Origin of the sequence: Salinicola sp. RZ23, from assembly GCF_003206675.1 — a bacterium.
In the GTDB taxonomy this organism is placed as follows: Bacteria; Pseudomonadota; Gammaproteobacteria; order Pseudomonadales; family Halomonadaceae; genus Salinicola; species Salinicola endophyticus.
In genome coordinates this window covers 56199-112539 of the sequence record NZ_PZJK01000012.1, presented here as the reverse complement: position 1 = coordinate 112539, position 56341 = coordinate 56199, and the positions used below count along the sequence as shown (strand labels likewise).

At 66.1% G+C, this 56341-nt stretch carries 51 protein-coding genes and 1 other RNA gene (1 of these 52 running past the window's edge); 34 read left to right on the top strand and 18 right to left on the bottom strand.

The features are described 5' to 3' along the window. The 5 genes from zapE to DOM67_RS12395 all read left to right on the top strand — a co-directional run. Positions 1–1003, top strand: the 3' portion of a protein-coding gene (gene zapE, locus DOM67_RS12415) for a cell division protein ZapE (protein ID WP_110676288.1). The gene continues 182 nt to the left of window position 1, outside the view; 1003 of the gene's 1185 nt are visible here — the last part of the coding sequence; the start codon falls outside the window, past its left edge; its stop codon occupies positions 1001–1003. A gap of 186 nt (positions 1004–1189) precedes the next feature. After that, on the top strand, positions 1190–1618 hold the full coding sequence (rplM, locus tag DOM67_RS12410) for a 50S ribosomal protein L13 (RefSeq protein ID WP_035473795.1): 429 nt from the start codon (positions 1190–1192) through the stop codon (positions 1616–1618). A 12-nt stretch (positions 1619–1630) separates the two neighbouring features. Next, positions 1631–2020: a 30S ribosomal protein S9 gene (rpsI, locus tag DOM67_RS12405; RefSeq protein ID WP_035473793.1), complete on the top strand. Its 390-nt coding sequence runs from the start codon at positions 1631–1633 to the stop codon at positions 2018–2020. Between the two features lie 168 nt (positions 2021–2188). Continuing rightward, positions 2189–2815, top strand: a complete 627-nt coding sequence (sspA, locus tag DOM67_RS12400; protein ID WP_110676286.1) for a stringent starvation protein SspA — start codon at positions 2189–2191, stop codon at positions 2813–2815. Between the two features lie 38 nt (positions 2816–2853). Next, positions 2854–3324 (top strand): ClpXP protease specificity-enhancing factor, encoded by a 471-nt coding sequence (locus DOM67_RS12395; protein WP_110676284.1) that lies wholly within the window; start codon positions 2854–2856, stop codon positions 3322–3324. Positions 3325–3464: 140 nt separating this feature from the next. Here DOM67_RS12395 and DOM67_RS12390 read toward each other — a convergent pair whose 3' ends face one another. The 4 genes from DOM67_RS12390 to DOM67_RS12375 are packed head-to-tail and all read right to left on the bottom strand — an operon-like array spanning position 3465 to position 6905. Further along, entirely contained in the window at positions 3465–4019 is a 555-nt protein-coding gene (locus DOM67_RS12390; RefSeq protein WP_110676282.1) for a BON domain-containing protein, read from the bottom strand. A gap of 5 nt (positions 4020–4024) precedes the next feature. Then, complete coding sequence (locus DOM67_RS12385) at positions 4025–4618, bottom strand: phosphoheptose isomerase (RefSeq protein WP_035473784.1); 594 nt, start codon at positions 4616–4618, stop codon at positions 4025–4027. An 18-nt stretch (positions 4619–4636) separates the two neighbouring features. Next, positions 4637–5005, bottom strand: coding sequence for a YraN family protein (locus DOM67_RS12380; protein WP_110676281.1), 369 nt, complete (start codon positions 5003–5005; stop codon positions 4637–4639). Then, a complete protein-coding gene (locus DOM67_RS12375) occupies positions 4989–6905 on the bottom strand; it encodes a penicillin-binding protein activator (protein ID WP_110676279.1) in 1917 nt (638 codons plus the stop codon). The genes DOM67_RS12380 and DOM67_RS12375 overlap by 17 nt, the downstream gene beginning before the upstream one ends. Positions 6906–7182: 277 nt before the next feature. Here DOM67_RS12375 and rsmI point away from each other — a divergent pair, with 277 nt between their 5' ends. From rsmI to lpxC, 16 genes are all read left to right on the top strand, one after another. Then, positions 7183–8040: a 16S rRNA (cytidine(1402)-2'-O)-methyltransferase gene (gene rsmI, locus DOM67_RS12370; protein WP_110676277.1), complete on the top strand. Its 858-nt coding sequence runs from the start codon at positions 7183–7185 to the stop codon at positions 8038–8040. 106 nt (positions 8041–8146) lie between these two features. After that, an RNA gene (rnpB, locus tag DOM67_RS12365) (RNase P RNA component class A) lies at positions 8147–8496 on the top strand. Between the two features lie 32 nt (positions 8497–8528). Beyond that, a complete protein-coding gene (gene rsmH / locus DOM67_RS12360) occupies positions 8529–9509 on the top strand; it encodes a 16S rRNA (cytosine(1402)-N(4))-methyltransferase RsmH (RefSeq protein WP_110676366.1) in 981 nt (326 codons plus the stop codon). Between the two features lie 9 nt (positions 9510–9518). Next, positions 9519–9848 (top strand): cell division protein FtsL, encoded by a 330-nt coding sequence (gene ftsL / locus DOM67_RS12355; protein WP_110676275.1) that lies wholly within the window; start codon positions 9519–9521, stop codon positions 9846–9848. Further along, the gene (locus DOM67_RS12350; protein WP_110676273.1) at positions 9845–11566 is read left to right on the top strand and encodes a penicillin-binding protein 2; all 1722 of its coding nucleotides are present in this window, start codon (positions 9845–9847) and stop codon (positions 11564–11566) included. The genes ftsL and DOM67_RS12350 overlap by 4 nt, the downstream gene beginning before the upstream one ends. Then, positions 11563–13101: a UDP-N-acetylmuramoyl-L-alanyl-D-glutamate--2,6-diaminopimelate ligase gene (locus DOM67_RS12345; protein ID WP_110676271.1), complete on the top strand. Its 1539-nt coding sequence runs from the start codon at positions 11563–11565 to the stop codon at positions 13099–13101. Before DOM67_RS12350 ends, DOM67_RS12345 begins: the two co-directional genes overlap by 4 nt. Further along, on the top strand, positions 13098–14453 hold the full coding sequence (gene murF, locus DOM67_RS12340) for a UDP-N-acetylmuramoyl-tripeptide--D-alanyl-D-alanine ligase (RefSeq protein WP_110676269.1): 1356 nt from the start codon (positions 13098–13100) through the stop codon (positions 14451–14453). The genes DOM67_RS12345 and murF overlap by 4 nt, the downstream gene beginning before the upstream one ends. A gap of 9 nt (positions 14454–14462) precedes the next feature. Then, positions 14463–15545: a phospho-N-acetylmuramoyl-pentapeptide-transferase gene (gene mraY, locus DOM67_RS12335; protein WP_110676267.1), complete on the top strand. Its 1083-nt coding sequence runs from the start codon at positions 14463–14465 to the stop codon at positions 15543–15545. Between the two features lie 4 nt (positions 15546–15549). Then, entirely contained in the window at positions 15550–16929 is a 1380-nt protein-coding gene (gene murD / locus DOM67_RS12330) for a UDP-N-acetylmuramoyl-L-alanine--D-glutamate ligase (RefSeq protein ID WP_110676265.1), read from the top strand. Continuing rightward, complete coding sequence (gene ftsW, locus DOM67_RS12325) at positions 16923–18128, top strand: putative lipid II flippase FtsW (RefSeq protein WP_110676263.1); 1206 nt, start codon at positions 16923–16925, stop codon at positions 18126–18128. Before murD ends, ftsW begins: the two co-directional genes overlap by 7 nt. Beyond that, positions 18125–19210 carry an undecaprenyldiphospho-muramoylpentapeptide beta-N-acetylglucosaminyltransferase gene (murG, locus tag DOM67_RS12320; RefSeq protein ID WP_110676261.1) on the top strand — a complete coding sequence of 362 codons (1086 nt, stop codon included), beginning with the start codon at positions 18125–18127 and terminating at the stop codon, positions 19208–19210. Before ftsW ends, murG begins: the two co-directional genes overlap by 4 nt. A gap of 34 nt (positions 19211–19244) precedes the next feature. Beyond that, positions 19245–20654 carry a UDP-N-acetylmuramate--L-alanine ligase gene (gene murC, locus DOM67_RS12315; protein ID WP_232825244.1) on the top strand — a complete coding sequence of 470 codons (1410 nt, stop codon included), beginning with the start codon at positions 19245–19247 and terminating at the stop codon, positions 20652–20654. A gap of 46 nt (positions 20655–20700) precedes the next feature. Continuing rightward, positions 20701–21423, top strand: a complete 723-nt coding sequence (locus DOM67_RS12310) for a cell division protein FtsQ/DivIB (RefSeq protein ID WP_110676257.1) — start codon at positions 20701–20703, stop codon at positions 21421–21423. Between the two features lie 299 nt (positions 21424–21722). Then, on the top strand, positions 21723–22994 hold the full coding sequence (gene ftsA, locus DOM67_RS12305; protein WP_110676255.1) for a cell division protein FtsA: 1272 nt from the start codon (positions 21723–21725) through the stop codon (positions 22992–22994). A 31-nt stretch (positions 22995–23025) separates the two neighbouring features. Beyond that, positions 23026–24201, top strand: a complete 1176-nt coding sequence (gene ftsZ, locus DOM67_RS12300) for a cell division protein FtsZ (protein WP_035473756.1) — start codon at positions 23026–23028, stop codon at positions 24199–24201. 116 nt (positions 24202–24317) lie between these two features. After that, a complete protein-coding gene (gene lpxC, locus DOM67_RS12295; protein WP_110676364.1) occupies positions 24318–25229 on the top strand; it encodes a UDP-3-O-acyl-N-acetylglucosamine deacetylase in 912 nt (303 codons plus the stop codon). Between the two features lie 147 nt (positions 25230–25376). Here the strand turns inward: lpxC and DOM67_RS12290 are convergent, their stop codons facing one another. Beyond that, positions 25377–25865 carry a DUF721 domain-containing protein gene (locus tag DOM67_RS12290; RefSeq protein WP_110676254.1) on the bottom strand — a complete coding sequence of 163 codons (489 nt, stop codon included), beginning with the start codon at positions 25863–25865 and terminating at the stop codon, positions 25377–25379. A 62-nt stretch (positions 25866–25927) separates the two neighbouring features. Here DOM67_RS12290 and DOM67_RS20005 point away from each other — a divergent pair, with 62 nt between their 5' ends. The 4 genes from DOM67_RS20005 to DOM67_RS12270 all read left to right on the top strand — a co-directional run bounded on the left by DOM67_RS20005 (position 25928) and on the right by DOM67_RS12270 (position 31380). Then, positions 25928–26269, top strand: a complete 342-nt coding sequence (locus DOM67_RS20005) for a hypothetical protein (RefSeq protein ID WP_188115178.1) — start codon at positions 25928–25930, stop codon at positions 26267–26269. A gap of 79 nt (positions 26270–26348) precedes the next feature. After that, positions 26349–29090, top strand: a complete 2742-nt coding sequence (secA, locus tag DOM67_RS12280; protein ID WP_110676252.1) for a preprotein translocase subunit SecA — start codon at positions 26349–26351, stop codon at positions 29088–29090. Positions 29091–29136: 46 nt separating this feature from the next. Then, positions 29137–30345 (top strand): bifunctional glutamate N-acetyltransferase/amino-acid acetyltransferase ArgJ, encoded by a 1209-nt coding sequence (gene argJ / locus DOM67_RS12275; protein ID WP_110676250.1) that lies wholly within the window; start codon positions 29137–29139, stop codon positions 30343–30345. Between the two features lie 81 nt (positions 30346–30426). Then, positions 30427–31380: a Nudix family hydrolase gene (locus tag DOM67_RS12270; RefSeq protein WP_110676248.1), complete on the top strand. Its 954-nt coding sequence runs from the start codon at positions 30427–30429 to the stop codon at positions 31378–31380. Positions 31381–31494: 114 nt separating this feature from the next. On the opposite strand, the gene yacG is transcribed toward DOM67_RS12270, so the two are convergent. From yacG to pilB, 5 genes are all read right to left on the bottom strand, one after another. Then, positions 31495–31737 carry a DNA gyrase inhibitor YacG gene (yacG, locus tag DOM67_RS12265; protein ID WP_106420474.1) on the bottom strand — a complete coding sequence of 81 codons (243 nt, stop codon included), beginning with the start codon at positions 31735–31737 and terminating at the stop codon, positions 31495–31497. Continuing rightward, positions 31734–32393, bottom strand: a complete 660-nt coding sequence (coaE, locus tag DOM67_RS12260) for a dephospho-CoA kinase (RefSeq protein ID WP_110676246.1) — start codon at positions 32391–32393, stop codon at positions 31734–31736. The genes yacG and coaE overlap by 4 nt, the downstream gene beginning before the upstream one ends. Further along, positions 32390–33250 (bottom strand): A24 family peptidase, encoded by an 861-nt coding sequence (locus DOM67_RS12255; RefSeq protein ID WP_232825240.1) that lies wholly within the window; start codon positions 33248–33250, stop codon positions 32390–32392. The genes coaE and DOM67_RS12255 overlap by 4 nt, the downstream gene beginning before the upstream one ends. 85 nt (positions 33251–33335) lie before the next feature. Next, positions 33336–34562, bottom strand: coding sequence for a type II secretion system F family protein (locus DOM67_RS12250; RefSeq protein ID WP_110676244.1), 1227 nt, complete (start codon positions 34560–34562; stop codon positions 33336–33338). Between the two features lie 68 nt (positions 34563–34630). Further along, positions 34631–36358 carry a type IV-A pilus assembly ATPase PilB gene (gene pilB / locus DOM67_RS12245; protein WP_232825239.1) on the bottom strand — a complete coding sequence of 576 codons (1728 nt, stop codon included), beginning with the start codon at positions 36356–36358 and terminating at the stop codon, positions 34631–34633. 238 nt (positions 36359–36596) lie between these two features. On the opposite strand from pilB, the gene DOM67_RS12240 reads away from it, so the two are divergent. Continuing rightward, positions 36597–37085: a pilin gene (locus DOM67_RS12240; RefSeq protein WP_110676240.1), complete on the top strand. Its 489-nt coding sequence runs from the start codon at positions 36597–36599 to the stop codon at positions 37083–37085. A 76-nt stretch (positions 37086–37161) separates the two neighbouring features. On the opposite strand, the gene DOM67_RS12235 is transcribed toward DOM67_RS12240, so the two are convergent. Further along, positions 37162–37446 carry a hypothetical protein gene (locus DOM67_RS12235; RefSeq protein WP_110676238.1) on the bottom strand — a complete coding sequence of 95 codons (285 nt, stop codon included), beginning with the start codon at positions 37444–37446 and terminating at the stop codon, positions 37162–37164. Positions 37447–37697: 251 nt separating this feature from the next. Between DOM67_RS12235 and DOM67_RS12230 the strand changes: the two genes are divergently transcribed. Continuing rightward, positions 37698–39149 carry a TrkH family potassium uptake protein gene (locus DOM67_RS12230; RefSeq protein WP_280951065.1) on the top strand — a complete coding sequence of 484 codons (1452 nt, stop codon included), beginning with the start codon at positions 37698–37700 and terminating at the stop codon, positions 39147–39149. A 175-nt stretch (positions 39150–39324) separates the two neighbouring features. Here DOM67_RS12230 and DOM67_RS12225 read toward each other — a convergent pair whose 3' ends face one another. Continuing rightward, the gene (locus DOM67_RS12225) at positions 39325–40527 is read right to left on the bottom strand and encodes a 1-acyl-sn-glycerol-3-phosphate acyltransferase (protein ID WP_110676236.1); all 1203 of its coding nucleotides are present in this window, start codon (positions 40525–40527) and stop codon (positions 39325–39327) included. Continuing rightward, on the bottom strand, positions 40524–41450 hold the full coding sequence (locus tag DOM67_RS12220; protein WP_110676234.1) for a recombination-associated protein RdgC: 927 nt from the start codon (positions 41448–41450) through the stop codon (positions 40524–40526). The genes DOM67_RS12225 and DOM67_RS12220 overlap by 4 nt, the downstream gene beginning before the upstream one ends. 161 nt (positions 41451–41611) lie before the next feature. Between DOM67_RS12220 and DOM67_RS12215 the strand changes: the two genes are divergently transcribed. The 7 genes from DOM67_RS12215 (at position 41612) to rpsA (ending at position 52146) form a co-directional block, all read left to right on the top strand. Continuing rightward, positions 41612–42043 carry a thioesterase family protein gene (locus DOM67_RS12215; protein ID WP_110676232.1) on the top strand — a complete coding sequence of 144 codons (432 nt, stop codon included), beginning with the start codon at positions 41612–41614 and terminating at the stop codon, positions 42041–42043. A gap of 169 nt (positions 42044–42212) precedes the next feature. Beyond that, complete coding sequence (gyrA, locus tag DOM67_RS12210; protein WP_110676230.1) at positions 42213–44924, top strand: DNA gyrase subunit A; 2712 nt, start codon at positions 42213–42215, stop codon at positions 44922–44924. A 210-nt stretch (positions 44925–45134) separates the two neighbouring features. Then, complete coding sequence (serC, locus tag DOM67_RS12205; RefSeq protein ID WP_110676228.1) at positions 45135–46217, top strand: 3-phosphoserine/phosphohydroxythreonine transaminase; 1083 nt, start codon at positions 45135–45137, stop codon at positions 46215–46217. 30 nt (positions 46218–46247) lie between these two features. Then, a complete protein-coding gene (gene pheA, locus DOM67_RS12200) occupies positions 46248–47348 on the top strand; it encodes a prephenate dehydratase (RefSeq protein ID WP_110676226.1) in 1101 nt (366 codons plus the stop codon). Between the two features lies 1 nt (position 47349). Next, complete coding sequence (locus tag DOM67_RS12195) at positions 47350–49575, top strand: bifunctional prephenate dehydrogenase/3-phosphoshikimate 1-carboxyvinyltransferase (protein WP_110676225.1); 2226 nt, start codon at positions 47350–47352, stop codon at positions 49573–49575. Then, complete coding sequence (gene cmk / locus DOM67_RS12190; RefSeq protein ID WP_106420464.1) at positions 49572–50252, top strand: (d)CMP kinase; 681 nt, start codon at positions 49572–49574, stop codon at positions 50250–50252. Before DOM67_RS12195 ends, cmk begins: the two co-directional genes overlap by 4 nt. 217 nt (positions 50253–50469) lie before the next feature. Next, entirely contained in the window at positions 50470–52146 is a 1677-nt protein-coding gene (rpsA, locus tag DOM67_RS12185) for a 30S ribosomal protein S1 (RefSeq protein WP_110676223.1), read from the top strand. Positions 52147–52261: 115 nt separating this feature from the next. Here the strand turns inward: rpsA and DOM67_RS12180 are convergent, their stop codons facing one another. The 5 genes from DOM67_RS12180 to DOM67_RS12160 all read right to left on the bottom strand — a co-directional run bounded on the left by DOM67_RS12180 (position 52262) and on the right by DOM67_RS12160 (position 56305). Continuing rightward, positions 52262–52657, bottom strand: coding sequence for a hypothetical protein (locus DOM67_RS12180; RefSeq protein WP_110676221.1), 396 nt, complete (start codon positions 52655–52657; stop codon positions 52262–52264). Positions 52658–52730: 73 nt separating this feature from the next. After that, positions 52731–53450, bottom strand: a complete 720-nt coding sequence (locus DOM67_RS12175) for an RNA methyltransferase (RefSeq protein ID WP_110676218.1) — start codon at positions 53448–53450, stop codon at positions 52731–52733. A 143-nt stretch (positions 53451–53593) separates the two neighbouring features. Further along, complete coding sequence (gene groL / locus DOM67_RS12170; protein ID WP_106420460.1) at positions 53594–55237, bottom strand: chaperonin GroEL; 1644 nt, start codon at positions 55235–55237, stop codon at positions 53594–53596. 61 nt (positions 55238–55298) lie between these two features. Next, positions 55299–55592 carry a co-chaperone GroES gene (locus tag DOM67_RS12165; RefSeq protein WP_035473701.1) on the bottom strand — a complete coding sequence of 98 codons (294 nt, stop codon included), beginning with the start codon at positions 55590–55592 and terminating at the stop codon, positions 55299–55301. 209 nt (positions 55593–55801) lie between these two features. Beyond that, positions 55802–56305: an FxsA family protein gene (locus tag DOM67_RS12160; RefSeq protein WP_110676216.1), complete on the bottom strand. Its 504-nt coding sequence runs from the start codon at positions 56303–56305 to the stop codon at positions 55802–55804. Between the last annotated feature and the right edge of the window lie 36 nt (positions 56306–56341).

Here is a 56341-nt window from a genome sequence, read left to right as displayed (position 1 = left end):
TGCCGGCGGCGATTCGGCGCTCTCCAAGGTCGCCGGGCTGTTCGGCAAGCGCAAGGCAGCCGCGCCCGAGGCGCCGGCCAAGCCGGCGGTCATGGGACTCTACTTCTGGGGCGGTGTGGGACGCGGCAAGACCTATCTGGTCGACGTCTTCTTCGAGTCGCTGCCGTTCGAGCGCAAGATGCGCACCCATTTCAACCGCTTCATGCAGCGCGTTCACCGTGAGCTCGACGCCCACAAGGGCGAGAAGAACCCGCTGACCCAGATCGCCGTGCAGTTCGCGCGCGAGGCGCGGGTGATCTGCTTCGACGAGTTCTACGTCAAGGACATCACCGACGCCATGATCCTGGGCAATCTGATGGAGGCGCTGTTCGCCCAGGGCGTGGTACTGGTGGCGACCTCCAATATCGTGCCCGACGACCTCTACAAGGATGGCCTGCAGCGTTCGCGCTTCCTGCCGGCGATCGATCTGCTCAAGCGCAATTGCGAGGTGGTCAATGTCGACTCCGGGGTCGACTACCGCCTTCGCGCGCTGGAGCAGGTGGAGATCTTTCACTCGCCGCTGGACGACGAGGCCGAGCGCTCGCTGGCCAGGAGTTTCCGGTCGGTTGCCGGTAGCGAAGGGCGCGAGAATGCCAAGCTCACCATCAACCATCGCGAGTTGAGCGCGCGCCGGCTGTGCGAGGGGGTGGTGTGGTTCGACTTCAAGGCGATCTGCGACGGGCCGCGTAGCCAGAACGACTACATCGAACTGTCGCGGGAGTACCACACGGTGCTGGTCTCCAAGGTGCCGCGCATGGGGGCGGGCAGCGACGACCAGGCACGTCGCTTCATCAGCATGGTCGACGAGTTCTACGACCGCGCGGTGAAGCTGCTGCTCTCGGCGGAGACCGAGGTGGAGTCGCTCTACACCGGTGGCAACCTCAGCTTCGAGTTCGAGCGGACGCTGTCGCGGCTGCAGGAGATGCAGTCGCGGGACTATCTGGCGCTGGCTCACAAGCCTTGAAGGGCAGGGCATGACGGGGCGGCGCGAGACAGGCTCGTATCCCTCTTTCGCCGCTCGAGGGGCTCGTGTACAATGCGCGCTCTTCGATCCGTTGTCGCTCCTGTCGGGAGGGGCAACCCAAGAAAAATAGGGATGGTCGAGAAGCCTGGCTTCGAGACCCAAATACGATTATTTGGTGAAACACTCATGAAGACGTTCAGTGCCAAGCCGCAAACCGTGCAGCGCGACTGGTATGTCGTCGATGCATCGGGCAAGACGCTCGGTCGTCTGGCGACGGAGATCGCCCGTCGCCTGCGTGGCAAACACAAGCCGGAATACACCCCGCACGTCGACACCGGCGATTACATCGTCGTGGTCAACGCCGAGAAGGTGCACGTCACCGGCAACAAGGCGCAAGCCAAGAATTACTACCGTCATACCGGTTACCCGGGCGGCCTGCGCTCCATGTCGTTCGAGAAGCTGATCGACCACGCTCCTGAGCGTGTGATCGAGAGCGCCGTCAAGGGTATGCTGCCCAAGGGCCCGCTGGGTCGTGCCATGTACGCCAAGCTCAAGGTGTACGCTGGTACCGAACATCCGCACGCCGCGCAGCAGCCGCAAGAACTGAACATCTGAGGGTAGACCGCAATGGCACAACAGTACTACGGCACCGGGCGTCGCAAGACCTCCACCGCTCGTGTGTTCCTCAAGCCGGGCACCGGCAAGATCACCGTCAACAGCCGTGAGCTGGGCGAATACTTCGGTCGCGTCACCGCGCAGATGGTCGTGCGTCAGCCGCTCGAGCTGACCGAGACCACCGGCCAGTTCGACGTCTACATCACCGTCCAGGGTGGCGGCGGTTCGGCCCAGGCCGGCGCCATTCGTCACGGCATCACCCGTGCGCTGATGGACTACAACGAAGAGCTGCGCAAGCCGCTGCGTGCGGCTGGCTACGTGACCCGCGACGCGCGCGAAGTCGAGCGTAAGAAAGTCGGTCTGCGTAAAGCCCGCCGTCGTCCGCAGTTCTCCAAGCGCTGATCCGTCCCGGATCCCACGCGCGCTCGACGCCCGACTCACCATGGTCGGGCGTTTTGCTGTTGGTACCTTTGCTGGCGATGCCGGTGCGCTGGCCGTGCGGTCAGCGAGCCCCTGGCGGGTTGCCCGCCGTGTTATCATTGACAGCTGAATCAATGCGAGGAATGTTTCATGGGTGTAGTGGCCAAGCGATCGTCGATGACTTTCTACTCCGGCAGCGATGATCACTTCAGTCATCGCGTGAGAATCGTGCTGGCCGAAAAGGGGGTTGCCGTCGATATCCTGGATGTCTCGGCCGACGAGCACAACGCCGAGCTCGCCGATCTCAACCCCTACAACAGCGTGCCCACGCTGCTCGATCGTGACCTGGTGCTCTACGAGTCCAAGGTGATGATGGAGTATCTCGACGAGCGCTTCCCGCATCCGCCGCTGCTGCCGGTCTATCCGGTGGCGCGCGCGCAGAGCCGCCTGTGGATGCATCGCATCGAACGCGAGTGGTGCCCGCTGGTCGAGCAGATCCAGCAGGGTTCCAAGAAGGACGCCGAGAAAGCGCGCAAGGAGCTGCGTGAGAGCCTGGCGGGCATCTCGCCGATCTTCGAGGACATGCCCTATTTCATGAGCGAAGAGTTCACTCTGGTCGACTGCTGCATCGCGCCGATTCTGTGGCGTCTGCCGACGCTGGGCGTGGAGCTGCCGGAGAAGCAGGTCAAGCCGCTGATGAGCTACATGGAGCGCGTGTTCGCGCGCGATGCCTTCAAGGCGTCGCTGTCCGAGTCCGAACGTGAAATGCGCAGCTGAGACCGCTCGCCGGTCAAGCCGCTCGAGAAGGAGGTGACATGCTGACCAGTCGTCCCTATCTGGCGCGAGCCCTGTACGAATGGCTGCTCGACAACGATCAGACGCCTTACATCGTGGTCGACGCCGGCAAGCCGGGCGTGCGCGTGCCTCAGCAGTTCGTGCAGAACGGCCAGATCGTGCTCAATATCGCCCCGGCTGCGGTGCGCGACCTGCAGATCGACAATGCCGCGCTGACCTTCGGTGCCCGCTTCAGCGGCCAGCCGATGCAGGTGGTGGTGCCGACCGATGCCCTGATCGCCATCTATGCGCGTGAGAATGGCGTCGGCATGGTGTTCGGGCAGGAGCCTGTAATGCCCGAGTTCGCCGCCGAGGAAGAAGCGGAGCTGGAAGACGATGGCCGTCCGTCGCTCGAGAGCGTCGACGATGCCTCGGCCAGCGCCGAGGCGTCTGACGCCGACGACGGGCCGCGTCCCGAGAAGGGCAAGCCGTCGCTGCGTATCGTCAAGTAGTCGGCTGACGCCACGCCTGCCATTGCGCAGAAATCAAAAACCGCCGCCGAGTCGATCTCGGCGGCGGTTTTTTCATGCCTTGCCTAATCTCGTCAAAGTCGCGCTGGCTCGAGCCAGCGCTGACGGCCTTTCTACCAATCCTAGTTGAGGTATTCGAAGACCTTGACGATACGCTGCACGCCGCCGACACCCGAGGCGGCGTTGACCACTTCACCGGCCTGTTTCTGGGTCACCAGGCCCATCAGGTAGACCGTGCCATTCTCGGTGATCACGCGGATCAGGTTGGCATCGATATCCTCGTTGGCGACCAGGTTGGCCTTGATGCGTCCGGTGATCCAGGTGTCATTCATGCGCTGGCTGAGCGGGGTGTTGGCCGAGACCATCAGCTCGTTGTGGACCTGGCGCACGCTGCGCACCTGCTGAACGATCTCGCCGGCTTTCTGCTTGAGCTCCTGGCTCGGCACCTGGCCGGTCAGCAGCACATTGCTGTTGTAGCTGTCGATGTTGATGTGGGCATCGCCGAAGCGCGCATCGGCCGCCTGCAGATCACTGTAGATCTTGCTCTGGATGGTGCTGTCCTCGACCTTCGCCCCCGGTGTGCGCTCGGCGTAGTTCTCCTGGGTGTTCTGGCTGGCACAGCCGCCCAGGGTGAGCAGGGCGATCACGCATGCGGAGAGAATCAGTGTCTTCTTCATGGGGTTCACTCGTTGCTACCGAAAAGTTGTTGATCGATCAAGTCGCACAGGCAGTGGATGACCAGCAGGTGGACCTCCTGGATGCGTGCGGTAGAGGTCGCCGGCACGCGGATCTCGCAATCTTCCTGGCCCAGCAGCGAGGCCATATCACCGCCATCGCGGCCGGTCAGCGCGACCACGCTCATCTCGCGGTCATGCGCTGCCTGGATCGCCTGTACCACGTTGGCCGAGTTGCCGCTGGTGGAGATGGCGAGCAGGATGTCGCCCGGCTGACCGAGGGCGCGGATCTGCTTGGAGAAGACGTCGTTATAGCTGTAGTCGTTGGCGATCGAGGTCAGCGTCGAGGTGTCGGTGGTCAGGGCCAGGGCCGGCAGGCTGGGGCGCTCGCGCTCGAAGCGGTTGAGCAGCTCCGAGGAGAAGTGCTGGCTGTCGCCGGCGCTGCCGCCGTTGCCACAGGCCAGGATCTTGCCCTCGCTGACCAGGCACTGGACCATCATCTGGCTGGCGACCTCGATGAAGGGCGGAAGCACCTCGCTGGCGTAGGTCTTGGTGTCGATGCTGGCGTTGAAGTGATCGAGTATGCGTGCTTGAAAGTCCATGGATCGCCTATTGGACGGTTAATATGCGTCGAATGCGGCACGAATCCAGTCGAATTCGAGATCGGGCTGGCTGCCGGTGACGCCGACGACGTCGAAGCGGCACGGACATGATAGCCGCTGTGCCTGGAGATAAAAACGCGCCGCGCGGACGAGGCGGCGCTGCTTGGCGGCGGTGATCGTCTCCATCGGGTCGCCGTAGTCGGAGCGCCGGCGATGGCGCACCTCGACGAACACCAGGGTGTCGCCGTCGCGCATCACCAGGTCGATCTCGCCGCCCTTGGCGTGCTGGTTGCTGGCCACCAGCGTGAGGCCGTGGTTGGCCAGCCAGCGGGCGGCGGCCTGTTCCACCGCCAGCCCACGAGCGCGGGCGTCAGTTCCCGCCGGCATCGCCGTTGCCATTCGTTGCCGGGCCGAGCGGATCCCCCGGCACGCCATCCGTACCATTACCGGTCGTGGCACTGGCGTTCGGGGTGGCGCTGTTGCTGCTACCGCTCGACGTCTGCTGCGGGGTGCCGGCGTTGCTGCCGTCGCCCAGCGTCGCCCCTGGAGAGGCAAGCAGCGGCTGGGGCACGCCGGCCTGGAACACGGCCCAGGGCAGGGTGCGCTGGATGCGCCCGTCTTCGCGCGCCTGCAGGTTACCGGTGGCGCCGTACACCTGGGTGCTGGGTAGCGCCTGCAGCAGCGGCAGGCGGCGCGCCAGCTCCAGAGCGTCCACACCCATGGCGTTGAGCTTGAGTAGACCGGGGTCGTCCTGGGTCGCCAGCTGGCGGTAGGTGGTGGCGTAGGGCAGGGCGTCGACCCCGCCGGCGGCGGCGTCCGGAATCATCCACGGCAGGTCGACGAACTGGACGTCGTTGAGATCATGGTCGGCGCGCGGCTGCGGCGTGCCCTCGTAGATCTGCGAGGTGGCGTAGACCGGCAGCTTGCCGGCGTAGTAGAAGTCGAGGGTCGGCGGAACCTGGCGGGCGTAGCTGGGCAGTGCGAGCAGGAACAGCATGTCCGGTTTCGATGAGCCGCCTTTGAGCATCCGGCTGACCGCCTTGGTGACCGAACCCGAGGGATCGTAACTGACCACCGAGGCGAGCTGTCCGCCGTCTTGCTGCCAGCGGTCGCGGAACGCCGCCAGTACCCGTGAGCCCCACTCGTTGTCGGGGACCAGAATGCCGGCGTGGCGGTGACCGTCGAGATAGGCGCGTTGGGCCACCTGGCGCGCTTCGTCCTCGGCGGAGAGGCCGTACTGGAACAGCTCGGCGGCCTGGTTGCGCGCGTGCTCGCCGTAGTTCAGGGCCAGTGTCGGCAGGGGCACGCTGGCGCGGGTCTCCAGTTGATTGACCTTGTCCTTGCTCAACGGGCCGATGACCGCCTGGGCGCCGCCGAGGGTGGCCTGGGCGTAGAGGGCATCGATGTCCTGCTGGCTCGAGTCGATGAAGGTGAGCGCTGGCACCTTCTCGCCCTGGGCGCGGGCGTCGTCCAGGCGCGCTTCCATGCCTTGGCGGATCGCTTTGGCGACATTGGCCAGCGGGCCGCTCTCGGGCAGCAGCACGGCGACGCGGTCGATCTGACGCCCCTCGACCTGATGCAGGGCGCTGAGCTCCTGCGGCAGGCGGCGATTGGCCGGGTGGTCAGGATAGCGGCTGCGCCACTGGTCGAGGCGGTCGAACAGGCCCGCGACGTCGCCGCTGGCGCTGCGGTAGAGGCGCGCCAGGGCGACCCAGCCCTGGGTGAGGGAGTCGTTGCTGCTGGCGGCGAGGGTGTCGAGGCCGGCGGGGCTCAGGCGTGACAGCGGCTTCCAGATCTCGTCGTTGAGCTCATAGGGGGCGTTGTCGCGCTGCAGGCCAATGAGCAGATCCGCGGCGGCCTCCGGCTCGCCGATCATGTCCAGTGCGATGCCGCGGCGATAGCGCAGCGTCTGGGCGTCGGCAGTGGGGATGGCAATGCCGCTGTCGAGGATGTCGGTGGCGCGGACCACGCTCCAGCCATCCTTCTCGGCGAGGCCGGCATCCGACATCACCAGCGCCCAGCGCACGCGCAGGTCGGGATCGAGCTGGGCGCCGTCGATCTGTCCCGCGATCTGCAGCGCCTGCCGGGTATCCCCCTGGCGTGCTAGAATCTCCGCCGCCTGCAGGCGCGTGGCCGCAGCCTGCTGGCCGCTCTGGCTGCGGGCCTGGTCGAGCAGCGTCTGGGCGTCGGGGCCGCTGCTGCCCGGCATCATGCCGGTTCCGGCGCAGCCGGCCAGGATCAAGGCTGCCATCGCCGGCAGGAGAAGTCGCCGCAGGGCGTAACGCATAATGTCTGTCCCTTTTCCGTATTTGAGAGGCCGTGCGCTGTCGCGCCCCAGTGGCAGTGACGGTGGCCGGCCTCGGTTCCCTCGTTCCGCCGGCGACTGCCGGCCAGCGGCGGCCGTCGAAACGACTCCCTGAACTCTCGCTGCCGAGCGCCCTTGGCGAGGGCGAGGCGCTACGCGGCGACAACGCGAGACGGCGTCGACCCGAGCGACGAGCGGATCGTGCGCGAGACGCCTGGTACAGGATCTTCCCCATGCACCGCAACCCGGATGTTACCGAATGAGCGAGACAAATGAAGGCGTATTGTACGTGGTCGCTACGCCGATTGGGAATCTCGAGGACCTGAGTGCCCGCGCCGCGCGGGTGCTGAGTGAGGTCGACCGGATCGCCGCCGAGGATACCCGGCATACCCAGCGCCTGCTGCGTCACCTGGGGATCGAGCGGCCGCTGGTCTCTCTCCACGAGCACAACGAGGCCGCCCGCGCCGAGTGGCTGCGCGAGCGGCTGGCGGCGGGTGAGCAGCTGGCGCTGGTCAGCGATGCCGGCACGCCGCTGATCTCCGACCCGGGATTCGTGCTGGTGCGCGAGCTGCGCCGCAGCGGTTTCCGGGTGGTGCCGGTGCCCGGCGCCTGCGCACTGGTGGCGGCGCTCAGCGTTGCCGGGCTGCCGACCGATCGCTTTCTCTTCGAAGGCTTTCTGCCGGCCAAGTCGACGGCGCGCCGACGCCAGCTGGAAGCGGACGCCGAGCGTACCGAGACGCGTGTCTTCTATGAGTCGCCGCACCGGATTCGCGATCTGCTCGCCGACCTGGAAGCGACTCTGGGGGCGCGCCGGGTGGTGCTGGCACGGGAGCTGACCAAGACCTTCGAGACGCTGCTCGAGGGCACGCCCGGCGAGCTGCTGGCGCGCATGGCGGAAGATCCGGACCAGACCCGCGGCGAGTTCGTGGTCATGGTGGCCGGTGCCGCGGCGGCCGAGCTCGCCGCGGATGCCGCCGAGGGCGAAGCGCTGATCGCCGCGATGCTGGCCGAGGGGGTGGGCGTCAAGAGTGCCGCGGCGGTGGCGACACGGCTGCTCGGCGGGCGCCGCAAACAGTGGTATCAGTTGGCCCTGACGCAGCAGTCCGAGGCGCCATGAGACACGCCTGGCGCGTCGCCGTTCGGCGACAGGTGGGGCGCTGCGCATCGATGGCTGCAGCCCAGTGTTGAGAGGGGCAGGGGGGGCTGCTATTCTTGCGCGCTTGGGAGTTGGCCAGACAGTCGCCGCCGGTTGATCCGGGGGAGGAAAGTCCGGGCTCCATAGGGCGAGGTGCCAGGTAACGCCTGGGCGGCGCAAGCCGACGGCCAGTGCAGCAGAGAGTAGACCGCCTAAGCCGCTTCGGCGGCCGGTAAGGGTGAAAGGGTGCGGTAAGAGCGCACCGCGCGCCTGGTAACAGTGCGTGGCACGGTAAACCCCACCTGGAGCAAGACCAAATAGGGATCCTTCGGCGCGGCCCGCGCTGGATCCGGGTAGGTTGCTCGAGAGGTATGGCGACGTACCTCCTAGATGAATGACTGTCCTCGACAGAACCCGGCTTATCGGCCGACTCCCTCCTCTTTTTTCGCCGTTCGAATACCGAGATCCGCATGCTGCACCGCGACAAGGCTCCACAGGCACCCGACGATGGCGCGGCCGGCTCGCCGGACTACCGCCACACCAGTGTGCTGCTCGATGGCGCGGTCGAGGCGCTGGTGCAGGCACCGAACGGCTGCTACCTGGATGGTACCTTCGGTCGTGGCGGCCACTCGCGGGCGATTCTCGAACGTCTCGCCCCTGACGGGCGGCTGCTGGCGATCGATCGTGACCCTGCCGCGCTGGCCGCGGCCGCGGCGATCTCCGATCCTCGCTTTGACATTCGCCCGGGGGTCTTCGCCGAGCTCGATCAGCACGCCGCAGCCGCGGGTCTGATGGGCAAGCTCGATGGCGTGCTGCTCGATGTCGGCGTCTCTTCGCCGCAGCTCGACGACCCCGAGCGCGGCTTCAGCTTCCTGCGTGATGGCCCCCTCGACATGCGCATGGACCCCAGCTCCGGGGTCGGTGCCGCGGCCTGGATCGCGCGCAGCGACGAGCAGGAGATGGCGCGGGTGTTCAAGACCTACGGCGAGGAGCGCTTCGCCAAGCGTATCGCGCGGGCCATCGTCGCGGCGCGCCGTGAGGCACCGATCGCGCGTACCCAGCAGCTGGCCGAGATCGTCAAGGCCGCGCATCCGGCCTGGGAGAAGGGCAAGCATCCGGCGACCCGGGTCTTCCAGGCGATTCGCATCCATCTCAACGACGAGCTGGGGCAGCTCGAGCGTGCGCTGAGCGCCGCGCTGGAGACCCTCGCCCCGGGTGGTCGCCTGGTGGTGATCAGCTTTCACTCCCTCGAGGATCGGCTGGTCAAGCGCTTCATTCGTGATCAATCCCGCGGCGACACCCACTTGCCCCGCGGCATGCCGATACGCGAGGATCAGCTCAACAAGCGGCTCAAGCCGGTGGGCAAGGCACTGCGTCCCGGTGAGCGCGAAGTCGATGGCAATCCCCGTGCGCGCAGCGCGGTGATGCGCATCGCCGAGAAGTTGGCGTAAAGGAGCTCCATGGCCGTTCAAGGAAGACGCAGGCCCCCACTCTATGGGGACTGGCCATTCGCCCGCCGCACGGGCACCCGTTCGATCATCCTGATCCTGCTCATCGTCGCTATCCTCGCCAGTGCGCTGGCGATCATCAGCACGTCCCACCTCACCCGCCTGCAGTACGCACGACTGCAGAAGCTCGAGAACCAGCGCGATGCGCTGCAGACCGAGTGGGGGCGCCTGCTGCTGGAGGAGAGCACCTGGTCGTCGCCGGCCCGCATCGAGGCGCTCGCCAGCAAGCGCCTGGACATGCGCGTGCCGAGCGTGGGTGACGTCAAGGTCATCACCCCATGAGCGCCACGCGCCGACGCACCGCTACCCCCAAATCCCGCGCCGCGAATGCGCCGCTGGGGGGCGGCCGCTACTGGTTCATGCTGTGCATCATTCTGGTCGCCCTCGCTGCCCTGGTGGGGCGCGTGGTCTATCTGCAGGTGATCGACCGCAGCTTCCTGCAGGATCAGGGCGATGCACGCACCCTGCGGGTGGAGTCGATCGGTGCCCACCGCGGCATGATCAGCGATCGCAACGGTGACCCGCTGGCGATCTCGACCCCGGTGGTCACGCTTTGGGCCAACCCGCAGGAGCTGCCTACCGACCCGATCCAGCTCACCATGCTGGCCCAGGCGCTCAAGGTCGACCCGCAAGAGCTGCGCGATCGCGTTGGCCGCTACGCCCAGAAGGAATTCATGTATCTGCGGCGTCAGCTCACCCCGGCCCAGGCCCAGCCGGCGATTGATCTGCAGGTGCCCGGGGTCTACGCCCGCGACGAGTACAAGCGCTACTACCCGGCGGGCGAGGTGGCGGCCCAGCTGGTCGGAGTGACCAATGTCGACGACCGCGGGCAGGAGGGGCTGGAGCTGGCCTACAACCGCTATCTGACCGGCGAGCCGGGCAAGCGTCGCGTGCTGCAGGACCGCAAGGGGCGGCTGGTGCGCGACCTGCACCTGATCAAGGATGCTCGACCCGGCGGTGACCTCAAGCTATCGATCGATCTGCGCCTGCAGTACATGGCCTACCGTGAGCTCGCCGCCGGGGTGCGCGAGAACGACGCCGACGGTGGCTCGCTGGTGATGCTCGATGCCCGCACCGGTGAGGTGCTGGCGATGGCCAACTTGCCCTCCTACAACCCCAACAATCGCTCCGACGTCGACGTGCGCGGGCTGCGCAACCAGGCGATCACCGATGCCATCGAGCCGGGCTCGGTGATGAAGCCGCTGGCGATGTCGGCGGCGCTGGCCTCCGGTAAGTACACCCCGCAGAGTGTCATCGACACCTCGCCCGGGTGGATGGTGGTGGATGGCTACACGATTCGTGACTTCCGCAACTACGGTAAGCTCACCCCGGCGGGGATTCTGTTGCACTCCTCCAACATCGGCATGGCGCACATCGCGCTGTCGCTGCCCAAGGACACCATCTGGAACCGTTATCGCCAACTCGGCCTGGGCCAGTCGCCGGGCACCGGTTTCCCGGGTGAGAACAGTGGCAGCCTGCCGTCGCTGACCAATCTGCCGCGTAGCGCCCAGGCAGCGATGGCCTACGGCTACGGCATCGCGGTCACGCCGCTGCAGCTGGCCAGCGCCTATACCGCGATCGCCAATGACGGCAAACGCCTGCATCCGTCGCTGCTCAAGCTCAGTGGCGAGCCGGAGAGCGACCAGGTGATGGCGCCCAAGGTGGCGCACGAGCTGCTCCAGATGATGGAGCAGATCGTCAAGCCCAATGCTGGCGGCCATCTGGCGATGGTTCCCGGTTACCAGATCGCAGGCAAGACCGGTACGGTGCGCAAGGTCACCAGTACCGGCTATCAGAAGACCGCCTATCGCGGGCTGTTCGCCGGTATTGCGCCGGCCAACAATCCGCGCATCGTCACTGTGGTGATGATCGACAATCCCAAGAAGGGCGATTATTACGGTGGCCTGGTCGCTGCGCCGGTGTTCAGCCGCGTGGTTGGCAGCGCCCTGCGTCTGCTCGATGTGCCGCCGGACCAGCCCGAAGAGGAGACGGCACCATGACGCTCGAAGTCGAAGTCTCGCGTCTGATCCAGGCGCTCGCGTCGCTGTGGCCGGAGGCTGACCTGGTGTCACTGCGACGACGTCTGGCCGATGCCGACAGCGTAGCCCTGGCCCTCGATAGTCGCGATGTGAGCGGCGGCGGTGAGCTGTTCGTCGCGCTGCCCGGGGTGGATCGCGACGGACGCGAGTTCATTGCCGCGGCGCTCGAGCAGGGCGCGGTGCTGGTGCTGGCCGAGGCCCACGGGCTCGATATCGCGTGGCACGAGGACGCCCGCGTGATGGCGCTACCGGGGCTTGCCGGACGGCTGTCCGAGTTCGGCCGCCAGCTGTTCGCGGTGCCCGACGGCCTGACACTGATCGGTGTCACCGGCACCAATGGCAAGAGTTCGGTCACCCACTATATCGCCACCCTGCTGGAGGCCGTGGGGCGGCCGGCGGCGGTGATCGGCACCCTCGGTTATGGCCGCCCGCAGCGACTCAAGGCAGCGCGCCAGACCACGCCGGGGCCGCTCGAACTGCAGCAGATGCTGGGCGAGCTCGCCCGTGAGGGGGTCGAAACCGTGGCCATGGAGGTCTCCTCCCACGCCCTGGCCCAGGAGCGTCTCGGCGATACCCCGATCGAGGTCGCGGTCTTCACCAATCTGAGTCGTGACCATCTCGACTATCACGGCAGCATGGCCGCCTACGCTGCGGCCAAGGCGAAGCTGTTCCGCCGCGAGTCCCTGCGGCTGGCAGTGGTCAATGCCGACGATCCGCTGGCGCGATTGATGCTGGCGGGTCTGTCCTCCGGAGTGCGGGTGCTGGCCACCGGCGCGGCGGAGGCGACCACGCTGCGGGTGGCCGGCTGCGAGACGCTGCCGCAGGGGCTGCACGCGGTGGTCGCTTCGCCGGAAGACGAGCATCTGCTCGAACTGCCGCTGATGGGACGCTTCAATCTCGATAATGCGCTGCTGGCGATGGTCACGCTTTATGGCCTGGGTGTGCCGCTGGCGTCGCTATGGCCGGCGGCACAGACGCTGTCGCCGGTGCCCGGGCGCATGCAGCGGCTGCCGCGCGACCCTGATAGTGAAATGCCCAGCGTGGTGATCGACTACGCCCACACCCCGGATGCGCTGGACAATGCCCTGACCGCGCTGCGTGAGCATCTGCCGGCCCAGGCGGACAGCCAGCTATGGTGCGTGTTCGGCTGTGGCGGCGACCGCGACAGCGGCAAGCGACCCCTGATGGCAGCGGTCGCCGAGCGCCACGCCGACCGGCTGGTGGTGACCGACGACAATCCGCGTAGCGAGAACCCGGCGACCATTCGCGGCGAGATCGTCGCCGGTCTGTCGCCCGCGGCGGCGGCGAACGCCTGGTCGATCGATGGCCGTGGCGAGGCGATCCGGCGAGTGATCGCCGAGGCTGGCCCCCACGATATCGTGCTGATCGCCGGCAAGGGGCACGAGGATTACCAGGAGATCGCCGGTGTGCGCCACCCGTTCGACGATCTTGAGCAGGCGCGGGCGGCGTGCGCGCAGCGGGAGGCGCAGGCGTGAACCTGAGCTTGAGCGCCATCGCCGCGACCCTGGGAGCGCCCGGGGTCGCTGAGGATAGTGAGGTCGCACGCATCGTCACCGACACCCGTGAGCTTGCCCCGGGGGATCTGCTGGTGGCGCTCCAGGGCGAGCGCTTCGATGCGCACGACTTCCTCGCCATGGCGCGGGAGCGCGGTGCGGTGGGGGCAGTGGTCGCGCGTCCGGTGGCCGATCCGCTGGCACAGATCCTGGTGCCGGATACCCGTCTGGCATTGGGACTGCTGGCGCGGGCGCACCGGCTTGCCTGGGCAGGCGAGCTGGTGGCGGTCACCGGTAACAGCGGCAAGACTACGGTCAAGGAGCTGCTCGCGGCGATTCTCTCCCGGCGCGCCCCGACCCTGGCCACCCGCGGCAATCTCAACAACGACATCGGCGCGCCGCTGACCCTGCTGGGGCTGCGCGCGACCCACCGTTACGCCGCGGTGGAGCTGGGCGCCAACCATCTCGGCGAGATCGCCTGGACCACGGCGCTGGCCCGGCCGCAGGTGGCGATCATCACCAACGTCACCGGCGCCCATGTCGGCGAGTTCGGCGGCATGGGGCAGATCGCCCAGGCCAAGGGCGAGATCCTCGCCGGCCTGGGTCGTGACGGCGTCGCTGTGCTCGACCGCCAGGAGCACTATTTTCCCGTGTGGCGGGCACTGGCGGGGAGCGCCCGCGTGCTCGATATCGCCATCGATGCCCCGGCCGCCGTCACCGCCCACGATCTGGTCTGTGATGACGCCGGGCGGTATGCTTTCACGCTCTCGCTGCCGGACGCTCCGGCGCTGACGGTGAAGCTGGCGCTGATCGGGCGCCACAATGTGCGCAATGCGCTGGTGGCGGCGGCGGCGGCCCACGCACTCGGTTTCGCGCCGGCGGAGATCGTCGCCGGGCTCGTGGCCACCACCGCGATGAGTGGGCGCATGCAGGTGGTGGCAGGCGTACGCGGCAGCCGCCTGATCGACGACAGCTACAACGCCAACCCCGGTGCCATGCGCGCCGCGCTGGAGACGCTGGCGACCCTGCCGGCGCCGCGCTGGTGCTTCCTCGGCGCCATGGGGGAGATGGGGGCCGAGTCGGCCGCGCTGCACGCCGAGGTGGGGCGCACCGCGCGCGATCTCGGTATCGATTGTCTGGGTACGTTCGGGGAACCCGCGCGTGCCGCAGCCGAGGCCTTCGGTGACGAAGGCCGCCATTTCGACGACTGGGCGGCGCTCGAGCGCTTCGCCCGTGATCAGATGCCTTCCCACGCCAGCGTGCTGGTCAAGGGATCGCGTAGTGCCGGCATGGAAAGACTCGTGGCCGCGCTGCGTGACGACGCCTCAAGGTGAATCGGACTCATGCTGCTTTTTCTGGCTGAACTGCTGACGCATTTTCAAAGTGCCTTCAACGTCTTCGGTTATCTCACCCTGCGAATCATCCTGGGGACGCTGACGGCACTGTTCCTGAGCCTGTGGATGGGGCCGCAGATGATCAAGCGCCTGGTCGAGCGCCAGATCGGTCAGGCGGTGCGCGACGATGGCCCGCAGTCACACCTCTCCAAGGCCGGTACGCCGACCATGGGCGGTGCGCTGATCCTGATCTCGATCGCCGTGAGCACCCTGCTGTGGGGCGATCTGACCAACCATTACGTGTGGCTGGTGCTGGCGGTCACGCTGGGCTTCGGCGCGATCGGCTGGGTCGACGACTTCCGCAAGGTGGTGGAGAAGAATCCACGTGGCCTGCCTGCGCGCTGGAAGTACTTCTGGCAGTCGGTGATCGGTCTCGGTGCTGCGCTGGTGCTCTATTTCACCGCCGCCAGCCCGGTCGAGATCAGTCTGATCGTGCCGCTGTTCAAGGATGTGGTGATTCCGCTCGGCGGTTTCTTCGTCGTGCTCAGCTATCTGGTGATCGTCGGCAGCTCCAATGCGGTCAACCTGACCGACGGACTCGACGGTCTGGCGATCATGCCCACCGTGCTGGTGTCGATGGGGCTGGCGGTGTTCGCCTACGCCAGCGGCAATGCGGTATTCGCCCACTATCTACATATCCCTGAAGTCCCCGGGGCCGGCGAGCTGGCGGTCTTCTGCGGCACCATCGCCGGCGCGGGGCTCGGCTTTCTGTGGTTCAACACCTACCCGGCGCAGGTGTTCATGGGTGATGTCGGTGCGCTGGCACTGGGGGCTGCGCTGGGCGTGGTGGCGGTGATCGTGCGCCAGGAGATCGTGCTGTTCATCATGGGCGGGGTGTTCGTGATGGAGACGGTGTCGGTGATCCTGCAGGTGGGCTCCTACAAGCTGACCGGGCGGCGCATCTTCCGCATGGCGCCGCTGCATCACCACTTCGAACTCAAGGGGTGGCCCGAACCGCGCGTCATCGTGCGCTTCTGGATCGTCACCGTGATGCTGGTCCTGCTGGGGCTGGCGACGCTCAAGCTGCGCTGATCCCATGACCTCGATATCGCAGCGTGCCAACGACCTGCCTGCCGGCCCGCGCCTGGTGGTGGGCCTGGGCATCTCCGGGCGTGCCATCGCGCGCTTCCTGCGCGCGCGGGGCGAAGCCTTCGTGATGGCGGATACGCGCAGCGCACCGCCGGGGCTGGAGGCCTTCCGTGCCGATTTTCCCGAGGTGACGCTGCACCTGGGGGCTCTCGATACACTGGATCTGGACGCCTTTGCCGAGATCGCGGTGAGCCCGGGTGTGGATACCGTAAGCGCCGGGCTTTCGCCCTACCGGCACAAGCTGGTGGGGGAGATCGGGCTGTTCCGGCGCTACTGCCACGCGCCACTGGTGGCGATCACCGGCTCCAATGCCAAGTCCACGGTAACCACGCTGGTGGGTGAGATGGCCCAGGAAGCGGGGCTCGATATCGCCGTGGGCGGCAACCTGGGCGAGGCGGCGCTGGATCTGCTGCTCGATCGGCCCGAGGCGGCCTGGTTCGTGCTCGAACTCTCGAGCTTCCAGCTCGAGAGCCTCGACGCCCTGGATGCCCGCTGCGCCGCCTTTCTCAACCTCTCCGAGGACCATCTCGACCGGCATGGCGACATGGCCGGCTACCGCGCCGCCAAGGCCCGTATCTTCCGCGGCGCCGAGTGCGCGGTGGTCAACGCCGAGGATAGGGCGACCTGGCCCGACGACCCCCAACTGCCCTGTGTGAGTTTCACCCGGGCCGCACCTGTCAGCGCCAACGAGTGGGGCGTGGCGGTGCCCGCCGGGGCTGAAGAGCCCTGGCTGTGTCGTGGCACCGAGGGGCTGATGCCGGTGGCGACACTGGCCATGGCGGGGCGCCACAACCAGGCCAACGCCCTGGCGGCGGCGGCCATCGGCGAGGCGATGGGGCTGCCGTGGACGGCGATGCGCCAGGTGCTGACGCGTTTTGGCGGGCTGCCGCACCGCGGCGAGGTGGTGGTCGAGCGGCGCGGCGTGCGCTGGATCAACGACTCCAAGGGGACCAATGTGGGCGCCACCCTGGCCGCCATCGCCGGTGTCGGCGAAGGGCTCGCCGGGCGCCTGGTGTGGCTCGGCGGGGGTGTGGGCAAGGGTGCCGATTTCACCCCGCTGGCGCCGGCGCTGGCACGGCATGCGCGCGAGGCGGTGGTCTTCGGTCAGGATGCCGGGCGCCTGGCTGCGGCGCTCGGCGATCAACTGCCGGTGACCCGGGTCGAGACCCTGGCCGAGGCGATGCGCCGGGCCGCCGCCATCGCCGAGCCCGGTGACTGCGTGCTGCTGTCACCGGCCTGCGCCAGTCTCGATCAGTTCCCCAATTATCTGGCGCGCGGCGCGGCGTTCCGCGAGATTCTGGCGCAAGGGCAGGAAGCCACATGCTGAAAGGGCTGGAACAACGTTTCACCACCCGCCATCAATCCTTCGATGGCTGGCTGCTGCTGTCGGCGCTGGCGCTGATGCTGATCGGCTGGGTCATGGTCACCTCGGCCTCCACCGAGATCGCCGCCAGTCTCACCGGGAATCCCTACTATTTCAGTATCCGTCACGGCATCTTCGTGCTCGCGGCGATCGGGGTCGGCCTGCTGGCGGTGCGCCTGCCGCTGTGGTGGTGGCGCGAGAAGGGGCCCATGCTGCTGATCCTGGGGCTGGTGCTGCTGGTGCTGGTGCTGCTGGTGGGACGCGAGATCAACGGCAGTCGGCGCTGGATCCCGCTGGGCATCGTCAACGTCCAGGCCTCCGAGGTCGCCAAGCTGTTCATGATCGTCTACGTCGCCGGCTACCTCGAACGCTTCCTGCCCGAGGTGCGGCGCACCTGGGGCGCCTTCATGCGTCCGCTGGCGGTGATGGCGCTGATCGGCTTCCTGCTCATCCTGGAGCCGGACTACGGCGCCGTGGTGGTGATGACCGGCTGCGTGATGGGCATGCTGCTGCTCTCCGGGGCGCCGCTGTGGCGCTTTCTGCTGATCATGGTGGTGGTCGGCTCGGGGGCGGTGATGCTGGCCGTCGCCGAACCCTACCGTCTGCAGCGTATCACCAGTTTCGCCAATCCCTGGGCGGATCAGTACAACACCGGCTACCAGCTGACCCAGGCGCTGATCGCCTTCGGTCGCGGGCACTGGTTCGGTCTGGGCTTGGGCAATAGCGTACAGAAGCTCTTCTATCTGCCCGAGGCGCACACCGACTTCGTGTTCGCGGTGCTGGCCGAGGAGCTGGGGCTGTTCGGGGCGGTCGGGGTGATCCTGCTGTTCGCCCTGCTGGTGTTTCGCGCCTTCCGCATCGGACGCAAGGCGGAGCTGGCGCGGATGCCGTTCGCGGCTTACCTGTGCTACGGCATTGCCCTGGTGATCGGCGCCCAGGCCTTCATCAACATTTCGGTGAGCTCGGGCATGTTGCCGACCAAGGGTCTGACGTTGCCGCTGCTGAGCTACGGCGGCTCGAGCCTGATCGTCAGCGGTATCATGGTGGCGATGCTGTTCCGGGTCGACGCCGAAGTTCGCCGCAGCCAGCGGCGCGCCGCCGCGCCGCCACAGGGGCAGTCGTCGGCGGCGCCGGAGCGGCAGCCGCAGGGGGACGAGTCATGAGCCAACTCGAGCGCGTCCTGATCATGGCCGGCGGTACCGGCGGCCACGTGGTTCCGGCGCTGTCGCTGGCGCGGGCGCTGCGCCAGCGAGGCGTCACGGTGGAGTGGCTGGGCAGCCCGCGGGGCATCGAGAATCGACTGGTACCGGCGGCCGGGCTGGTGCTCCACCAGATCGACGTGGCCGGACTGCGCGGCAACGGCCTGGCCGGCTGGCTGGCGATACCGTGGCGCCTGAGCCGTGCCGTGATGCAGGCGCGCCGGGTGATCAGACGCTTCGATCCGCAGCTGGTGGTCGGGCTGGGCGGCTTCGCCAGCGGCCCCGGTGGGCTCGCTGCCCGGCTCTGTGGCAAGCCGCTACTGGTGCATGAACAGAATGCCATCGCCGGGTTGACCAATCGCGCCCTGGCGCGGCTGGCGACGCGCACCTATGCCGCCTTCCCGGGGGCTTTTCCAGCTTCGCGTGCCGAGGTGGTGGGTAATCCGGTACGCGAGGAGATCGCCCGCCTGGGCGAGTCACCGCGGCAGGCCGAGGCGATGGTTGGGAGGCCACTGCGGCTGCTGGTGTTGGGTGGTTCGCTGGGGGCGCAGGCGCTCAACGAGCGTCTGCCCGCGGCGCTGGCAGCGCGGCCTCCTGAGAGCCGCCCGGAGGTGCGCCATCAGGCTGGCCGTGACAAGGAGTCCGCGACCCAGACGCGCTACCAGGAGTCAGGGGTAAGCGCCGAGGTGAGCGACTTCATCGATGACATGGCCGAGGCCTACGCCTGGGCCGATCTGATCGTCTGTCGCGCCGGCGCGCTGACGATCGCCGAGCTGAGCGCGGCGGCCAAGCCGTCGCTGCTGGTGCCTTTCCCCCACGCGGTGGACGATCACCAGACACATAATGCGCGCCATCTGGTCGCGGCCGGTGGCGCCGAACTGATACAGCAGAGTGAGTTGACGCCGCAGCGGCTGACGCAGGCGCTCGACGCGCTGCTGCGCCCCGACGTGCTCGCGGAGATGGCGGTCCAGGCACGCCGGGTGGCTCATCTGGATGCCGTCGAGCGCATGCTCGAGGGCTGCATGGAGGTGGCAAGTGAGCGATAGCATCGAGAATCGTCCGGTACGTTCGCATCTGGGGATGCGACGGATCCGCGGGATTCACTTCGTCGGCATCGGCGGTGCCGGCATGTGTGGCATCGCCGAGGTGCTGGCCAACGAGGGCTACACCGTCAGCGGCAGCGATCTGCGCGAGTCGGCGGTGACCCAGCATCTGCGCGAGTGCGGCATTCGCGTGGCGATCGGGCATGCCGAGGTCAATGCCGAGGGCGCCGACGTGGTGGTGGTTTCCACCGCCGTGGATGCCAGCAACCCGGAGATCGCCTGGGCCCGCGAGCATCGCGTGCCGGTGGTGCGGCGCGCCGAGATGCTGGCCGAACTGATGCGCTTTCGTCACGGCATCGCGGTCGCTGGCACTCACGGCAAGACCACTACCACCAGTCTGCTGTCGACGCTGCTGGGCGAGGCGGGGCTCGATCCGACCTTCGTCATCGGCGGCAAGCTGACCAGCGCCGGCACCAATGCGCGTCTGGGCGCTGGCGAGTTTCTGGTCGCCGAAGCCGACGAGTCGGATGCTTCCTTTCTGCATCTGCAGCCGATGACCGCCATCGTCACCAACATCGATGCCGACCACATGGCGACCTATGATGGTGACTTCACACGCTTGAAGAACACCTTCATCGAGTTCCTCCACAACCTGCCGTTCTACGGCCGGGCAGTGCTGTGTGTCGATGACGACAACGTGCGTGAACTGCTGCCGCGGGTGCAGCGCCATTTCGTCACCTATGGTTTCAGTGAGGACGCCGACTTCCGCGTCAGCGAGTTCTGGCAGGAAGCAGGGGAGATCGGCTTCGTCGCGGTGCGCCCCGAGGGCCACGCCGACCTGCGCATTCGGCTGGCGATGCCGGGGGCGCACAATGCCCTCAACGCGCTGGCGGCGATCGCGGTGGCCACCGATGCCGGTGTCGCCGACGCCGATATCGTCACCGGCATGGCCTCCTTCGGCGGCGTCGGGCGGCGGTTCCAGGTGCATGGCCACTATCCGCTCAAGCGCGGCGGTGAGGTGATGCTGGTGGATGACTACGGTCACCATCCGCGTGAGGTCGAGATGGTGATCCGCGCGGTGCGCGCCGGCTGGCCGGAGCGCCGTCTGGTGATGGTCTATCAGCCGCACCGCTACAGCCGTACCCGGGATCTCTACGAAGACTTCGTGCGCGTGCTCTCGGGGGTCGACACGCTGCTGCTGTTGGATGTCTACAGCGCCGGCGAGGCGCCCATCCCCGGGGCCGAGGGCAAGATGCTGGCCGGCTCGATCCGCCAGCGTGGTCTGGTCGACCCGATGTTCGTCGAGGACAAGGCCGCGCTGCCCGATATGCTCTCCCATGTGTTGCGTTCCGACGACATCCTGATCACCCAGGGTGCCGGCGACGTGGGTGGCATTGCGCTCAAGCTGGCCGGCAGCGGCCTCGATCTCGACGAGGTGGTGCTTTGAGTTCCAGCTCGACCCGCCTGCCGGCCGCTGCGCAGAGGCGTCACCGATGAACGCCAACGCGCGGGGGGCGCTGATCGGCGTGCTGATGATCGTCGTGCTGCTCGGTGCCGGGGGGCGCGCGCTCTGGCTGTGGCTGGACAAGCCGATCGCCCGGGTCTCGATCAGCGGTGATCTCGAGTACGTCAGCGCCAGTTACCTGCAGCAGCAGCTGGCACCGCTGATCCGCGGCCACACCTGGCTATCCATCGATCTGCCGGCGCTGCGTGACCAGGCGCGCAAGATCCAGTGGCTGCGCGAGGTTAAGGTCACCCGCGAGTGGCCCAATGCGCTGCGCTTCGAACTCTACGAGCAGGACCCGGTGGCTCGCTGGAACGACGATGCGCTGCTCAACAGCCGCGGTCAGCCGTTCCTGCCCGGGCCGATCGAGGACTTCGGCCGGCGCCTGCCCGATCTCGGCGGCCCCGAGGGTAGCGGTCGCGAGGTGCTGGCCTACTACGACTCGCTGCGGCGTACGCTCTCCGATCTAGGGCTCGAGGTCACCCAGCTGCGGCTCGAAGCGCGCGGCGCCTGGCGCTTCCAGGTCAATGACAATGTCTGGGTCATCCTCGGGCGCAGCGATCTGGATACGCGACTGGCACGTTTCATCGCTGCCTGGCAGCGCCAGTTGGGTGCGCAGGCGTCGCAGATTCGCTACATCGATCTGCGTTATCCCAATGGCGTCGCGGTGGCCTGGCACGGAGAGACCCAAACCAGCGCCGAAGCCAACTAGATCGGTGGCGTGATCCCGACGTAGTCGTCTGCGATCGGGGGCACGCCCGCCGATCTTGGCCTTGCATCGTGGGAATGACACGGCGCAGAGCCTCGCCGGCGTTGCCATCTCGCTACACTTGCGGCAAAAAAAGCGGCCCTTGGCGTAGCCATTTCCCTTTTGTAGAAAAAGGGCTTACTGTGGCTTTTGTTTCAGCGATGGGCTGGTGAAAAAGGCCCGCTTGTTTCTATAATAAGCCGGAATCTTTATCGGCCCATTTTTAACGGGTTTTATCGGTGTTTGAGGAGCGATCCCGACCTATGGCAGGACAATCCAACGCTTCCAATATGGTGGTCGGGCTGGATATCGGAACATCCAAGGTGGTCGCCATCGTGGGGCAACCCACGGATGATGGTGGGCTAGAAATCGCCGGGATTGGTTCGCATCCTTCGCGTGGCATGAAGAAGGGTGTGGTGATCAACATCGAGTCTACCGTGCAGTCGATTCAGCGTGCCGTCGAGGAAGCCGAGCTGATGGCCGGCTGCGACATCCATTCCGTCTATGTCGGCATCGCCGGCAGCCACATCAGCTCGATGAACTCCGATGGCGTTGTCGCCATCAAGGAGCGCGAGGTCGGCCCCAGCGACATCGAGCGGGTGATCGACTCTGCCCGTGCCCGCGCCATTTCCGAAGGCCAGCGCGTGCTGCACGTCATCCCGCAGGAGTTCGCGATCGATACCCAGGAAGGGATCCGCGAGCCGCTGGGGATGTCCGGGGTACGCCTGGAAGCGCGGGTGCACCTGGTGACCGCGGCGCTCAATGCGGTCCAGAACATCGAGAAGTGCGTGCGCCGCTGCGGCCTCGAGGTCGACGACATCATTCTGGAGCAGATCGCTTCCAGTCACGCCGTGCTCACCGAAGACGAGCGCGAGCTGGGTGTATGCATGGTCGATATCGGTGGTGGTACCACCGATATCGCAGTGTTCACCGAAGGGGCGATTCGCCACACCGCGGTGATTCCGATCGCCGGCGATCAGGTCACCAATGATATCGCCATGGCCCTGCGCACGCCGACCCAGTATGCCGAAGACATCAAGGTCAAGTACGCCTGCGCGCTGACCCAGCTGGCCAGCAGCGACGAGATGATCAAGGTGCCGAGCGTCGGCGACCGCCCCTCCCGCGACCTGTCGCGACAAGCGCTTGCCGAGGTGGTCGAGCCGCGCTACGAGGAGCTCTTCACGCTGGTGCGCGAAGAGCTCAGGCGCAGCGGCTACGAGGATCTGGTCGCCGCCGGCGTGGTGCTGACCGGTGGCACCTCGCGCATGGAGGGGGTGGTCGAGCTGGCAGAGGAGATATTCCACATGCCGGTGCGCATCGCTTCCCCGCACAATGTGCGCGGTCTGGCCGACGTGGTGCGCAACCCGATTTATTCGACCGGGGTAGGTTTGCTACTCTACGGCATGCAAGACGCCAAGCACGCTCGCGCAGTATCAGCCCAGCCTCAACGGGAAGAGCACCTTCCTCGACGTGGAACCAGGGATGAGGTTTCCGCGTTGGCGCGGATCAAAGGCTGGTTTAAAGGAAATTTCTGACAGGCCGCGATGCGGTCTTGGAGACGGGGCAATGTTCGAACTAGTAGATAACGCACCTTCCAGTAGTGCAGTCATCAAAGTCATCGGTGTTGGCGGCGGTGGCGGCAATGCCGTCAACCACATGGTCGAGAGCAACATCGAGGGCGTCGAGTTCATCTGCGCCAACACCGATGCCCAGGCGCTCAAGCGCGTGGCGGCCAAGACCGTACTCCAGCTGGGTGGCGAGATCACCAAGGGCCTCGGTGCCGGTGCCAATCCGGAAGTTGGGCGCCAGGCGGCGATGGAAGACCGCGAGCGCATTGCCGAAATGCTGCAGGGCGCCGACATGGTCTTCATCACCGCCGGCATGGGTGGTGGCACGGGGACCGGCGGTGCGCCCGTGGTGGCCCAGGTGGCCAAGGAGCTGGGTATCCTGACCGTGGCGGTCGTCACGCGTCCGTTCCCGTTCGAAGGTCCCAAGCGCATGCGCGCGGCGGAAGAGGGCATGAAGGCGCTCTCCGAATACGTCGATTCGCTGATCACCATCCCCAACGAGAAACTGCTCTCGGTGCTGGGCAAGAATGCCAGTCTGCTGACCGCGTTCAGCGCCGCCAACGACGTGCTGCTGGGAGCGGTCCAGGGGATCGCCGAGCTGATCACCAGCCCCGGCATCATCAACGTCGACTTCGCCGATGTGCGCACTGTCATGTCCGAGATGGGTATGGCGATGATGGGCACCGGCGCCGCGACTGGCGAGAACCGTGCCCGCGAAGCGGCCGAGAAGGCGATTCGCAGCCCGCTGCTCGAAGATATCGACCTGCATGGCGCCCGCGGCATTCTGGTCAACATCACTGCCGGCCCGGACCTCTCCATCGGTGAGTTCAACGACGTCGGTGCGACGGTGCAGGAGTTCGCCTCCCAGGACGCCACCATCGTCGTGGGCACCTCGATCGACATGGAGATGTCCGACGAGCTGCGCGTGACAGTCGTGGCCGCTGGCCTGGATGCGCAGAAAGAGAAAGCGCTGCCGCGCGAGAGTGTGGCGTCGCGTCCCGAACCGACCGATTACCGCAAGCTGCAGCAGCCGGCCGTGATGCGCCAGCAGGCCGCCCGCGCCGAGCAGGAAGCGGCTGCAGCCAAGAAGCAGCAGAGCCAGGAGAAGCGCAAGTCTGCCGAGATGGATGACTATCTCGACATTCCGGCCTTCCTGCGGCGCCAGGCGGACTGAAAACAGAGCGTCACACGATGCTCATCATTCTGTCACGTCGATATGTTTGGTGAAACGGTCGTTCGGTGTTATAGTGAACACCGTTTTCAAACTATTTGACTGTCAGGTCGATGCCGATGATCAAACAACGAACGTTGCAGAACACGATCCGCGCCACGGGCGTGGGCCTCCATTCCGGAGAGAAAGTGTATCTGACGCTGCGTCCCGCGGCGCCCAATACGGGCATCGTGTTCGTACGCACCGATCTCGACCCTGTCGTGCAGATTCCCGCCGACGCCCAGAGCGTGACCGACACCAACCTGTGCACCGCGCTGTCACGGGATGGTGTGAAGGTGGCTACGGTCGAGCATCTGATGTCGGCATTCGCCGGCCTGGGCATCGATAATGCCTATGTCGAGCTGAGCGCTGCCGAAGTGCCGATCATGGATGGCAGCGCGGGTCCGTTCGTGTTCCTGATCCAGTCCGCCGGTATCGCCGAGCAGGCCGCGCCCAAGAAGTTCATCCGCATCAAGCGCGAGGTGACGGTCAGCGACAACGGCAAGCAGGCCACCTTCCTGCCGCACAACGGCTTCAAGGTGAGCTTCGCGATCGATTTCGATCATCCGGTGTTCGATCAGCAGAAGCAGACCGCCAGCGTCGATTTCTCCACGACGTCCTTCGTCAAGGAAGTGTCGCGGGCGCGTACCTTCGGCTTCATGCGTGATCTCGAATTCCTGCGTTCGCAGAATCTGGCCCTCGGCGGCAGCCTCGATAACGCCATCGTGGTCGACGACTATCGCATCGTGAACCAGGACGGCCTTCGCTACGAAGACGAGTTCGTCAAGCACAAGATGCTCGACGCCATCGGTGACCTCTATCAATTGGGCTACAGCCTGATCGGTGAGTTCCGCGGCTACAAGTCCGGCCATGGCCTCAACAATCAGCTCTGTCGTGAGCTGCTGGCACATCCCGAAGCTTTCGAGGTCGTGACCTTCGAGGAGGCCGCCGAGTCGGCGCCGATCTCCTACGCGGCTCCGGCGATGGCCTGACGACAAGCGTGTTTCGATCGTCGCCGCAGACGACAGCGCGGCCACGATCCACGAGAACGCCGACCCATTGGGTCGGCGTCTTCGTTTTCGGGGATGCTGCCGGGTGGTCGAGGGTACGTGCTGTTCGAGAGGGCGGTCTCTGCTGGCCTAGTGCGAGCTGTCGTTGCCGTCTTCGGACTCCGCAGGCGCGGCGTGGGAGGCGAGGCGGGTGAGGGCGCGCCGCAGTGGCGACTCCTCCATGCCCGCCGCGCACTGGTTCAGCGCATTGGCGCCGGCCGGGGTCAGGTGGCGGATCTGGCGCGGCGGGACCTTGACCGGACGCACCGGACGCACCTTGAGCGACAGCTTCATCACCGCTTCGAAGCCTGGCAACTGATGCAGCAGCTTGAGCAGGCGCGGCTGCTCGTAGCGCAGCCAGGTGAGCCAGGCTGCGCGATCGGTGATCAGCGTGAGCACGCCGTCGCGGTAGCCGCCGACGAACACGTGCTCGGCAACGTCCGGCGGCAACTGGCGACGCAGATGGCGTTGGGCGCGGTCGATCAGCGTGGCCATGCGCACCACGTCGCCGAGGCCGCTGGGCTGGCCGAGCAGATGGGAAACGGACTGGGCTCGAAAACGCTTAGCCTTTATACTCATCGGCTTGCACGCAGTGGGAAAAGTTCCCCCAAACCTATCACGACGCGGAGTTCGTCGACAGCATGACATCGGCCCATTCGCATTCCGGCCATACGGGCGCCCGCTGGCGACCCCGCCAGCGGGCGCACTGGTGGCTGGCCAGCGTGCTGGTGGGATGCCTGCTGCCAGCCGGATTGGTGCAGGCCGAGGCGCTGCGCCTGGCCGAGCGACTGGCCCAGGTCTACCTGATGGCGCCGGAGGAGATCCGCGCCGAGTCTCGCCGTGTCGCCCGTGCGCCGACCACGCACCCCCAGCCGCCGCGACTGGCGCTCCCGACGCTGGTCGGCGTGCTGCCGGCCTTGGTCGCAGTACGGCGCCTGGCGCACGACGCCTTCTCCCGCCGCGGCCCGCCACTTCCTGCCTGACTTTCATCGCTTGTCGCAGCGCCGCTACCGCCGTCTCGACGGCCGCGGAGGCGCCCATGAATGACGCAGGAACTCCATCATGTTGAACGTATTGGTCAAGAAACTGGTCGGCTCGAAGAACGAGCGCGACGTCAAGCGGATGCGCAAGCAGGTCACGGCGATCAATGCGCTGGAAGAGACCATCGCCGCGCTCGACGATGCCGCGCTCGCCGCCAAGACGGCTGAATTCCGCAGCCGTCTGGAAGCCGGCGAAAAGCACGACGCCCTGCTGCCAGAAGCCTTTGCCGTGGTGCGCGAGGCGAGCAAGCGGGTGCTCGGCATGCGTCACTTCGACGTCCAGATGGTCGGCGGCATGGCGCTGCACGACGGGCGTATCGCCGAGATGAAGACCGGTGAGGGCAAGACCCTCGTGGGTACCCTGGCGGTCTACTTCAACGCGCTGCCGGGCAAGGGCGTGCATGTGGTCACGGTCAACGACTACCTGGCCAGCCGTGACGCCAACTGGATGCGTCCGCTCTACGAATTCCTCGGTCTCAGCGTTGGCGTGATCGCCTCCGGGCAGCCCAACGAAGAGAAACGCAAGGCCTACGCCTGCGATATCACCTACGGTACCAACAACGAGTACGGCTTCGACTATCTGCGCGATAACATGGCCTTCTCGCTCGAAGACAAGGTCCAGCGCCCGCTCCACTACGCCATCATCGATGAGGTCGACTCGATCCTGATCGACGAGGCGCGTACGCCGCTGATCATCTCCGGCCCGGTGGAGGAGGACGTCGAGCTCTACCGCACCATCGGCACGCTGTCGCAGCGGCTCGAGCAGTGCAGCGACGAGGAGGACCCGAGCAGCGGCGACTTCCTGATCGACGAGAAGCAGAAGCAGGTGGAACTGACCGAAGAGGGGCACCAGAAGGTCGAGGGGCTGATGCGCGAGGCCGGCCTGCTCAAGGAGGAGGACTCCCTCTACGCGGTGCAGAACCTGGGGCTTCTGCAGCACATCCACTCGGCGCTGCGGGCGCGCTGCCTCTACCATCGCGACGTCGACTACATCATCGCCGAGAACCAGATCGTCATCGTCGACGAGCATACCGGGCGTACCATGCAGGGCCGGCGCTGGTCCGAAGGCCTGCACCAGGCGGTCGAGGCCAAGGAGGGCGTGCCCATCCAGCGCGAGAGCCAGACGCTCGCCTCGACCACCTTCCAGAACTACTTCCGTCTCTACGACAAGCTGGCCGGCATGACCGGTACCGCCGACACCGAGGCGTTCGAGTTCAACCATATCTACGGCCTCGACGTGCTGGTGATTCCCACCAACCGCCCGCTGGCACGCCAGGATCTCAACGACCTGGTGTTCATGAGCGCCGAGGAGAAGTTCGAAGCGATCATCGAGGACGTCAAGACCCAGCGCGAGGCCGAGCGCCCGGTGCTGGTGGGTACTGCCTCCATCGAGACCTCGGAGTATCTGTCGCGGCTGATGCAGGCGCAGAAGATTCCGCACAACGTGCTCAACGCCAAGCAGCATGACAGCGAGGCCGAGATCATCGCCCAGGCCGGTCGGCCCGGCGCGGTGACCATCGCCACCAACATGGCCGGCCGCGGTACCGACATCATGCTCGGCGGCAGCTGGGAGGCCGATGTGGCCAAGCTGGAGTCCCCCAGCGACGAGCAGATCGAGGCGATCAAGGCCGAGTGGCAACAGCGCCATGACGCCGTGCTCGCCGCCGGCGGCCTGCACGTGGTGGGTTCGGAGCGCCACGAGTCACGGCGTATCGACAACCAGCTGCGCGGCCGTGCCGGGCGTCAGGGCGACCCGGGTTCGACCCGCTTCTTCCTCTCGCTGGAGGACAACCTGATGCGCCTGTTCGGCTCCGAGCGGGTGCAGCGTCTGATGGGCGCACTGGGGCTGGAGCGCGGCGAGGCGATCGAGCACAAGATGGTATCGAATGCGGTCGAGCGCGCGCAGAAGAAGGTCGAGGGGCGCAACTTCGATATCCGCAAGCAGCTGCTCGAGTACGACGACGTCTCCAACGATCAGCGCCGGGTCATCTACGACCAGCGCGACGAGATCCTGGTCGCCGAAGAGATCTCCGACAACATCGCCAGCATTCGCGATGAGGTGCTCGACCATACCATCTCCACCTATGTGCCGCCGCAGAGCCTGCCGGAACAGTGGGAACTGGCCAATCTGCAGGATCAGCTCAAGCAGGAGTTCAACCTCGACCTGCCGCTCGTCGAATGGGCCGAACAGGATCAGAACTTCAACGAAGAGGTGCTGCGCCAGCGGCTGCAGGACCAGCATCGTGGCCAGTACACGGCCAAGGTCGAGGCGATCGGGCGCGAGATGATGCAGCGCTTCGAGAAGCAGGTGATGCTGCAGGTGCTGGATACCCGCTGGAAGGAGCATCTGCAGTCGATGGACCATCTGCGTCGGGGTATCCATCTGCGCGGTTACGCCCAGAAGAATCCCAAGCAGGAGTACAAGCGCGAAGCCTTCGAGCTGTTCCAGTCGCTGCTCTACAACATCAAGCACGATGTGACGCGTATCCTGAGCCACGTTCAGGTACGCCGTCAGGAAGAGGTCGAGGATCTCGAGCGCCAGCGCCGCGAAGCGCTGGAGCGCGAACAGGCCGGCAGCCAGTCTCTCCACGAAGAGGCGGTGGCCGCCGCGCGTGAGACCGCCGAAGGTGCCGAGGAGCCCGCCGCTCAGGCCGCCGACGACAACGCACCGGTGCGCCGCGAAGGGCCCAAGGTGGGGCGCAACGACCCCTGCCCGTGCGGCTCGGGCAAGAAGTTCAAGCAGTGCCACGGCAAACTGAACTGAGCATGACTCGGCGCCGCGCAGCGCGGCGCCCACGAGGAGAGACAAGATGGCAGTAGGCGAGGCGAGCTTTCCGCACATGCCGGCGATCGACGGCGTACGGCTGGGTGCCGCAATGGCGGGAATCAAGAAGCCCAACCGCCGCGATCTGGTGGTGATCGAGATTCCCGAAGGGGCCAGCGTCGCGGCCACCTTCACCCGCAACGCCTTCTGCGCCGCGCCGGTGCACGTCGCCAAGGCGCACCTGACGCAGACGCCGCCGCGCTATCTGCTGATCAACACCGGCAACGCCAACGCCGGTACCGGCAGTCGCGGCATCGCCGATGCCGAGCGTTGCTGCAGCGCCCTGGCATCGCTCGCCGGGGTCGACCCGCAGCAGGTGTTGCCGTTCTCCACCGGCGTCATCGGCGAGCCGCTGCCGGTGGAGAAGATCGCCGCCGGCCTGCCGCAGGCACTGACCCAGTTGGACGGGGCGCAGTGGGCCGAAGCCGCCGAGGGCATCCTGACCACGGATACCCGGGTCAAGGGCGCCACGGCGCAGGTCGAACTCAGTGGCGGTACGGTGACGCTCAACGGTATCAGCAAGGGGTCGGGCATGATCAAGCCCAACATGGCCACCATGCTGGGCTTCGTCGCCTGCGACGCCGAGATTCCCGCCGCTACGCTGAGCCAGTGGCTGCGCGATTCGGTGGCGGTCTCGTTCAATGCCATCACCGTCGATTCCGACACCTCGACCAACGACGCCTGTACCCTGATCGCCACCGGGCGCGGGCCGCAGGTGGTCTCGGCGGAGGACGAACGGCGTTTCCGCGCGGCCCTGACCCAGGTGCTCACCGAACTGGCCCAGGCGATCATCCGTGACGCCGAGGGTGCGACCAAGTTCGTGACGCTGGAGGTCGAGGAGGCCGCCAGCGTCGAGGAGGCACGTGAAGTCGCCTTCACCGTGGCCCACTCGCCGCTGGTCAAGACCGCACTTTACGCCTCCGACGCCAACTGGGGGCGTATCCTGGCGGCGGTCGGGCGCGCCCCGGTCGAGGCCCTCGATGTCGAGCGTATCGTCATCGATCTGGGCGACGTACGTCTGGTCGAGCACGGTGGACGCGCCGAGAGCTATACCGAAGCGGCGGGTAGCCGGGTGATGGCACAAGCGGAGATCACCATCCGCATCCGGCTCGGCCGAGGCGAAGCCCGGGCCACCGTCTGGACCTCGGATCTGTCCCACGACTACGTCTCGATCAACGCGGACTACCGCAGTTGAAGGCAGGCCTCAGCGCGGCATGCCGTCACGAGACGTGACACTCAGCGAAGCAACACCCCAAGGTGCGAGAGATTTAGCAAGATGATGAAGAGACGGGTTCACGTAGCGGCGGCAGCCGTCATCCGCGAAGACGGGCGTGTGCTGATCGCGCGGCGCCCAGCGACCGCGGATCAGGGCGGCCTGTGGGAGTTTCCCGGCGGCAAGCTGGCGCCCTACGAAACCGGCTTCGAGGCGCTCAAGCGCGAGCTGAGCGAAGAGCTGGGTATCCAGATCCGGCGTGCTCAGCCGCTGATCCGGGTACATCACGAGTATCCCGACAAGCACATCCTGCTCGACGTCTGGCAGGTTCGCGAGTATGAGGGTGAGCCATACGGCCGCGAGGGCCAGCCGGTGCGCTGGGTAGGCGTCGATGACCTGCCCAACTATCCGTTCCCCGCGGCCAATCTGCCGATCCTGCGTGCGGTGGCGCTGCCCCAGGAGTATCTGATCACCGCCGAAGAGCCCGACGAGACGGTGTTCCTGGAACGCCTGGAGCGGGCACTGCGCGAGGACTCGATTCGCCTGGTGCAGCTGCGGGCCAAGACGCTTGACGATGCCGCCTATCAGGCGCGGGCCGAGAGCACCCTGGCGCTGTGCCGGCGCTATGGTGCCAAGCTGCTGCTCAACGCCGATCCGGCGTGGCTGGAGCGGGTGGACGCCGACGGCATCCATCTGACCAGCGCACGTCTGATGACGCTCAAGCAGCGGCCGATCCCTGCCAACAAATGGCTGGGGGCGTCGACCCATGGCGATGAGCAGTTGGCTCAGGCCGGGCACATCGACTGCGACTTCGTCACCCTCTCGCCGCTGGCACCGACGCCCTCGCATCCCGACGCGATCACCATCGGCTGGCACGATTTCCAGCAGATGGTCGAGACCGCGGCGATGCCGGTCTTCGCCCTCGGTGGCATGACCCGGCACCACGCCAACCAGGCGCGTGGCGTCGGTGCCCAGGGCATCGCCTCGATCCGGGATTTCTGGCGCGACGATCGCTGATGCCTCAATCTTTGCGCATGATGCTGGCGACCCACACAAACGCCGCTCCCTTGGGAGCGGCGTTTGTATTGATGTGGCTGTTGTCTTGATGGCGCTGTGTCTTGCGCCGGGCCTTCACTCGCCGCGTTCGAGGCGATCGATCAGCTCATCGAGCTGGGTCTCGTCCATGTGCGGCTCGCCCGGGATACGGTGGCTGCCGTCGGCCCAGGCGCCCAGGTCGAGCAGCTTGCAGCGTTGGGAGCAGAAGGGGCGGTAGGGATTGTCGGTGGTCCAGGCGATCGGCGTCTGGCACTGCGGGCAGCGCACCTTGAGTGCGCCGCCGTCGCCTGCGTGGCGGGAGTCGTTACCGGAGGTCATGGGTAGCCGTGTCGTTGCGGTGATGCCGCCCACTGGCGATAGCGTGCGTCCAGCCGGGCGACCTGATCGATGAGCATCTCTCTGTCGCCGCTATTGTCGATGACGTCATCGGCGGCTGCAAGGCGCGTCTGGCGTGAACTCTGCGCGGCGAGAATCGCCTCCACCTGCTCCTGCGAAACGCCGTCGCGGGCCAGGGTGCGCTCGATCTGCAGCGACTCGGGGACATCGATCACCAGCACCCGCGAGACCATCTCGCGCTGGCCGCTCTCGATCAGCAGCGGCGAGATGAGCAGGCAGTAAGGCGCGTCACTGCGGCACAGGCGCGCCAGGTGTGTCTGCAGGCGCTGGCGGATACGCGGATGGGTCTGGCTCTCGAGCCAACGCCGCTCGGCGGGGTCGGCGAAGATCCGCGCGCGCAGGCTGCGCCGGTCCAGGTTGCCGTCGGCATCGAGCACCTCTGCGCCGAAATGCTCGGCGATCGCGGCCAGCGCCGGTTCGCCCGGCATGACCACCTCGCGGGCCACGGCATCGGCATCGATGCCCGGGATACCCCGCTCAGCAAAGGCTTCGGCGACCGCGCTCTTGCCCGAGCCGATGCCGCCGGTGACGCCGATCACCGGGGTGGTGTGGGTGTTGTGGTCAGCGGGCTCGTTCATCCTGCGCCCCCCAGCAGCAGCGCCTGATAGCTGGCCTGCAGCGGCGCGCCCACCAGCAGGGCGATCCAGCCGGCCAGGGCAATGAATGGTCCGAACGGCAGCGGCTGCCCGCGCACGTGGCGGCGGGCGATGATCAGCGCGATACCGATCAGCGTGCCGGCGCCGGCGGAGAGCAGCAGCAGCAGCGGCAGATTCTGCCAGCCCAGCCAAGCGCCCAGCGCCGCCATCAGCTTGAAGTCGCCATGGCCCATGCCCTCCTTGCCGGTGGTCAGCTTGAACAGCCAGTAGACCGCCCACAGCACCAGATAGCCGGCCACTGCACCGAGCACAGCGCTGCCCAGCCACAGCGGGTGGTAGGCCCACTGGTAGAGCAGGCCGGCCCACAGCAAGGGCAGGGTGAGGGCATCGGGCAGTAGTTGGGTACGCCAGTCGATCACCGCCAGCGCCAGCAGCACCAGGCAGGCGCCGAGCAGCCACAGTGTCTCGATGCTGGCGCCATGGATCGCCAGCGCGGCCAGGCTCACGCCCCCCGCCAGCAGCTCGACCAGTGGGTACTGTGGGCTGATCGGGGTCGCGCAGGCGGCACAGCGGCCGCGGCGCTTGAGCCAGCCGATCAACGGCAGGTTGTCGTGCCAGGCGATGAACTGGCCGCAGGCGGGGCAGTGCGAGCGCGGCAGCAGCAGGTCGTAACGCGGTGACGGCTCGGCTTCCAGCTCGAGCGCGGCGCGCGCCTCGGCGCGCCAGCGCCGCATCAGCATCACCGGCAGCCGTACGATCACCACGTTGATGAAGCTGCCCAGGCAGGCGCCCAGCACGAATGCCAGGGGCCACAGCAGCCAGGGGGATAGTTGGGGCAAGGCAGACTCCCGCTTCGGCCAATCGATGGAGGCGCTCAGGGTAACGTATCGCCGTGTCCAGGGCCGCCCCGGCACGACATTTCGTTTAGATCGCCGAGCCCATCTCGAAGATCGGCAGATACATCGACGCCACCAGCCCGCCTACCAGCACCCCCAGCACCACGATGATCAGCGGCTCCAGCAGCGAAGTGAGTGCGTCGACCTGATTGTCCACCTCCTCTTCGTAGAAGTCAGCGACCTTGTCGAGCATGGTGTCGAGGTCGCCCGCCTCTTCGCCGATGCTCACCATCTGTACCGCCATGATCGGGAAGATCCGCGCACGGCGCATGGCGAAGGCGAGCTGCTGGCCGTTGCCGACATCCTCGCGCAGGTCGGCGATCGCCCGCTGGTGAACGCGATTGCCGGTCGCGCCTGCGGCGGTCTCGAGGGCCTCCACCAGCGGGACGCCGGCGTTGAAGGTCGTTGCCAGAGTGCGCGAGAAGCGCGCGATCGAGCCCTTGTCGAGGATGCCGCCGATCACCGGCAGGCGCAGCAGCAACTGATCGACTCGGTAGGCGAAACGCGGCGAGCGCTTGATCCCCCGACGCACGCCGACGATCACCACCACCAGTGCCAGCAGTGCCTGCCACCAGTGCGCCTGGGCCAGCTCGGAGAGGTCGATGGTGAAGCGCGTGAAGGCCGGCAGCTCGGCGCCGAAGCCCGCGAACAGGCTTTCGAACTGTGGCACCACCTTGATCAGCAGCAGGGCGGTGACGCCGATCCCCACGGCGATCACCGCGATCGGATAGTAGAGCGCCTTCTTGATGCGCCCCTTCAGGGAATCGATCTTCTCGCGATAGCTGGCCAGGCGTTCGAGCATGCGGTCCAGCGCGCCGGACTGTTCGCCGGCGGCGACCATGTTGACGAACATGCGATCGAAGCGCTGTGGATGACGCGATAGCGCCTGCGAGAAGCTGGCGCCGGCGCTGATGTCGTTGCCCAGGGTCTCGACCAGGTTGCGCATCGCCGGATTGCGCAGGGTTTCGGCCACCACCTTGCATGCCTGCAACAGGGGTACGCCGGCTCGGATCATGGTCGCCAGCTGGCGCGCGAACAGGGTGATATCGCGTTGGCGGACCCGGCCAATGCCGAAGGGGCTGGTCTTGCGCGTGATGCGCTTGACGATGATCTTCTGGCGCGCCAGCTCCTGGCGCACCTCGCTGACCTCACTGGCGATCAGCTCGCCACTGACCGTGTCGCCGCGCAGATTCTTGCCGCGCCACTGCCAGCGGTGCATCACCAGTCGCTTGGGAGGCTTCGCCGTTGTTGCCATGTCGGACTCCTGAAAGCGGTGGGTCGAAAGGGGGATGGTTCGCGTTTTGGCCGGTGGCGTGACGCGGCTCAGTCGATCGTCACGCGATTGACCTCCTCCAGGCTGGTCACGCCGCTGAGCGCCAGCTCGATACCGCTCTGGCGCAGACCGGGATAGCCGCGTTCGCGTGCCAGCTGTGCCAGCTCCAGAGCGTGGCCTTCGCGCATGATCAGCTGGCTCATGGCGTCGTCGATCGGGACCACCTCGTAGAGGCCCTGGCGCCCCTTGTAGCCCAGTGTGCAGCGGTCGCAGCCACCCGGGCGGTAGAGCGTGGCGCTGGCCAGACGCTCGCGGGTGACGCCCTCACCGAGCAGTACCTCGTCGGGCACCTGGGTTGGCACCCGGCAGTGGGGGCAGAGTCGGCGCGCCAGACGCTGAGCGATGATCAGTGACACCGAGCTGGCGATGTTGAAGCTTGCCAGCCCCATGTTGCGCAACCGCGTCAACGTCTCGGCGGCAGAGTTGGTGTGCAGGGTGGAGAGCACCAGATGGCCGGTCTGGGCCGCCTTGACCGCGATCTCGGCGGTCTCCAGGTCACGGATCTCGCCGACCATCACCACGTCCGGATCCTGACGTAGAAAGGCGCGCAGGGCGCTGGCGAAGTCGAGCCCGATACGCGACTGCACATTGACCTGGTTGATCCCCGGAATCTTGAGTTCCACCGGATCTTCGGCGGTGGAGATGTTGCGCTCCTCGGTGTTGAGATGGTTGAGCCCGGTGTAGAGGGTCACCGTCTTGCCGCTGCCGGTCGGGCCGGTCACCAGGATCATCCCCTGGGGACGCGCCAGGGCGCTCTCGAAGAGCTCGCGCTGGGGCGGTGAGAAGCCGAGAGCGTCGATGCCCCAGCCGGTGGCGCGGGCGTCGAGCAGACGCAGCACGATCTTCTCGCCGAACACCGTGGGCAGGCTGTTGACACGGAAGTCGATGGCGCGCTGGTCTTCGAGGCGCAGTTTCATCGCACCGTCCTGGGGCAGGCGGCGCTCGGAGATATCCAGGCGCGCCATCACCTTGAGCCTGGCCGCGATGCGGGTGCGCAGATTGAGTGGCGGGCGGGTCACCTCCAGCAACATGCCATCGACACGAAAGCGCACCCGAAAACTCGACTCGTAGGGTTCGAAGTGAACGTCCGACGCGCCGCGCTGGATCGCATCGCGCAGCACCCGGTTGACGAAACGCACGATGGGCGCATCGTTGTCGCCGCCGGCGTCCAGGGCTGCGGCTTCCTCCTCCAGATCGATCTCGCTGGTATCCAGCGTCACCGCATCACTGGCTTCATCGAGCGCCTCGAGCATGCCGGAGGTGTCCTGGTGCTGGAGGCGCCGGGCGAGGGCGCGCTCGAGCTGGTCGAACGGCACCAGGACGCCATCGATCGCCAACCCGGTGGTGAACTGGAGCTCGTCGAGCTTGGCCAGGGTGGCGGGAAAGGCGACCGCCACCGTGAGGCGGCGGTCGTCGCGCGCCAGCGGCAGCACCTGGAAGCGCTTGATCAGCTTCTCGGCGATCGGCTCGGCGATCGGCAGGCGCTCCCAGACCAGGTGCTGCAGGTCGAGAAACGGCAGGCCATACTCGCGTGCCGCGGCCTCGCCCGCCTGACGCGGATCGATACGCCCTTGGCGCACCAGGAACTCGAGCAGCGTCTGCTCTGCTTCCCTGGCCGAGTGCTGCGCGCGCTCGCACGCGGCGGCCTCGATCAGGCCGCGATCGATCAGACGGCGGGCGAGGCCGCTATGGATGCCGGGGGAGGTGGTGGTCGGCACGTCGAGGCGCCTCTTGCGAATGAAGTGGCCGCCGCGCTGGCGGAGGTCATATCCGCGCTATCGGCACCGCCAACTTTTTCTTTAAGAATCCTGAGACGTTGCCGATAAGCGTTGCGAGTGTCACTAAATGTAACGTAGCGTATCGTTTTGACACGCACGCTGAGGCACGGCGCGACTCGACTCGCGCGGCACGGCGGCGACGCCGATCGGCACACCATCGATAAACAAGGGGATTCCCATGCAAGGGCAATACAAGCGTCGAGATCTACACCGCCAGGGCGGTTTCACTCTGATCGAGCTGATGATCGTGGTCGCGATCATCGGCATCCTCGCCGCGATCGCCATCCCGCAGTATCAGAATTATGTGGCGCGGACTCAGGTCAGCCGAGTGGTCTCCGAAGTCTCTGCGCTGAAGACGGCCGCGGAAGAGCGCTATGCACGTGGTGAGTCAACGACCGATGCCGGTGAGCTCGGCTGGACGCAGTCGAACCTGCTGGACAAAGTGAAAAACGAAGACGGTACAGATGTCGCCAACCCGGCTGTCGATATTCCGGCGTCGAAGACTGATGGCACCATCACTGCGACACTCAATGGCGATGTCACCGGTGCCATCAAGGGAACGACCGTGACGCTGACTCGCAAGAGCTCAGATAATGGCCAATGGACCTGTGCTTTCTCGGGCGACAATGACTACGCCACGGCTGCGTGCCCAGGCAATAAGAGCTAGTGACGCGATAGTTGACACCAGGCCGGCCATTGCCGGCCTTTTTCTTGTCCAGCGCCCCACGACGCTGGACCGCCGCTCAGTAGAGCGCTTTTTCCTCGCCTACCACCTCGCGCAGCACTTCCAGGAACAGCCGGTCGGCGTCGGAGTGCTCCTTGGGGTCCTCCGGGATGTGCACGCTGGTGGTATCGGAGATCTCGTTGGCGATACGCGCCCACGCCTGTGGGTCGTTGCTGCCATCCGAGTGGCGCTTGGCGATCTCCAGAGAACTCTCCAGAATGCCCGGCTCCTGCAGCAGTTTCTTGATGAAGGCGCGCAGCTCGTGAATGACGCGAACCTTCTGCATTTCCGAAGCGGAACTCATGGCACTCTCCTTGCTCGAGTCGGGAAGATGGCGCCACGATAGCACAGCCGCCGGCGCCGCCGTACTCGCCTGGGTCGGGTGTCGTCACTGGCGTCCCGGCTCGCGCGCGGCGCCCGGCGTGTACCCTCGACGGCAAGTGGCAGTGTCGCAGCGTGGCCGATTGGCCTATCATCGCCAGTCGTTTGGCGCGTCGACAGCCGCTGGTGTGGCGTGGCGGCGAAGTGAAGTGCGCATCGAAGGGGAGAGAGACGTTGCAAGACGCCAAGCCGATTCTCAAAGTTCTGGCGCTGTTGTTGATCGTGCTGGCCGTGTTCATGCTCCCGCCGATCGTGCTGTTGAAGCTGGAGAACGATCCCGACCTGTGGGCCTTCCTCAAGTCGATGGCGCTGGTCGCGGCCACGTCGGCGGGGCTGCTGACGTGGACCTGGCACACCCCGGTCGAGCTCAAGACCCAGCACATGTTCATCCTGACCACCTCGAGCTGGGTGGTGATCAGCGCCTTCGCCAGCCTGCCACTGGTGCTGGGGGCGCCGCAGCTCTCGTTCACCGATGCGGTGTTCGAGTCGATCTCGGCGATCACCACCACCGGCTCGACCGTGCTCTCGGGTATCGAGCACCTCTCCGATGGCCTCAAGTTGTGGCGCGGTCTGATGCAGTGGCTGGGGGGAATCGGGATCATCGTGATGGCGATCGCGATCCTGCCGTTTCTCAAGGTCGGCGGCATGCGGCTGTTCCAGACCGAGTCTTCGGATTGGTCGGACAAGGTGCTGCCGCGGGCCGGGGGGATCGCCAAGGCTTCCGCCGTGATCTACCTGGGGCTGACGCTGGTGGCGATACTGAGCTATCGGCTGGCGGGTATGCAGACCCTGGATGCGATCGTGCACGCCATGAGTTCGGTCTCCACCGGCGGCTTTGCCAACTACGACGCCTCCTTCGGCATCTACGAGAATCGCCCGTTGATCCTGTGGCTGGGCTGCGCCTTCATGCTCGCCGGGGCGCTGCCGTTCGTGCTCTATATCCGCCTGATCCGCGATTCCCGCGGCGCGCTGTGGCAGGACCAGCAGGTACGTGGTCTGCTCATGCTGCTGGTGGTGGTGATCGGTACCCTGACCCTCTACCGGGTGGTGGCCTTCCACGATGCGCCGTTCAGCGCCCTGACTGCGGTCGCCTTCAACGTGATCTCGGTGGTGACCACCACCGGCTATGCCAGCCAGGACTACAGCCTGTGGGGGCCGCTGGCGGTGACCACCTTCTTCTTTATCACCTTTGTCGGCGGTTGCAGTGGCTCGACCAGCGGCGGGATGAAGATATTCCGCTTCCAGATCGGCGGGCTGATGCTGCTCAATCAGCTGCGTTATCTGGTACACCCCAGCGGGGTATTCGCCCAGCGTTACAATGGCCGTCCGCTCAATGACGAAGTGGTGCGGGCGGTCATCGCTTTCTCGTTCTTCTTCTTTCTGATCTTCGCGGTGCTCTCGCTGGCGTTGGCTGCCCTCGGGCTGGACATGGTCACTGCAACCACCGGTGCGGCCACCGCGCTGGCCAACGTCGGTCCTGGCCTGGGGCCGATCATCGGCCCGGCGGGCAACTTCGCCAGCCTGCCCGAGGCGGCCAAGTGGATTCTCTGCGTGGGCATGCTGATGGGCCGCCTGGAGATCCTCACCGTGCTGGTGCTGCTGATGCCGTTCTTCTGGCGCAAGTAGGTTCGCGTATGGCGTCGCCCGTGGCGACGTCTGGCCGCTCGATGGCGCGGTGTACGGGGGAAGTGGGGAGGAGAGCGGGGGCACGCCTTGTGCGGCGAAGCCCCGCGCGGCCGCTGATCGAAGCCGTGTCTCTCGAAGGGGGTATCTCGACGGTCTATCGCTTGTCGAGATAGCCTCAGGGCGTATCGCTGTCCAGGCGCCCGGCACGGTTGAGGATCGGGTTGGCGTACTGCTTCAACCACCACGGGCGCAGCTCGGCCGGTACCTGCGCCAGCCGCGTCTGGAAGCGTTCGCGATCTTCCGCGGTGACCGCAGAGAGGTCGACCAGATCGGGGGCGAGCCCAGTCTCGGCCAGGGCCAGCTGATGGCTCGGGAACAGCGGATAGTTCGACAGCACCTGGCGATCGATCTCCGCCGCCACCGCGTCGGCGGCGTCGAATTCGGCCGACAGCGGGGTGCCGAAGGCCAGCTTGACCCGCCCTTTGTCGCCGATGATGCCGGAGACGATCGAGCGTATGTCCTCGAACTCGACCTTCTGGTAGCGGCCGTCGGTCTCCTTGGCGTGCAGCTCGCGCGCCTTGAGCAGATCGCAGGGGTCGTACTCGTAGCTGATCGACACCGGCACGATCTGCAGCTCGCGAACCGCGTGGCCGATGTCGGGATCGTTCTCTTCCAGGCGCCGCGCCATGCACAGCATCTTGACGATGGCGCTGTCGGTGCGATCAATGCCGTCCTTGGCGCGGCCCTCGCGCTGGGCCAGCCAGACCGAATGGTTGTCGTCGCTGATCGAGTGGCGGATATAGCCCGAGAGTGACTGATAGGCCGCCAGCATGGCGCGCTTGCCCTTGACCGAGCGCGGCACGATGAAGCTCTTGTTGAGCCGCATCAGATCGGTGACGAAAGGCTTCTGCAAAAGGTTGTCGCCGATCGCGATGCGCACGGTGTCGTGGCCGCCGACATAGAGCGCATAGTTGACGAACGCGGGGTCGAGGGCGATATCGCGATGGTTGCCGATGAACAGGTACGCCTTGTCCGGCGACAGCCGATCGAGCCCTTCGACGCTGAAGCCCCGCGTGGTGCGCGCAATCATGTGGGCCATGTAGTCGGCGATGCGCAGCTGGAAGTCGCGGATGGTGGCGACTCCGCGCACTTCGCGGCGCAGGCGGAAGCTGGCGAGCAGGCGCGCCAACGGCGGCGCGAAGCGCGCCAGCCGCGGCAGGCGATAGCGAGTGATGGCGTCGAGCAGCTCGCTGTCCTGGGCCAGGCGCGCCAGCACGCCGGCCACCTCGTCGTCGTGATAGGGGCGGATATCGGCGAAACGATCGAGATCGATCGCAGCCTCGGCGCTGTTGGGCGGCGTGGCGGAGCTTTGCGTCATGGCGTCGGGGCCGACATCTCGGCTTCACCGCCGAGCCAGTCGATCAGTTGTTCGATGAAGGTCGCGAGTGCCTGCGACATGAGCGCGAAGTCGGTCTCCAGCGCCACCGCGGGATCGTCGCCGTCTTCGGTCTGGCTGGCTTCGTCGAGCAGGGCGTCGTCGAACTGCAGCGACTTCAGTGCCAGGTCGTCGTGCAGCACGGTACGCAGCTGGCCCTCGCTGCCGATGCTCAGCTTGCTGGCCTGCCGGCCGCCCTCGAGCAGTGACTGGATCTCCTCGCTGTCGAGATCGACCTGACGTGCGCGCAGCACGCCGTCGTCCTCGGCGGCGCGCAACTCGACCTGATCGCCGAGCAGCAGGCTCGCCGGGCGGCTGCCGGCATCGCTCAGCCACTGGGTCATACCGCGCGACGGCGGGGTGCGGGTCGCCAGCGGCGTGACCTTGAGCGAGCCCAGGGTCTGGCGCAGCAGATCCAGCACCTCCTCCGCACGCTTGCGGCTGGAGGCGTTGATGCCGATCAGCCGGCGCCGGGTGTCCCACCACAGTTCGACGCGCTGGGTGCGGGTGAAGGCCTGCGGCAGCAGCTCCTCCATCACCTGCTCCTTGAGCAGCTGGCGCTCGCGCCGCGGCAGTGGCTGGCCCTCGGCCTGCTCGCGCGCCTCGGCGCGCTCCGCGACCTCTTCGTTGACCACAGACGCGGGCAGCAGGCGCTCCTGGCGCAGCATCGCCAGTAGTCGATGACCCTGAATCTCGTGCACGCGCTGGTCGCTGCCACGGCCGGCCGGGGCGCTCCAGCCGACCCGGCGTGCCTCGCGCGGCGAGACGGGGCGAAACGCGAATTCTGCCAAGGCGCTTTCCAGATCCTCCAGGGCGAGAATCTCGACGTCATGGCAGCGGTAAAGATGACAGTGCTTGAACCACATACGCCCGTGTTTCCGTTTGAAAGGAGGCACATTATGTCGAAAGGACCCAGCTGTTGCCACCGAGGTAGACCATTGGTATTTGCAGCCTTGTTTCAAACGAGCGTATGTTTCGAAGACAGGGGCGGCGCGTGATCGGCGTCGCCAATGACCCGGAGATTCGCATGGATTCACGCATCACCCATACCCAGGTTCGCGTCCGTGGCTTTCATCTGGACGGCTATGGCCACGTCAATCACGCCCGCTATCTCGAGTTCCTGGAGGAGGGGCGCTGGGCCTTCGCCGACCAGCATCCCGCTTTCGCTGCCGGCATGGCCGAGGGCGTGGCGCTGGTCGCGGTCAATCTCAATATCGATTACCGCCGTGCCGCGGTCATCAATGACGATCTCGACATCGAGACCTGTCTGTCGCATATCGGCGGGCGCAGCGCCCGAGTAGCCCACCGTATCGTGCATCGTGACAGTGGCGAACTGGTGGTGAGTGCGCTGCTGACCTTCGTGCTGCTCGATCAGCGCAGCGGCGAGGTGGTGCCGCTCGAAGGGGTGTGGCGCGAGCGGCTCGAACCGCTGCTGGTCGCCGAGGCAGAAGCGCGCTGAGCCCTCTACACCACCCGGGGAAAAGACGTCAATGCCTGCCTTTGGAAGCCCTGAAATGGTATGATCGGTAGATTGTGCGGCCGAGGGTCTCGGTCGCCTTGTCGGGGCTTCATTAACGCTGCCACGGTCGTCTTCGGCCGTGGCAGCGGCGCAAAGGATTTGACGACCCATGGGTGATATCGCCAGAGAAATTCTGCCAGTCAACATCGAGGATGAACTCAAGCAGTCCTACCTGGACTACGCGATGAGCGTCATCATCGGGCGCGCACTGCCCGACGTCCGCGATGGCTTGAAGCCGGTGCACCGGCGCGTGCTCTACGCCATGCACGAGCTTGGCAACGACTGGAACAAGCCGTACAAGAAATCGGCGCGCGTGGTCGGCGATGTGATCGGTAAATATCACCCCCACGGCGACAGCGCGGTCTATGACACCATCGTGCGCATGGCGCAGCACTTCTCCATGCGCCACGTGCTGATCGATGGCCAGGGCAACTTCGGTTCCATCGACGGCGATAACGCCGCCGCCATGCGTTACACCGAGGTGCGCATGGCGCGGCTCTCCCATGAGCTGCTGGCGGATCTCGAAAAGGATACGGTCGACTGGGTCGACAACTACGACGGCACCGAGCGGATTCCCGAGGTGCTGCCGACCAAGGTGCCCAACCTGCTGATCAACGGCGCCTCGGGCATCGCGGTGGGGATGGCGACCAATATCCCGCCCCACAACATGGTCGAGGTGATCAGCGGCTGTCTGGCACTGATCCAGGACTACACCCTGACGGTCGACGACCTGATGGAGTACATCCCCGGGCCCGATTTCCCCACCGCCGGCATCATCAACGGCCGCGCCGGGATCCTCGAGGCATACCGCACCGGGCGCGGGCGCATCTACGTGCGGGCCCGCCACACGGTCGAGTTCGACAAGAAGAGCGGACGCGACCAGATCGTCATCACCGAGCTGCCTTATCAGGTCAACAAGGCGCGGCTGATCGAGAAGATCGCCGAGCTGGTCAAGGAGAAGCGGGTCGAGGGCATCGCCGAGCTGCGCGACGAGTCCGACAAGGATGGTCTGCGCGTGGTGATCGAGATCAAGCGCGGCGAGTCCGGCGACGTGGTGGTCAACAACCTGTTCGCCCATACCCAGCTCGAGACCGTGTTCGGCATCAATATCGTCGCCCTCCACGACGGCCAGCCCAAGACGCTCAATCTCAAGGAGCTGCTGGAGGCGTTCATCCGCCACCGCCGCGAGGTGGTTACCCGGCGCACCCTGTTCGAACTCAAGAAGGCGCGCGAGCGCGGCCATATCCTCGAGGGCCTGGCGGTCGCCATCTCCAACATCGACGAGGTGATCGAACTGATCAAGGCTTCGCCCAATGCGGCCGAAGCGAAGGAGAAGCTGATCGCCCGCGACTGGCAGCCGGGGCAGGTGACCGGCATGCTCGAGCGTGCCGGTGCCACCTCGTGCAAGCCCGAGGATCTCGACGAGGGCTACGGGCTCACCGACGATCGCGCGCTCTACCGGCTCTCGCCGGCCCAGGCGCAGGCGATTCTGGAGCTGCGCCTGCATCGTCTGACCGGGCTCGAGACCGAGAAGCTGCTCGACGAATACCTGAGCATTCTCGAGCGTATCGCCGAACTCAACCATATCCTGGCGTCACCGGATCGGCTGCTGGAGGTGATTCGCGAAGAGCTCGAAGGCATTCGCGATCAGTACGGCAACGCCCGCCTGACCGAGATCCAGACCAGCCGTCTCGATCTCACCATGGAGGATCTGATCGCCGAGGAGGACATGGTGGTCACGCTGTCGCGTGGCGGCTATGCCAAGACTCAGCCGATCTCCGACTATCAGGCGCAGAAGCGTGGCGGGCGCGGCAAGTCGGCCACCAGCATGAAAGATGAGGACGTCATCGAGCACCTGGTGGTGGCCTCGACCCACGACACCATGCTGCTGTTCTCCAACCGCGGCAAGGTCTACTGGCTCAAGACCTACGAGATGCCCAACGCCAGCCGTGGGTCGCGCGGCAAGCCGCTGGTCAATCTGCTGCCGCTGGACGACGGCGAGTCGATCAGCGCCATTCTGCCGGTGCGTGACTACAACCCGGAGAGCTACATCTTCTTCGCCACCGCCAGCGGTACGGTCAAGCGCACTTCGCTGGACCAGTTCTCGCGGCCGCGCAGCGTTGGCTTGATCGCGCTGGATCTGGAGGAGGGCGATCGCCTGATCGGCGCCGCCATCACCTCCGGCAGCGACCATGTCATGCTGCTGTCGTCCAACGGCAAGGCGATCCGCTTCGAAGAGGGCCATGTGCGCGCGATGGGGCGGACCGCCCGCGGTGTCCGCGGCATGCGTCTGGCCCCAGGGGCCGAGGTGATCAGCCTGATCATCCCGCAGAGCCAGACCATCGATGCCGACGCCGACAACGAGCTTGACGGTGATGCCACCGCCAGCGCCGACGGCAGCGACGAGCAGATCTATATTCTGACCGCTTCCGAACACGGCTATGGCAAGCGGACCCGGCTCGAAGAGTTTCCGATCCGCGGTCGCGGCGGCCAGGGTGTGATCGCGATGCAGACCACCGAGCGCAACGGCGCCCTGGTGGCGGCGATGCAGGTTCGTGACAGCGACGAGATGATGCTGATCACCGACCGCGGTACCCTGGTGCGCACCCGTGTCGGCGAGGTGTCGATCACCTCGCGCAACACCCAGGGGGTGACCCTGATTCGCACCAGCGAGGGGGAGCACCTGGTCAAGACGGTGCGGGTCGACGAGCCCCAGGACGATGGGCTCGACGAGCTGGAGGTACCGGACGAGACCGAGGTGGCTGCGGACGAAGCGCCGCCGGAGAGCGGTGACACAGCGCCGGCGGACGACGACGCCTGAGGCCGCTGCGCCCCCGCCCGCTCTGGGTCGGGGGCGCATTGCCGACGGGCGCGAGGTTCTGCCCCCTGGCCCGATGTGCGGGCCTGGGGCGACGACATGCGGTTGGATGACAGGGTGTGGTGACACACCACCAAGACTCGTCTTGATGAACAAGCCCGGACGAACGCAAGCGCCCGGGTCGAGTGAAAGAGCCCACGGGGAATTCCGAGAATGACACGTCTGCACAATTTCTGTGCCGGTCCGGCGGCCATGCCGACGGCGGTGCTGGAGCGCGCCCGCGCCGAGATGCTCGACTACCAGGGGCAGGGCCTGTCGGTGATGGAGATGAGTCACCGCAGTCCGACCTTCGAGGCAATTGCGGCCAAGGCCGAGCGTGATCTGCGTGATCTGCTCTCGATTCCCGACAACTACCGGGTATTGTTCATGCAGGGCGGTGCCACCCTGCAGTTCGCCTGCGTGCCGCTCAATCTGCTGGGGCAGGGCGGGACACCCAACTATCTCGATACCGGCATCTGGTCGAGCAAGGCGATCAAGGAGGCGGATCACCTGGCCGCTTCACATATCGCCGCCTCGAGCCGCGAGTCCGGTTACGTGCAGGTGCCGCGCCAGGGCGACATCGCGCTCTCCGCGGATGCGGCCTACCTGCACTACTGCCACAACGAGACCATCGGCGGCCTGGCCTACGATTACGTGCCGGAGGTGAACGTGCCGCTGGTGTGCGACATGTCGTCGTCGATCCTCTCCGCGCCGCTGGACGTGAGTCGGTATGGGGTGATCTATGCCGGGGCGCAGAAGAACATCGGCCCCGCCGGCATCACCGTGGTCATCGTGCGCGAGGATCTGCTCGAGCGGGCGCAGCCCTCGGCGCCCTCGCTGCTCGGCTGGAAGGTCTACGCCGACAACGACTCGATGATCAACACGCCGCCGACCTACGCCTGGTATCTCGCCGGTCTGGTGTTCGAGTGGCTCAAGAACGATATCGGCGGCGTCGCCGAGATGGAAGCGATCAACCGGCGCAAGAGCGAGGCGCTCTACGCCGCCATCGACGCCAGCGACTTCTATGCCAATCCGATCGCACCGGCCAACCGTTCGCTGATGAACGTGCCGTTCACGCTGGCCGATGCCGCGCTCAACGGCGACTTCCTCGCGGATGCCGAGGTCGAGGGGTTGCTCAACCTCAAGGGGCATCGCAGCGTCGGCGGCATGCGCGCGAGTCTCTACAATGCCGTCAGCGAGGCCGACGTGCAGGCGCTGATCACCTTCATGGCCGATTTCGAACGTCGCCGCGGCTGAGTGGCGGCCGCATGCAGCCAGGACATGCCCATGACTGACAACACCGACAAGCCGCTGGATCTCGCCTCCCTGCGCCAGCGTATCGACAGCATCGACAGCGAGCTGCTGCGCCTGATCAGCGAGCGCGCCGATTGCGCCGCCCAGGTCGCCCAGGTCAAGACCGCCGACGATCCCGATGCCGTGTTCTATCGCCCCGAGCGCGAGGCCCAGGTGCTGCGCCGGGTGATGGAGCGCAACCCCGGGCCGCTCAACGGCGAGGAGATGGCGCGCCTGTTCCGCGAGATCATGTCCGCCTGTCTGGCCCTGGAGAAACCGATCAAGGTCGCCTATCTGGGCCCGGAGGGCACCTTCACCCAGCAGGCGGCGCTCAAGCACTTCGGCCAAAGCGCGATCAGCCTGCCGATGGCGGCGATCGACGAAGTGTTCCGTGAGGTCGAGGCGGGCGCGGTCAACTACGGGGTGGTGCCGGTGGAGAACTCCACCGAGGGGGTGGTCAACAACACCCTCGACTCGTTCATGGACTCCGGGCTGCACATCAGCGGCGAGGTGGTGCTGCGTATCCACCACCATCTGCTGGTCTCCAACATCACCCGTCAGGACAAGATCTCGCGGATCTATTCGCATCCGCAGTCGTTCGCCCAGTGCCGCAAGTGGCTCGATGCCCACTACCCCCACGCCGAGCGGGTGGCGGTTTCGTCCAACGCCGAGGCCGCACGGCTGGTCAAGACCGAGTGGCACAGCGCGGCGATCGCCGGCGACATGGCGGCCCAGCTCTACGGTCTCGACCGCGTCGCCGAGAAGATCGAGGATCGCCCGGACAACTCCACGCGCTTTCTGATCATCGGCAATGAGTCGGTGCCCCCCTCGGGCCATGACAAGACCTCGATCGTGGTCGCCATGCGCAACCAGCCGGGGGTGCTGCACGGTCTGCTCGAGCCGTTCCACCGCCACGCCATCGATCTCACCCGGCTGGAGACGCGCCCATCGCGTAACGGTGTCTGGACCTACGTCTTCTTCATCGACTTCAAGGGGCATGTCGACGACCCCGCTGTCGCCGGCGTGCTGGAGGCGGTGAAGCAGCACGCCTCCGACATGAAGGTGCTCGGCTCCTACCCGGTGGGTGTGCTCTAGGATGCCGGGAGAGACCGCACCTACGCTGCTCATCGTCGGGCTGGGCATGATCGGCGGCTCGCTGGCCGCCGCGCTCAAGGCGGCGGGGTATCGTGGCACGCTGCTGGGTTGCGACCGCAATGACGATGAGATCGCCACCGGGCTGGCCATGGGGGTGATCGACGACGGCGGCAGTGCGCTCGCACCGCTGGTGGTGCGTGCCGACATCGTGGTGCTGGCGGTGCCGGTACTGGCGATGCCGGCGGTGTTCGAGGCGCTGGCCCCGGCGCTGGGGTCGCGCATCGTCACCGATGTCGGCAGCACCAAGCGCGCAGTATGTGACGCCGCACGGCAGGTCTTCGGCACGCTGCCGGCGCGTTTCGTTCCTGGTCACCCCATTGCCGGCTCGGAGAAGAGCGGCGTCGCCGCCGCCGATCCGACGCTCTATCGTCATCACAAGGTGATCCTGACCCCTGAAGCGGAGACCGACCCGGCGGCGGTACAGGTCGTGCGCGGGCTGTGGGAGCTGTGCGGGGCCCAGGTGCTGGAGATGCCGGTGGCGCGCCACGACCAGGTGCTGGCGCGTACCAGTCATCTGCCGCACCTGCTCGCCTTTTCGCTGGTCGATACCCTGGCGCGCCAGGACGAGCGGCTGGAGATCTTTCGCTACGCCGCCGGCGGCTTTCGCGACTTCACCCGCATCGCCGGCAGCGATCCGGTGATGTGGCGCGACATTTTCACCGCCAACCGTGACGCGCTGCTCGGCGCGCTGGACGACTTCGAGGTCGGGCTGGCGCGGCTGCGGCGGGCGGTCGAGCAGGGTGACAGCGACGCCATGCTGGGCACCTTCGACCGTGCCAGCCACGCCCGACACTATTTCGAAACGCTGTTGAATCAGACGAGTTATCAAGCCATGGAATCACGACAGGTGCAGTATCGGGTCTCGCCCGGCGGGTCGGTCAGCGGCCGTATCCGCGTGCCCGGCGACAAGTCCATCTCCCACCGCTCGATCATGCTCGGCGCCCTGGCCGACGGGGTGACCGAGGTCAAGGGTTTCCTCGAGGGCGAGGATAGCCTGGCCACGCTGCAGGCGTTCCGCGACATGGGCGTAGCGATCGAAGGGCCCCACCAGGGTCGCGTGACCATTCATGGGGTCGGTCTGCACGGCCTCAAGCCGCCCGCCGGACCGCTCTACGTGGGCAACTCCGGTACCGCCATGCGGCTGTTCGCCGGGTTGCTCGCGGGGCAGGCCTTCGATACCGAGCTCACCGGTGACGCCTCGCTGACCAAGCGCCCCATGGCGCGGGTGGCCGACCCGCTGCGTCTGATGGGGGCACGTATCGATACCGCCGAGGGGGGGCGTCCGCCGCTCCGGATCCATGGCGGTCAGCCGCTCAAGGGCATCGACTACGACATGCCGATGGCCAGCGCCCAGGTCAAATCCTGCCTGCTGCTGGCGGGGCTCTATGCCGAGGGCGAGACCCGCGTGCGCGAGCCGGCGCCGACCCGTGACCACACCGAGCGCATGCTCAACGGCTTCGGCTACGCGGTTGCCCGCGAGGGTGACGTGGCGCGCCTGAGCGGCGGCGGCAAGCTCACCAGTGCGCCGATCGACGTGCCTTCGGACATCTCCTCGGCAACCTTCTTCCTGGTCGCAGCGGCGATCACGCCGGGTGCCGACCTGGTGCTCGAGCACGTTGGCGTCAACCCGACGCGCATCGGCGTGATCAACATTCTCAAGCTGATGGGCGCCGACCTGCGTCTGGAGAATCCGCGCGAAGTCGGCGGCGAGCCGGTGGCCGACCTGCATATCCGCTATGCGCCGCTCAAGGGAATCGATATCCCGGTCGACCAGGTGCCGCTGGCGATCGACGAATTCCCGGCACTGTTCGTCGCCGCGGCCAATGCCGAGGGCACCACCCGGCTGCGCGGTGCCGAAGAGCTGCGGGTCAAGGAGTCCGACCGCATTCAGGCGATGGCCGATGGCCTGGCGATCCTGGGCGTGGAAGCCACGGTATTCGACGATGGCATCGACATCGTCGGCAAGGGCGGCGAGAGCGCCAACTATGGCGGCGGCCGGGTCGACAGCCTCGGCGATCACCGCATCGCCATGGCCTTCACCGTGGCCGCGCTGCGCGCCAGTGCGCCGATCGAGATCGACGACTGCGCCAACGTGGCGACCTCTTTCCCCGGCTTCGTGGCACTGGCCGAGCGCGTGGGGCTCACCCTCGAGGAGGTCGAGGCATGAGTCAGACCGCCCCCGTCCTCACCATCGATGGCCCCGGTGGCGCCGGCAAGGGCACCATCAGTCGCATGATCGCCGAACGCCTGGGCTGGCACCTGCTCGATTCCGGTGCTCTCTACCGGCTCACCGCGCTGGCGGCGCTGCGCAAGGAGGTCGCGCTTGACGACGTCGAGCGGCTGACCCGCCAGGCCCAGCGGCTGGACGTGGTCTTCGCGGTGGAGGACGGTGCCATGCGTATCCTGCTCGAGGGCGACGACGTGACCCGGGCGATCCGCCGCGAAGAGGTGGGCAATGCCGCCTCGCAGGTGGCGGCGCTGCCGCCGGTGCGCGAAGCGCTGCTGCAGCGGCAGCGCGATTTTCGCCAGGCCCCCGGGCTGGTCGCCGACGGTCGCGACATGGGGACCGTGGTGTTCACCGATGCGCCGCTGAAGATCTATCTCACCGCCTCGGCCGAGGAGCGTGCCCAGCGTCGCCTGCGCCAATTGCGCGAGGCCGGTGAAGATGCTAGACTCGCGACCCTTTTGGAAGAAATCCAAGCGCGCGATGCGCGTGATATGCAGCGTGCGGTAGCCCCGCTCAAGCCGGCCGAAGATGCCGTCGAGCTGGACACCACGCAGCTGGATATACCGGAAGTCGTGGAGCGTATCGAAACGCTGCTGGCCGAGCGCGGCCTGACCTGAGAGCTTCTCGGGTCGCGCTGGCCGGTGGAATGACGACACACTTCCGCTCCCGGGGCCCCTGGCAAGATGTGAAGACGTGCAGCGACACCGACAGTCAAGTCGCGGCAGGTCGAACCAGCGCCAACATCCCCAGGGATATGTCGATAAGGCCCGTACTCGCTGGTGGTACGGAGGAAGGCGGCCCGCCCGCCATCAACGTTGATCACGTAGGAATCACATGAGCGAAAGCTTTGCTGAACTGTTCGAACAATCTCTCCAGGACATCAACATGGAGCCCGGTGCCATCGTCATGGCAACCGTGGTCGACATCGAAGGCGACTGGATCACCGTCAACGCCGGTCTGAAGTCCGAGGGCCAGATCCCTGCGGCACAGTTCCGCGACGACAACGGTGAGATGACCATCGCGGTCGGTGACGAAGTCAAGGTCGCACTGGAAGCCGTTGAAGACGGTTTCGGTGAAACCCGTCTGTCGCGCGAGAAGGCCAAGCGCGCCGAAGCGTGGAAAGAACTGGAAGCGGCCTTCGAGAAAGACGAAATCGTCAAGGGCGTGATCAACGGCAAGGTCAAGGGCGGCTTTACCGTCGACGTCTCCTCGATCCGTGCGTTCCTGCCGGGTTCGCTGGTCGACGTGCGTCCGGTTCGCGACACTGCGCACCTGGAGCACAAAGAGCTGGACTTCAAGGTCATCAAGCTCGATCCGAAGCGCAACAACGTCGTCGTCTCTCGCCGTGCCGTACTCGAAGCCGAGAACAGCGCCGAGCGTGAAGCGCTGCTCGCCACCCTGCAGGAAGGCCAGCAGATCAACGGTATCGTCAAGAACCTCACCGATTACGGCGCTTTCGTCGACCTCGGTGGCGTCGACGGCCTGCTTCACATCACCGACATGGCGTGGAAGCGCATCAAGCACCCGAGCGAGATCGTGGCCGTCGGCGACGAGATCAATGTCAAGGTGCTCAAGTTCGACCGCGAGCGCAACCGCGTTTCGCTGGGCCTGAAGCAGCTGGGCGAAGACCCCTGGGTCAACATCGTCGACCGCTATCCGGAAGGCACCAAGGTCAACGCCCGCGTCACCAACCTGACCGACTACGGCTGCTTCGCCGAGCTGGAAGAGGGTGTCGAAGGTCTGGTTCACGTCTCCGAAATGGACTGGACCAACAAGAACATCCATCCGTCCAAGGTGGTTCAGGTCGGTGACGAAGTCGAAGTCATGGTGCTCGACATCGACGAAGAGCGTCGTCGTATCTCCCTGGGTATCAAGCAGTGCACCACCAACCCGTGGGAAGACTTCAACGCGCGCTACAACAAGGGCGACCGCGTTGCCGGTACCATCAAGTCGATCACCGACTTCGGTATCTTCATCGGTCTGGAAGGCGGCATCGACGGTCTGGTGCACCTCTCCGACATCTCCTGGAGCGAAGCTGGCGAAGAAGCGGTACGTCAGTTCAAGAAGGGCGACGAAGCGGAAGCCGTCATCCTCTCGATCGATCCGGAGCGTGAGCGCATCTCGCTGGGCATCAAGCAGCTCGAAACCGATCCGGTCTCCGAGTTCCTGGCTGTCAACGACAAGGGCTCCGTGGTCACCGGCCGCATCATCGAAGTCGATGCCAAGGAAGCGCACGTCGAACTGGCTACCGATGTCATCGGTATCCTCAAGGCCTCCGAAATCAGCGCCGACCGTGTCGAAGACGCGCGCAACGTGCTGAACGAAGGTGATAGCGTCGAAGCCAAGATCGTCAACGTCGATCGCAAGAGCCGCGCCATCAACCTGTCGATCAAGGCCAAGGATCAGGTCGACACGCGTCGCAACATGACCAAGCTGCGCGACCAGGATGTCGAGACCAACGGTCCGACCACCATCGGTGATCTGATCAAGCAGCAGATGGGCCAGGACTGATCCTTCGGATTCGGTCTCCCCATGAAAACAGCGCCTTCGGGCGCTGTTTTTTTATGTCTGTCACTCGCTGAACGGCGCGGCCTGTCTGCGTGGGACGAACACCGTTTCAGCGTGGCTAGCGTCTGAGCCAGCCGCGCCAGCCCCTTTCGCTCTGCGCTGCGCGCACGGCCGCGGCCTGATGGCCCGAGAGCTCGGCGATGGCCTGCTTGAGCGGCTGGATGATGGCATCCAGATGGTAGCTGCAGAGCGAGGGGTCCAGGGCAGCCGGGCACTGTGCCATCAGCAGGCCGCAGTGATAGGTGGCAACGTCCAGCGAGGCGTGTACCGGTGGGAAAGGGGAGGCCTCTTCCCGGCAGCGCTTGAGCTCGCGCAGCAGCATCTTCAGCATCTCGGCGTCTAGCCAGCAGGGCGCTGCCGAGGGGGTGGCGGCGGGTAGCGATTGGCGCACGGCCTGAAAGGAGACCAGCAGAAAGACGCAGGTGTAGTGGAGTCGGGAGCGCTCTGAATGCATGGGTCACCATCACTCTGTTGATGAGAGTGATTACCATTCTCTATGGCTTCTGTCTCCCTGTCAAAAGATGTCGTCAATCGCGGCGTTCGAGCGCATTGAGTACCCCGCGCAGGATCGAGAGCTCCTTGCGGCTGGGCTCGGCGCGGGCGAACAGGGCTCGCAGGTGCGCTTCGGTCTTGGCATGGGGCTGGGTGAGGAAGCCGGCGCTATCGAGTGCCCGGTGCAGGTGGGTGTGGAAGTGTTCGAGCTGGTCGAGCGTCGGGTAGATCGTGTCCCGCGATGCTGGCGTCTCGGCGACGGCGGTGCGAGTGGCCCGGCGGAACGCCTCGTAGGCGACGATCTGGACCGCCTGGGAAAGGTTGAGCACACCGTAGTCGGGGTTGGCGGGAATGTTGAGCTGATGCGTGCAGTGGCCGATCTCGTCGTTGGTGAGCCCCGAGCGCTCGCGCCCGAAAACCACCGCCACCGGGCCGTCTGGTAGGCGCTGCCAGGCCGCCTCGATCATGGCATCGGGGGCGTGGTAGCAGGGTAGCGGCAGGCTGCGCAGGCGCGCGCTGGCGCCAATCACCTGCACGCAGTCGGTCACCGCCTCGCCCAGCGAGTCCACTACCCGGCAGCCCTCGATCAGATCGACGGCGCCGGCCGCCAGACGGGTTGCTTCGGGGTCAGGGAACTGGCGCGGCGCGACCAGCACCAGATCGCCCAGGCCCATGGTCTTCATCGCCCGTGCGCTGGCGCCGATATTGCCGGGGTGATAGGTCTGGACGAGGACGATACGAATACGCTCGAGCATGCGAGAAGGCTCCTGAAACGAGACGGCGGGAGCGGCAGCATCGCGGAACGCGCGCTGAACCCAAGACCCTGAACCAAAAAAAGCCCCGCCAGTGGCGGGGCTTTCCATGATACCTGAAAGTCTCAGGCGATGGCGGGGGAGGCTTACATCATGCCGCCCATGCCACCCATGCCGCCCATGTCCGGTGCGCCGCCACCAGCGGCTTTCTCTTCCGGATCCTCGGCGATCATCGCTTCGGTGGTGATCATCAGGCCGCCCACGGAAGCGGCGGACTGCAGCGCGGTGCGGGTCACCTTGGCCGGGTCGAGGACGCCCATCTCGAACAGGTCGCCGTACTCGCCGGTCTGCGCGTTGTAGCCGAAGTTGCCTTCGCCGTCCTTGATACGGTTGATGATGACCGAAGCCTCTTCACCCGCGTTGGTGACGATCTGACGCAGCGGAGACTCCATGGCACGCAGCGCGATGGCGATGCCGTGGGTCTGGTCTTCGTTGTCGCCGGTCAGGCCGCGGACCATGGTCAGCACGCGCACCAGGGCGGTACCGCCGCCAGGCACGACGCCTTCTTCGACCGCTGCACGGGTGGAGTGCAGGGCGTCTTCGACGCGGGCCTTCTTCTCTTTCATCTCGAACTCGGTCGCGGCACCGACGCGGATGACGGCAACACCGCCAGCCAGCTTGGCGACACGCTCCTGCAGCTTCTCGCGGTCGTAGTCAGAGGAGGTTTCCTCGATCTGCGCGCGGATCTGGCTGACGCGAGCTTCGATGTCGGACTCGACACCGGCACCGTCGATGATGGTGGTGTTCTCCTTGGACATGGTGACGCGCTTGGCGCTGCCCAGGTGGTCCAGGTTGGCCTGCTCGAGGTTCAGGCCGACCTCTTCGGAGATCACGGTGCCGCCGGTCAGGATGGCGATGTCCTGCAGCATGGCCTTGCGGCGATCGCCGAAGCCCGGTGCCTTGGCCGCAGCAACCTTGACGATGCCGCGCATGTTGTTGACCACCAGCGTGGCCAGCGCTTCGCCTTCGATGTCTTCGGCGATGATCACCAGCGGCTTGCCAGCCTTGGCGACGGATTCCAGCACCGGCAGCAGTTCGCGGATGTTGGAAACCTTCTTGTCGACCAGCAGCAGGTAGGGGTCTTCGAGCTCGACCGCCATGGTTTCCTGATTGGTGACGAAGTAGGGCGAGAGGTAGCCGCGATCGAACTGCATGCCTTCGACCACTTCCAGCTCGTCTTCGAATCCGCGACCTTCGTCGACGGTGATGACGCCTTCCTTGCCGACTTTTTCCATCGCTTCGGCGATGATCTCACCGATGCGCGCATCGCCGTTGGCGGAGATGGTGCCGACCTGGGCGATCGCCTTGGCGTCGGTGCAGGGTACGGAAAGCGACTGGATGTGCTTGACGGCTTCGGCGACGGCCTTGTCGATGCCGCGCTTCAGATCCATCGGGTTCATGCCCGCAGCGACGCCCTTGAGGCCTTCGTTGACGATCGACTGGGCCAGGACGGTGGCGGTGGTGGTGCCGTCACCGGCGGCGTCGGAAGTCTTGGAAGCGACTTCCTTGACCATCTGCGCGCCCATGTTCTCGAAGCGATCCTTCAGCTCGATCTCTTTGGCGACGGAGACGCCGTCCTTGGTGACGGTCGGTGCGCCGAAGGATTTCTCGAGCACGACGTTGCGGCCTTTCGGGCCCAGCGTGGCCTTGACGGCATCGGCGAGAACGTTGACGCCGCGAACCATGCGCTTGCGGGCATCATCAGAGAACTTGACTTGTTTAGCTGCCATTGTCCGATCTTCCTAAATGCGATACGTGGAAACGTGATGAATCAGCGAGTCGAGCGATCGATCAGCCTTCGACGACGGCCAGGATGTCGCTCTCGCTCATGATCAGAACTTCTTCGCCGTCGACCTTCTGCTTCTCGACGCCGAAGCCTTCCTTGAAGATGACGGTGTCGCCGACCTTGACGTCCAGGGCGCGAACTTCGCCGTTGTCGAGGATGCGGCCGTTGCCGACGGCGAGGATCTCACCGCGGGTCGGCTTCTCCTGGGCGTTGCCCGGAAGCACGATGCCGCCGGCAGTTTTCTGCTCTTCTTCTGTGCGACGTACGATGACGCGATCGTGCAAGGGACGGATTTTCATTGCTCACGTTCTCCTGATGGTTGCATGTTGCAAATGCACGTTCCCGGTGAGCGTTGCCCAGCGGGAGAAGGCTTGCGCCTTCCGGTTAATGGGCCTGATGGCCTAAAGCTATCGCTGCTGCCTTGATTGGGTCGGGCAAGACGCTTTCAAGGGTACAGCGCAAATTTTTTGTCCAAATCAGTCCGTGGAAAGATCCTGCTGGCTCACGCTCAGCGCGAATCGCCGTCATGCCCGCTGCTGTCGCGTCCGATGAAGTCACCCTCGAGTGGGCGCGCCTCGGACTCATCGCGTGGCGCTGAGTCACGGTGGGCGGTGCTTGCCGCTGGCCCCCACTCGCTGCCCCCTTGGCCCTGCGTCCGACCACCGCCACTCGCGGCGCGGGGAAACCAGCGTCGTGCGAGCTGGCCGCTCCCCGGCAGCAGACACACCAGGCCCAGCAGGTCGGAGAGAAAGCCCGGGGCCATCAGCAGCACGCCGGCCAGCACGAAGGTGGCGCCGGCCAGCAGCTCGTCCGAAGGCAGTTCACCCAGGGCCAGACGTTCGCGGGCACGCTGCAGGGTGAGCAGGCTTTCACGCCGGATCAGGTGCAGGCCGAAGGCCGCGCTGAGCGCGATCCAGAGCAGGGTCAGCAAAAGCCCGAGCTTGGCACCCAGCGTGAACAGGACGATGAAGTCCGCCAGCAGGAACAGCGCGAGCAGAAAAAGCAGAGGCATGGTGTCTCCCGGGATGACCGACTCTCCCTCAGATGG

Bases quoted from the DNA above. Each gene is read 5' to 3' on its own strand.
- rplM (WP_035473795.1), top strand. From the start codon at position 1,190: ATGAAGACGTTCAGTGCCAAGCCGCAAACCGTGCAGCGCGACTGGTAT.
- rpsI (WP_035473793.1), top strand. From the start codon at position 1,631: ATGGCACAACAGTACTACGGCACCGGGCGTCGCAAGACCTCCACCGCT.
- sspA (WP_110676286.1), top strand. From the start codon at position 2,189: ATGGGTGTAGTGGCCAAGCGATCGTCGATGACTTTCTACTCCGGCAGC.
- DOM67_RS12395 (WP_110676284.1), top strand. From the start codon at position 2,854: ATGCTGACCAGTCGTCCCTATCTGGCGCGAGCCCTGTACGAATGGCTG.
- DOM67_RS12390 (WP_110676282.1), bottom strand. From the start codon at position 4,019: ATGAAGAAGACACTGATTCTCTCCGCATGCGTGATCGCCCTGCTCACC.
- DOM67_RS12385 (WP_035473784.1), bottom strand. From the start codon at position 4,618: ATGGACTTTCAAGCACGCATACTCGATCACTTCAACGCCAGCATCGAC.
- DOM67_RS12380 (WP_110676281.1), bottom strand. From the start codon at position 5,005: ATGCCGGCGGGAACTGACGCCCGCGCTCGTGGGCTGGCGGTGGAACAG.
- DOM67_RS12375 (WP_110676279.1), bottom strand. From the start codon at position 6,905: ATGCGTTACGCCCTGCGGCGACTTCTCCTGCCGGCGATGGCAGCCTTG.
- rsmI (WP_110676277.1), top strand. From the start codon at position 7,183: ATGAGCGAGACAAATGAAGGCGTATTGTACGTGGTCGCTACGCCGATT.
- rsmH (WP_110676366.1), top strand. From the start codon at position 8,529: ATGCTGCACCGCGACAAGGCTCCACAGGCACCCGACGATGGCGCGGCC.
- ftsL (WP_110676275.1), top strand. From the start codon at position 9,519: ATGGCCGTTCAAGGAAGACGCAGGCCCCCACTCTATGGGGACTGGCCA.
- DOM67_RS12350 (WP_110676273.1), top strand. From the start codon at position 9,845: ATGAGCGCCACGCGCCGACGCACCGCTACCCCCAAATCCCGCGCCGCG.
- DOM67_RS12345 (WP_110676271.1), top strand. From the start codon at position 11,563: ATGACGCTCGAAGTCGAAGTCTCGCGTCTGATCCAGGCGCTCGCGTCG.
- mraY (WP_110676267.1), top strand. From the start codon at position 14,463: ATGCTGCTTTTTCTGGCTGAACTGCTGACGCATTTTCAAAGTGCCTTC.
- murD (WP_110676265.1), top strand. From the start codon at position 15,550: ATGACCTCGATATCGCAGCGTGCCAACGACCTGCCTGCCGGCCCGCGC.
- ftsW (WP_110676263.1), top strand. From the start codon at position 16,923: ATGCTGAAAGGGCTGGAACAACGTTTCACCACCCGCCATCAATCCTTC.
- murG (WP_110676261.1), top strand. From the start codon at position 18,125: ATGAGCCAACTCGAGCGCGTCCTGATCATGGCCGGCGGTACCGGCGGC.
- murC (WP_232825244.1), top strand. From the start codon at position 19,245: ATGCGACGGATCCGCGGGATTCACTTCGTCGGCATCGGCGGTGCCGGC.
- DOM67_RS12310 (WP_110676257.1), top strand. From the start codon at position 20,701: ATGAACGCCAACGCGCGGGGGGCGCTGATCGGCGTGCTGATGATCGTC.
- ftsA (WP_110676255.1), top strand. From the start codon at position 21,723: ATGGCAGGACAATCCAACGCTTCCAATATGGTGGTCGGGCTGGATATC.
- ftsZ (WP_035473756.1), top strand. From the start codon at position 23,026: ATGTTCGAACTAGTAGATAACGCACCTTCCAGTAGTGCAGTCATCAAA.
- lpxC (WP_110676364.1), top strand. From the start codon at position 24,318: ATGATCAAACAACGAACGTTGCAGAACACGATCCGCGCCACGGGCGTG.
- DOM67_RS12290 (WP_110676254.1), bottom strand. From the start codon at position 25,865: ATGAGTATAAAGGCTAAGCGTTTTCGAGCCCAGTCCGTTTCCCATCTG.
- DOM67_RS20005 (WP_188115178.1), top strand. From the start codon at position 25,928: ATGACATCGGCCCATTCGCATTCCGGCCATACGGGCGCCCGCTGGCGA.
- secA (WP_110676252.1), top strand. From the start codon at position 26,349: ATGTTGAACGTATTGGTCAAGAAACTGGTCGGCTCGAAGAACGAGCGC.
- argJ (WP_110676250.1), top strand. From the start codon at position 29,137: ATGGCAGTAGGCGAGGCGAGCTTTCCGCACATGCCGGCGATCGACGGC.
- DOM67_RS12270 (WP_110676248.1), top strand. From the start codon at position 30,427: ATGATGAAGAGACGGGTTCACGTAGCGGCGGCAGCCGTCATCCGCGAA.
- yacG (WP_106420474.1), bottom strand. From the start codon at position 31,737: ATGACCTCCGGTAACGACTCCCGCCACGCAGGCGACGGCGGCGCACTC.
- coaE (WP_110676246.1), bottom strand. From the start codon at position 32,393: ATGAACGAGCCCGCTGACCACAACACCCACACCACCCCGGTGATCGGC.
- DOM67_RS12250 (WP_110676244.1), bottom strand. From the start codon at position 34,562: ATGGCAACAACGGCGAAGCCTCCCAAGCGACTGGTGATGCACCGCTGG.
- DOM67_RS12240 (WP_110676240.1), top strand. From the start codon at position 36,597: ATGCAAGGGCAATACAAGCGTCGAGATCTACACCGCCAGGGCGGTTTC.
- DOM67_RS12235 (WP_110676238.1), bottom strand. From the start codon at position 37,446: ATGAGTTCCGCTTCGGAAATGCAGAAGGTTCGCGTCATTCACGAGCTG.
- DOM67_RS12225 (WP_110676236.1), bottom strand. From the start codon at position 40,527: ATGACGCAAAGCTCCGCCACGCCGCCCAACAGCGCCGAGGCTGCGATC.
- DOM67_RS12220 (WP_110676234.1), bottom strand. From the start codon at position 41,450: ATGTGGTTCAAGCACTGTCATCTTTACCGCTGCCATGACGTCGAGATT.
- DOM67_RS12215 (WP_110676232.1), top strand. From the start codon at position 41,612: ATGGATTCACGCATCACCCATACCCAGGTTCGCGTCCGTGGCTTTCAT.
- gyrA (WP_110676230.1), top strand. From the start codon at position 42,213: ATGGGTGATATCGCCAGAGAAATTCTGCCAGTCAACATCGAGGATGAA.
- serC (WP_110676228.1), top strand. From the start codon at position 45,135: ATGACACGTCTGCACAATTTCTGTGCCGGTCCGGCGGCCATGCCGACG.
- pheA (WP_110676226.1), top strand. From the start codon at position 46,248: ATGACTGACAACACCGACAAGCCGCTGGATCTCGCCTCCCTGCGCCAG.
- DOM67_RS12195 (WP_110676225.1), top strand. From the start codon at position 47,350: ATGCCGGGAGAGACCGCACCTACGCTGCTCATCGTCGGGCTGGGCATG.
- cmk (WP_106420464.1), top strand. From the start codon at position 49,572: ATGAGTCAGACCGCCCCCGTCCTCACCATCGATGGCCCCGGTGGCGCC.
- rpsA (WP_110676223.1), top strand. From the start codon at position 50,470: ATGAGCGAAAGCTTTGCTGAACTGTTCGAACAATCTCTCCAGGACATC.
- DOM67_RS12180 (WP_110676221.1), bottom strand. From the start codon at position 52,657: ATGCATTCAGAGCGCTCCCGACTCCACTACACCTGCGTCTTTCTGCTG.
- DOM67_RS12175 (WP_110676218.1), bottom strand. From the start codon at position 53,450: ATGCTCGAGCGTATTCGTATCGTCCTCGTCCAGACCTATCACCCCGGC.
- groL (WP_106420460.1), bottom strand. From the start codon at position 55,237: ATGGCAGCTAAACAAGTCAAGTTCTCTGATGATGCCCGCAAGCGCATG.
- DOM67_RS12165 (WP_035473701.1), bottom strand. From the start codon at position 55,592: ATGAAAATCCGTCCCTTGCACGATCGCGTCATCGTACGTCGCACAGAA.
- DOM67_RS12160 (WP_110676216.1), bottom strand. From the start codon at position 56,305: ATGCCTCTGCTTTTTCTGCTCGCGCTGTTCCTGCTGGCGGACTTCATC.